Annotated in this window: 48 protein-coding genes and 1 pseudogene (1 of these 49 running past the window's edge); 34 read left to right on the top strand and 15 right to left on the bottom strand. The window is 70.9% G+C overall.

Going from position 1 to position 57671, the window contains the following annotated elements; genetic code table 11:
* The 3 genes in view from Aco04nite_RS27000 to Aco04nite_RS26990 are tightly spaced (each overlapping or abutting the next) and all read right to left on the bottom strand, a layout consistent with a single transcriptional unit that may run on beyond the window.
* Nucleotides 1–365 carry the beginning of a glycerol-3-phosphate dehydrogenase/oxidase gene (locus tag Aco04nite_RS27000; protein WP_213000056.1) on the bottom strand. 1345 nt of this gene lie to the left of the window's left edge, so only the first 365 of its 1710 coding nucleotides appear in the window; the start codon lies at nt 363–365; its stop codon lies beyond the left edge, outside the window.
* Nucleotides 358–1875: a glycerol kinase GlpK gene (gene glpK / locus Aco04nite_RS26995; RefSeq protein ID WP_213000055.1), complete on the bottom strand. Its 1518-nt coding sequence runs from the start codon at nt 1873–1875 to the stop codon at nt 358–360. Before glpK (Aco04nite_RS26995) ends, Aco04nite_RS27000 begins: the two co-directional genes overlap by 8 nt.
* Nucleotides 1868–2719, bottom strand: coding sequence for an MIP/aquaporin family protein (locus Aco04nite_RS26990; RefSeq protein WP_213000054.1), 852 nt, complete (start codon nt 2717–2719; stop codon nt 1868–1870). The genes glpK (Aco04nite_RS26995) and Aco04nite_RS26990 overlap by 8 nt, the downstream gene beginning before the upstream one ends.
* Nucleotides 2720–2825: 106 nt before the next feature.
* On the opposite strand from Aco04nite_RS26990, the gene Aco04nite_RS26985 reads away from it, so the two are divergent.
* The 3 genes from Aco04nite_RS26985 to Aco04nite_RS26975 all read left to right on the top strand — a co-directional run bounded on the left by Aco04nite_RS26985 (nt 2826) and on the right by Aco04nite_RS26975 (nt 5895).
* On the top strand, nt 2826–3575 hold the full coding sequence (locus Aco04nite_RS26985) for an IclR family transcriptional regulator (protein ID WP_213000053.1): 750 nt from the start codon (nt 2826–2828) through the stop codon (nt 3573–3575).
* Nucleotides 3572–5077 (top strand): glycerol kinase GlpK, encoded by a 1506-nt coding sequence (gene glpK / locus Aco04nite_RS26980; protein ID WP_203839622.1) that lies wholly within the window; start codon nt 3572–3574, stop codon nt 5075–5077. Before Aco04nite_RS26985 ends, glpK (Aco04nite_RS26980) begins: the two co-directional genes overlap by 4 nt.
* A 140-nt stretch (nt 5078–5217) precedes the next feature.
* Nucleotides 5218–5895, top strand: a complete 678-nt coding sequence (locus tag Aco04nite_RS26975) for a DUF4253 domain-containing protein (RefSeq protein WP_213000052.1) — start codon at nt 5218–5220, stop codon at nt 5893–5895.
* Nucleotides 5896–6050: 155 nt separating this feature from the next.
* On the opposite strand, the gene Aco04nite_RS26970 is transcribed toward Aco04nite_RS26975, so the two are convergent.
* From Aco04nite_RS26970 to Aco04nite_RS26960, 3 genes are all read right to left on the bottom strand, one after another.
* Entirely contained in the window at nt 6051–7925 is a 1875-nt protein-coding gene (locus Aco04nite_RS26970) for a phosphatase PAP2 family protein (protein ID WP_244876327.1), read from the bottom strand.
* A gap of 194 nt (nt 7926–8119) precedes the next feature.
* Entirely contained in the window at nt 8120–9157 is a 1038-nt protein-coding gene (locus Aco04nite_RS26965) for an outer membrane protein assembly factor BamB family protein (protein ID WP_213000050.1), read from the bottom strand.
* A gap of 62 nt (nt 9158–9219) precedes the next feature.
* Nucleotides 9220–10380, bottom strand: a complete 1161-nt coding sequence (locus Aco04nite_RS26960) for an acyl-CoA dehydrogenase family protein (protein ID WP_244876326.1) — start codon at nt 10378–10380, stop codon at nt 9220–9222.
* Between the two features lie 26 nt (nt 10381–10406).
* Here Aco04nite_RS26960 and Aco04nite_RS26955 point away from each other — a divergent pair, with 26 nt between their 5' ends.
* Nucleotides 10407–13364, top strand: coding sequence for a glycine--tRNA ligase (locus Aco04nite_RS26955; RefSeq protein WP_213000049.1), 2958 nt, complete (start codon nt 10407–10409; stop codon nt 13362–13364).
* 588 nt (nt 13365–13952) lie between these two features.
* Here the strand turns inward: Aco04nite_RS26955 and Aco04nite_RS26950 are convergent.
* The gene (locus Aco04nite_RS26950; RefSeq protein WP_203839613.1) at nt 13953–14153 is read right to left on the bottom strand and encodes a hypothetical protein; all 201 of its coding nucleotides are present in this window, start codon (nt 14151–14153) and stop codon (nt 13953–13955) included.
* Between the two features lie 244 nt (nt 14154–14397).
* Between Aco04nite_RS26950 and Aco04nite_RS26945 the strand changes: the two genes are divergently transcribed.
* Nucleotides 14398–15018 (top strand): GrpB family protein, encoded by a 621-nt coding sequence (locus Aco04nite_RS26945; RefSeq protein ID WP_213000048.1) that lies wholly within the window; start codon nt 14398–14400, stop codon nt 15016–15018.
* Nucleotides 15019–15449: 431 nt separating this feature from the next.
* Here the strand turns inward: Aco04nite_RS26945 and Aco04nite_RS26940 are convergent, their stop codons facing one another.
* A complete protein-coding gene (locus Aco04nite_RS26940) occupies nt 15450–16022 on the bottom strand; it encodes a DUF6392 family protein (RefSeq protein ID WP_213000047.1) in 573 nt (190 codons plus the stop codon).
* Between the two features lie 170 nt (nt 16023–16192).
* Between Aco04nite_RS26940 and Aco04nite_RS26935 the strand changes: the two genes are divergently transcribed.
* Nucleotides 16193–17293 carry a glycerophosphodiester phosphodiesterase gene (locus Aco04nite_RS26935; RefSeq protein WP_213000046.1) on the top strand — a complete coding sequence of 367 codons (1101 nt, stop codon included), beginning with the start codon at nt 16193–16195 and terminating at the stop codon, nt 17291–17293.
* Nucleotides 17294–17517: 224 nt separating this feature from the next.
* Here Aco04nite_RS26935 and Aco04nite_RS26930 read toward each other — a convergent pair whose 3' ends face one another.
* Complete coding sequence (locus tag Aco04nite_RS26930; RefSeq protein ID WP_213000045.1) at nt 17518–19503, bottom strand: response regulator transcription factor; 1986 nt, start codon at nt 19501–19503, stop codon at nt 17518–17520.
* A 123-nt stretch (nt 19504–19626) separates the two neighbouring features.
* Between Aco04nite_RS26930 and Aco04nite_RS26925 the strand changes: the two genes are divergently transcribed.
* The 5 genes from Aco04nite_RS26925 to Aco04nite_RS26905 all read left to right on the top strand — a co-directional run bounded on the left by Aco04nite_RS26925 (nt 19627) and on the right by Aco04nite_RS26905 (nt 24282).
* Entirely contained in the window at nt 19627–20280 is a 654-nt protein-coding gene (locus Aco04nite_RS26925) for an esterase/lipase family protein (RefSeq protein ID WP_213000044.1), read from the top strand.
* Nucleotides 20281–20411: 131 nt separating this feature from the next.
* Nucleotides 20412–20945, top strand: coding sequence for a hypothetical protein (locus tag Aco04nite_RS26920; protein ID WP_213000043.1), 534 nt, complete (start codon nt 20412–20414; stop codon nt 20943–20945).
* A gap of 13 nt (nt 20946–20958) precedes the next feature.
* Nucleotides 20959–21471: a 2'-5' RNA ligase family protein gene (locus Aco04nite_RS26915; RefSeq protein WP_213000042.1), complete on the top strand. Its 513-nt coding sequence runs from the start codon at nt 20959–20961 to the stop codon at nt 21469–21471.
* Nucleotides 21472–21486: 15 nt separating this feature from the next.
* Nucleotides 21487–22137 carry a class I SAM-dependent DNA methyltransferase gene (locus Aco04nite_RS26910; protein ID WP_213000041.1) on the top strand — a complete coding sequence of 217 codons (651 nt, stop codon included), beginning with the start codon at nt 21487–21489 and terminating at the stop codon, nt 22135–22137.
* Between the two features lie 3 nt (nt 22138–22140).
* Nucleotides 22141–24282 carry an FUSC family protein gene (locus tag Aco04nite_RS26905; RefSeq protein WP_213000040.1) on the top strand — a complete coding sequence of 714 codons (2142 nt, stop codon included), beginning with the start codon at nt 22141–22143 and terminating at the stop codon, nt 24280–24282.
* A 223-nt stretch (nt 24283–24505) separates the two neighbouring features.
* Here Aco04nite_RS26905 and Aco04nite_RS26900 read toward each other — a convergent pair whose 3' ends face one another.
* Nucleotides 24506–26020 (bottom strand): sensor domain-containing diguanylate cyclase, encoded by a 1515-nt coding sequence (locus tag Aco04nite_RS26900; protein ID WP_244876325.1) that lies wholly within the window; start codon nt 26018–26020, stop codon nt 24506–24508.
* 152 nt (nt 26021–26172) lie between these two features.
* Between Aco04nite_RS26900 and Aco04nite_RS26895 the strand changes: the two genes are divergently transcribed.
* Nucleotides 26173–27537 carry a UDP-glucose dehydrogenase family protein gene (locus Aco04nite_RS26895; RefSeq protein ID WP_203839602.1) on the top strand — a complete coding sequence of 455 codons (1365 nt, stop codon included), beginning with the start codon at nt 26173–26175 and terminating at the stop codon, nt 27535–27537.
* Between the two features lie 256 nt (nt 27538–27793).
* On the opposite strand, the gene Aco04nite_RS26890 is transcribed toward Aco04nite_RS26895, so the two are convergent.
* Complete coding sequence (locus Aco04nite_RS26890; protein WP_213000038.1) at nt 27794–28462, bottom strand: copper homeostasis protein CutC; 669 nt, start codon at nt 28460–28462, stop codon at nt 27794–27796.
* A 157-nt stretch (nt 28463–28619) separates the two neighbouring features.
* On the opposite strand from Aco04nite_RS26890, the gene Aco04nite_RS26885 reads away from it, so the two are divergent.
* From Aco04nite_RS26885 to Aco04nite_RS50265, 4 genes are all read left to right on the top strand, one after another.
* A complete protein-coding gene (locus tag Aco04nite_RS26885; protein WP_213000037.1) occupies nt 28620–31115 on the top strand; it encodes a LamG-like jellyroll fold domain-containing protein in 2496 nt (831 codons plus the stop codon).
* Nucleotides 31116–31496: 381 nt separating this feature from the next.
* Nucleotides 31497–31892, top strand: a complete 396-nt coding sequence (locus tag Aco04nite_RS26880; protein WP_213000036.1) for a hypothetical protein — start codon at nt 31497–31499, stop codon at nt 31890–31892.
* A gap of 437 nt (nt 31893–32329) precedes the next feature.
* The gene (locus Aco04nite_RS26875) at nt 32330–33724 is read left to right on the top strand and encodes an OFA family MFS transporter (protein WP_213000035.1); all 1395 of its coding nucleotides are present in this window, start codon (nt 32330–32332) and stop codon (nt 33722–33724) included.
* Nucleotides 33721–33831: an MFS transporter small subunit gene (locus Aco04nite_RS50265; protein ID WP_438874835.1), complete on the top strand. Its 111-nt coding sequence runs from the start codon at nt 33721–33723 to the stop codon at nt 33829–33831. The genes Aco04nite_RS26875 and Aco04nite_RS50265 overlap by 4 nt, the downstream gene beginning before the upstream one ends.
* Nucleotides 33832–34125: 294 nt before the next feature.
* On the opposite strand, the gene murJ is transcribed toward Aco04nite_RS50265, so the two are convergent.
* A complete protein-coding gene (murJ, locus tag Aco04nite_RS26870) occupies nt 34126–35673 on the bottom strand; it encodes a murein biosynthesis integral membrane protein MurJ (protein WP_213000218.1) in 1548 nt (515 codons plus the stop codon).
* A gap of 110 nt (nt 35674–35783) precedes the next feature.
* Here murJ and Aco04nite_RS26865 point away from each other — a divergent pair, with 110 nt between their 5' ends.
* Entirely contained in the window at nt 35784–36623 is an 840-nt protein-coding gene (locus Aco04nite_RS26865) for a methyltransferase domain-containing protein (RefSeq protein ID WP_213000034.1), read from the top strand.
* 15 nt (nt 36624–36638) lie between these two features.
* Entirely contained in the window at nt 36639–37127 is a 489-nt protein-coding gene (locus Aco04nite_RS26860) for a GNAT family N-acetyltransferase (protein WP_244876323.1), read from the top strand.
* Between the two features lie 69 nt (nt 37128–37196).
* Here Aco04nite_RS26860 and Aco04nite_RS26855 read toward each other — a convergent pair whose 3' ends face one another.
* Both Aco04nite_RS26855 and Aco04nite_RS26850 read right to left on the bottom strand, forming a co-directional pair.
* A complete protein-coding gene (locus Aco04nite_RS26855; RefSeq protein WP_213000033.1) occupies nt 37197–37790 on the bottom strand; it encodes a DUF3455 domain-containing protein in 594 nt (197 codons plus the stop codon).
* 161 nt (nt 37791–37951) lie between these two features.
* The gene (locus Aco04nite_RS26850; RefSeq protein WP_213000032.1) at nt 37952–38770 is read right to left on the bottom strand and encodes a hypothetical protein; all 819 of its coding nucleotides are present in this window, start codon (nt 38768–38770) and stop codon (nt 37952–37954) included.
* 403 nt (nt 38771–39173) lie between these two features.
* Between Aco04nite_RS26850 and Aco04nite_RS26845 the strand changes: the two genes are divergently transcribed.
* The 5 genes from Aco04nite_RS26845 to Aco04nite_RS26825 are packed head-to-tail and all read left to right on the top strand — an operon-like array spanning nt 39174 to nt 45956.
* Nucleotides 39174–41249, top strand: a complete 2076-nt coding sequence (locus Aco04nite_RS26845) for a translation initiation factor III (RefSeq protein ID WP_213000031.1) — start codon at nt 39174–39176, stop codon at nt 41247–41249.
* 53 nt (nt 41250–41302) lie between these two features.
* A complete protein-coding gene (locus Aco04nite_RS26840) occupies nt 41303–42715 on the top strand; it encodes an NADH-quinone oxidoreductase subunit NuoF family protein (RefSeq protein WP_203839591.1) in 1413 nt (470 codons plus the stop codon).
* A complete protein-coding gene (locus Aco04nite_RS26835; protein ID WP_213000030.1) occupies nt 42712–43197 on the top strand; it encodes a TlpA family protein disulfide reductase in 486 nt (161 codons plus the stop codon). The genes Aco04nite_RS26840 and Aco04nite_RS26835 overlap by 4 nt, the downstream gene beginning before the upstream one ends.
* 3 nt (nt 43198–43200) lie before the next feature.
* Nucleotides 43201–44028, top strand: coding sequence for a cytochrome c biogenesis CcdA family protein (locus Aco04nite_RS26830; RefSeq protein WP_213000029.1), 828 nt, complete (start codon nt 43201–43203; stop codon nt 44026–44028).
* Between the two features lie 20 nt (nt 44029–44048).
* The gene (locus tag Aco04nite_RS26825; RefSeq protein ID WP_244876322.1) at nt 44049–45956 is read left to right on the top strand and encodes a serine/threonine protein kinase; all 1908 of its coding nucleotides are present in this window, start codon (nt 44049–44051) and stop codon (nt 45954–45956) included.
* 252 nt (nt 45957–46208) lie between these two features.
* Here the strand turns inward: Aco04nite_RS26825 and Aco04nite_RS26820 are convergent, their stop codons facing one another.
* Nucleotides 46209–46814, bottom strand: a complete 606-nt coding sequence (locus Aco04nite_RS26820; protein ID WP_213000028.1) for a TetR/AcrR family transcriptional regulator — start codon at nt 46812–46814, stop codon at nt 46209–46211.
* A 92-nt stretch (nt 46815–46906) separates the two neighbouring features.
* Between Aco04nite_RS26820 and Aco04nite_RS26815 the strand changes: the two genes are divergently transcribed.
* The 11 genes and pseudogenes from Aco04nite_RS26815 to Aco04nite_RS26770 all read left to right on the top strand — a co-directional run bounded on the left by Aco04nite_RS26815 (nt 46907) and on the right by Aco04nite_RS26770 (nt 57643).
* A complete protein-coding gene (locus Aco04nite_RS26815; protein ID WP_213000027.1) occupies nt 46907–47551 on the top strand; it encodes an NAD(P)-dependent oxidoreductase in 645 nt (214 codons plus the stop codon).
* A complete protein-coding gene (locus Aco04nite_RS26810) occupies nt 47548–48591 on the top strand; it encodes an SDR family NAD(P)-dependent oxidoreductase (RefSeq protein ID WP_213000026.1) in 1044 nt (347 codons plus the stop codon). The genes Aco04nite_RS26815 and Aco04nite_RS26810 overlap by 4 nt, the downstream gene beginning before the upstream one ends.
* Before the next feature lie 30 nt (nt 48592–48621).
* Complete coding sequence (locus Aco04nite_RS26805; protein ID WP_213000025.1) at nt 48622–49503, top strand: FAD binding domain-containing protein; 882 nt, start codon at nt 48622–48624, stop codon at nt 49501–49503.
* On the top strand, nt 49504–49980 hold the full coding sequence (locus Aco04nite_RS26800) for a (2Fe-2S)-binding protein (protein WP_244876321.1): 477 nt from the start codon (nt 49504–49506) through the stop codon (nt 49978–49980).
* Nucleotides 49977–52361: an aerobic carbon-monoxide dehydrogenase large subunit gene (locus Aco04nite_RS26795; protein WP_213000024.1), complete on the top strand. Its 2385-nt coding sequence runs from the start codon at nt 49977–49979 to the stop codon at nt 52359–52361. The genes Aco04nite_RS26800 and Aco04nite_RS26795 overlap by 4 nt, the downstream gene beginning before the upstream one ends.
* A complete protein-coding gene (locus Aco04nite_RS26790) occupies nt 52361–53443 on the top strand; it encodes an XdhC family protein (protein WP_213000023.1) in 1083 nt (360 codons plus the stop codon). Before Aco04nite_RS26795 ends, Aco04nite_RS26790 begins: the two co-directional genes overlap by 1 nt.
* Nucleotides 53443–53997 (top strand): nucleotidyltransferase family protein, encoded by a 555-nt coding sequence (locus Aco04nite_RS26785; protein ID WP_244876320.1) that lies wholly within the window; start codon nt 53443–53445, stop codon nt 53995–53997. Before Aco04nite_RS26790 ends, Aco04nite_RS26785 begins: the two co-directional genes overlap by 1 nt.
* On the top strand, nt 53987–54850 hold the full coding sequence (locus Aco04nite_RS26780) for an AAA family ATPase (RefSeq protein ID WP_244876319.1): 864 nt from the start codon (nt 53987–53989) through the stop codon (nt 54848–54850). Before Aco04nite_RS26785 ends, Aco04nite_RS26780 begins: the two co-directional genes overlap by 11 nt.
* Nucleotides 54847–56076: an SRPBCC family protein gene (locus tag Aco04nite_RS49075; protein ID WP_244876318.1), complete on the top strand. Its 1230-nt coding sequence runs from the start codon at nt 54847–54849 to the stop codon at nt 56074–56076. The genes Aco04nite_RS26780 and Aco04nite_RS49075 overlap by 4 nt, the downstream gene beginning before the upstream one ends.
* Nucleotides 56077–56452: 376 nt before the next feature.
* Nucleotides 56453–56689 (top strand): annotated as a pseudogene (locus Aco04nite_RS50375) (CoxE); the annotation flags it as partial.
* A gap of 180 nt (nt 56690–56869) precedes the next feature.
* Entirely contained in the window at nt 56870–57643 is a 774-nt protein-coding gene (locus Aco04nite_RS26770; RefSeq protein ID WP_244876317.1) for a vWA domain-containing protein, read from the top strand.
* The last annotated feature ends 28 nt before the right edge of the window (nt 57644–57671 follow it).

Genomic DNA, 57671 nt, shown 5'->3' with positions numbered 1-57671 from the left:
CCCGCGTACAGCCGCTCCCAGAACCGGTGTTTGAGGGGGTAGAGGAACGGGACCGGCCGGGCCAGGTGCGGGGCGAGGCGTTGCAGGATCAGGCCGCGTTCCCGCAGCGCCTCGCGGACCAGGGCGAAGTCCAGCATCTCCAGGTAGCGCAGCCCGCCGTGGATCAGCTTGCTGGACCGGCTGGACGTGCCGGAGGCGAAGTCGCGGGCCTCGACCAGCCCGACCGAGAGGCCGCGGGTGACGGCGTCGAGGGCGGAACCCGCGCCCACCACGCCACCGCCGACGACGAGCACGTCGACCTCGTGCTGCTCCAGGAAGGTCAGGGCGGCGGCGCGGCTTGCGGGGGAGAGCGTCGTGTCAGTCAACGTCTACCCAATCGAGAGTGCGCTCGACGGCCTTCTTCCACCGGCCGTACCCGTCTTCGCGCTGTTCGGGGGACCACTCGGGGCTCCACCGCTGGGATTCGTTCCAGTTGTCGCGCAACTCGTCGGTCGACTTCCAGAAACCGACGGCAAGGCCTGCGGCGTACGCGGCCCCGAGCGCTGTCGTCTCCGCCACCACCGGCCTGCTCACCTTCACGCCGAGCACGTCCGCCTGGATCTGCATGCACAGGTTGTTGACGGTGATGCCGCCGTCGACCTTGAGCACGTCGAGGGTGACCCCGGAGTCCTGCGCCATCGCCTCGACGACGTCACGGGTCTGGTAGCAGATCGACTCGAGGGTCGCGCGGGCCAGGTGCGCGGCGGTGTTGAAGCGGGACAGCCCGACGATGGCGCCGCGCGCGTCGGAACGCCAGTACGGCGCGAACAGCCCGGAGAACGCGGGGACGAAGTAGACGCCGCCGCTGTCCGGGACCGACGCGGCGAGGGTCTCGCTCTCGGCGGCGTCATTGATGACGTGCAGCTGGTCGCGCAGCCACTGCACCGCCGAGCCGGTGACCGCGATCGAGCCCTCGAGGGCGTAGACCGGGGCGGCGTCGCCGAACTTGTACGCGACCGTGGTGAGCAGGCCGTGCTCCGAGCGGACGAGTTCGGTGCCGGTGTTGAGCAGCATGAAGTTGCCGGTGCCGTACGTGTTCTTGGCCTCGCCGACGTTGAAGCAGACCTGGCCGACCGTGGCGGCCTGCTGGTCACCGAGGTCACCGGTCAGCGGCACCTCCCCGCCCAGCGGCCCGGGCCAGCGCGCCACGCCGTACGTGTTGGGGTCAGACGACGGCCGAATCTCCGGGAGCATCTGCCGCGGGATGTTGAAGAACCCGAGCAGCTCGTCGTCCCAGTCCAGCGTCTCGAGGTTCATCAGCATGGTGCGGCTGGCGTTGGTGACGTCGGTGATGTGGTTGCCGCCGTCGACGCCGCCGGTCATGTGCCAGAGCAGCCAGCTGTCGGTGTTGCCGAAGATCGCGTCGCCGCGCTCGGCGGCCGCACGGACCCCGTCGACGTTGTCCAGGATCCACTGGATCTTGCCGCCGGAGAAGTAGGTCGCGGGGGGCAGGCCGGCCTTGCGGCGGATGACGTCACCGCGCCCGTCCCGGTCGAGCGCGGAGGCAATTCGGTCGGTACGGGTGTCCTGCCACACGATCGCGTTGTAGTACGGCCGGCCGGTGCGGCGGTCCCACACCACGGTGGTCTCGCGCTGGTTGGTGATGCCCAGCGCGGCCAGATCGGTGGCCTGCAGGTTCGCCTTCTGCATCGCGGTGCGGATGACCGACGTGGTGCGCTCCGCGATCTCGATCGGGTTGTGCTCCACCCAGCCGGCCTGCGGCAGGATCTGCTCGTGCTCCAGCTGGTGCCGCGCCACCTCGTTGCCGCCGTGATCGAAGATCATGAAACGGGTGCTGGTGGTGCCCTGATCAACTGCGCCGACGAAATCAGCCACGGCCTGCCTCCACGGTCTCGGGTGTCTCATTCTGCGGGATGCGGCCCGGCTCCTCGGCCTCGCCCGGCTCCTTCGGGAGGAACCGGCCGACCAGCGCCTGGTAGAGCCCGGCACCGAGCAGGCCACCGAGGATCGGCGCCACGATCGGTATCCAGAAGTACAGGTAACCGGTCTGATCGCGGAACGCCCCGCCGTACCCGGTGAAATAGCTTGCCAGTCGCGGCCCGAAGTCACGGGCGGGGTTGATCGCGTAGCCGGCGTCGGTGCCCCACGCCATGCCGATCCCGACGATCAGCAGGCCGATGACGACCGGGGCGAGGTTGGCCGCCGGGGGAGTGCCGGCCGCGTCGGTGATGGCGAGGATCAGGAAGAGCAGGATCGCCGTACCGATGATCTGGTCGCGGAACGCCCCCCACTCACCGACCGGGAGGGTTCCGTTGCCGGGCAGCGTCGAGAAGACGCCCTGGGTCTTGATGGTCAGGCCGGGGTCGGCGGCGTGCAGGACCTCGGTGTAGTTCCACCGCACGATCAGCGCGGCGACGAAGGCGCCGAGGAACTGCGCCAGGGAGTAGGGGAGCACCTTGCGCCATGAGAAGCCCTTGAAGGCCGCGAGCGCGATGGTGACCGCGGGGTTGAGGTGGGCGCCGCTGACGCGGCCCGCGACGTAGACGCCGAGCATGACGCCCAGGCCCCACGCCCAGGCGATGCTGTCGTGGTCGCCGATGCCGCCGCCCGCCACCTGCGCGACGACACCGACTCCGAAGAGGATGAGGATCATGGTCCCGGCGAACTCCGCGGCCAGTTCGCCCGCGAGGCCTCCGGGAACTTTCCATCGTGCTGCCATGACCACGACGCTATGAAGGTGACCGGGGCCACACAATGAACACCGTTCGGCATTGTCGAACATCGAACGGTTTCTTTCCGTAACCGGCAGGCATAACATCCGTAACGTGCCTGGAACCGTCCAGTCGATCGAGAGAGCCGCTGCGATCCTGCGGATGCTCGCTGGCGGGCCCGGTCATCTCGGGCTCGCGGAGATCGCCCGGTCGCTCGATCTGGCGAAGGGAACGGTACACGGCATCCTGCGCACCCTGCAGGGCGTCGGCTTCGTCGAGCAGGACCGGTCCTCGGGGCACTACCAGCTCGGCGCGGCCCTGCTGCACCTCGGCACCAGCTACCTCGACATCAACGAGCTCCGGTCCCGCTCGATCAACTGGGCGGACCCCCTGGCCGCCCGCTCCGGCGAGGCGGTCCGGATCGGCACCGTGCTGGAAGGGAAGGTCCTGGTGGTGCATCACGTGTTCCGTCCCGACGACACTTTCCAGACCCTCGACATCGGAACACTGCTCCCACTTCATGCCACTGCTCTCGGCAAGGTGCTCCTCGCGTACCGGACGGCTCCTCTTCCTGACCTGGAGCGCTTCACCCATCGGACCGTGACCGCACCCGCCCGGCTCGCCACCGACCTGGCCGGGGTCCGCGAAGCGGGCTGGGCCGCCGACATCGAGGAACTGACGGTCGGCCAGGCCGCCGTCGCCGCCCCGATCCGTGGGTACGGCGGCCTCGTCGTCGGCGCGATCGGCGTCTCCGGCCTCGTCGAACGCATCTGCGACAGCCACTACCGCCCGCACCCGCGCCTCGTCGGCTATGTCCGCGACGCCGCCCGCGCGGTCTCCCGGGACCTGGGAGCCACCCGATGACCTCACCGACCGAACGCTTCGTCGTCGCCATCGACCAGGGCACCACGTCGACCCGGTGCATCGTCTTCGACCGCCGCGGCCAGCTCGTCTCCCTCGCGCAGCAGGAACACAAGCAGTACTTCCCCCGGCCCGGCTGGGTCGAGCACGACGCCGCGGAGATCTGGCGCAACGTCGAACGGCTCGCCCCGCTCGCCCTGCGCCGCGCCGGCATCACCCTCGACCAGGTCGCCGCGGTCGGCATCGCGAACCAGCGCGAGACCACGGTCGTCTGGGACCGGCGCACCGGCGTCCCGGTCAGCCGCGCGCTGGTCTGGCAGGACACGCGTACCGACGCGCTGGTCACGGCGTTGCGCGACGCCCCGGGGGCCGCGGCGGTGCAGGAACGCTCGGCGCTGCCGCTGGCGACGTACTTCTCCGGCCCGCGCCTGCGCTGGATGCTCGACCACACCCCCGGCCTGCAGGAACGAGCCGAGCGCGGCGAGATCCTGTTCGGCACCATGGAGACCTGGCTGATCTGGAACCTCACCGGCGGCAAGCACTACACCGACGTCACCAACGCCAGCCGCACCAACCTGCTCGACGTCCACACCCTCGACTGGTCCCCGGAGTCGCTCGCGTTCTTCGGCATCCCCCGGGCCATGCTCCCCGAGGTCAAACCGTCGGTCGGCAGCTTCGGGACGGCGGTCGCGGCCTTCGCCGGGGTACGCATCGGGGGCGCGCTCGGCGACCAGCAGGCGGCTCTGTTCGGCCAGACCTGCTTCACCCCCGGAGAGGCGAAATGTACGTACGGCACCGGCAGCTTCCTGCTCCTCAACACCGGCACCGATCTCGTACGCTCGGACAACGGCCTGTTGAGCACGGTCGCCTACCAGGTCGAGGGCTCCCCGGCGCACTACGCGCTCGAAGGCTCCATCGCGATCACCGGCTCGCTGGTCCAGTGGTTCCGCGACCAGCTCGAACTGATCGCCAGCGCCCCCGAGATCGAAACCCTCGCCCGCACGGTCAAGGACAACGGCGGCTGCTACATCGTCCCGGCCTTCTCCGGCCTCTACGCCCCGCACTGGCGCTCCGAGGCCCGCGGCGTCATCGTCGGCCTGACCTCGTACATCACCAAGGGCCACCTCGCCCGCGCCGTCCTCGAGGCCACCGCCTGGCAGACCCGCGAGGTCGTCGACGCGATGAACGTCAACTCCGGCCTCACCCTCAAGACCCTCAAGGTCGACGGCGGTATGACCGCCGACAACCTCCTCATGCAGTACGTCGCCGACGTCCTCGACGTCCCGGTCGTCCGCCCCCTCGCTTCTGAGACAGTGAGTCTCGGAGCGGCCTACGCGGCCGGTCTGGCAGTCGGCTACTGGCCCGACCTGGAGGACCTGCGCCACAACTGGCACCGCGCCGGGCAGTGGCTCCCGGCCATGGACCCCGCCCTGCGAACCACCGAATACGCCAACTGGCGCCGAGCCGTCGAACGCACCTTCGACTGGATCCAGCCCGCGGCCTAGCCCCCTCCGCCTGCCGGTTGCTACTTGTTGCTTGTGCCTGCTCGCGCTGCTTGCTGCTTGCCCCGGTTCTGCCTGCGACTGCTCACGCTGCCTGCCGCTTGCTCCGGTTCCTGCAGTTCCGGTTCCTCTAGGCTCCAGCGATGCTTGATCTACTGCGGGCCGCGGGCCTCGACGGGTACGAGGCGTCCGAACACGACATCCACGGCTCAACGGTCGTCGTGGTGCTGGTCGAAGGCCGGTCCTTCGAGGCCCTGCACTCGGCCCGCGCGGGTCTGACGGACCACTACCAGGTGCTGGTCGACGACATCCAGCAGGTCATCGACCCGGACTTTTACCACAAGGCCACGCCTGCCTCGCTGATCGCCGACGCCGCGGACCTCGACCTGGACGCGCGGATAGCCGAGCTCTCCGCGAGATGGCTCGGATCGACCGAGCTGGGCAGCGCCGCAGACGCGCTCGGTCCCGACGACTACGACATCGCGAGCTTCGGCGAGTCGGAGGCGCTCGTCATCCTGCCGCAGCCGGAACCATGGTCGGTCTTTGCCTACCTGGGCACCGCATGGACCATCCTCGGTGCTGACCCCGAGATCATGCTCGCGGCCGGCCGCCGCTGGTACGACCGCTACGGCGCCGAGCCGACCGTTGCGGGGCTGGCAACCGGCTTCCTCGTGCCGCGGCCACCTGCCGACCCGGCCGAGGCCTGGCAGGTCGCCGTTGAACACGTGACGCTGGCCGGGCTGACCGCCCGGACAAGACTGCGGGGGTATGCGCGGTCACTGGAGACGCTGCCGCACTGGACCCTCTACGACCGGCCGTGACGATGCCCGTCCGGCCGTCCTGCCTGAGCGGTGCTCTCGGCTCGGGCGGTGCTCTCGGTTTGAGCCGTGCTCTCGCCCGGGGTGAGCGATGCTCTCGGCTTGGGCTGAGCGGTGCTCTCGGTTTGAGCGGGTGCTCGCGGTGCGGGTGGCGGCGGTCAGCGTTTGTGCAGGCGGAGGGTGACCGCCGTGCGGGTGTAGGTGACTTCGGCGCGGTAGGCGGTGTCGATGGCAGTGACCTGGGTGAAGCGGCCGGTCACGCGGTGGGCGGTCAGGACCGTCTGCGGGCGGGTGGAGCGGCCGGTGATCTCCAGGGTGCCGGCCAGGGTTGCTTCGCCGGCGATCGTCAGGGCGCGGGTCTCGGCCGGGAGGGTCAGGACGCCGGAGCGCTGGCGGTAGCGGCCACGCAGACGAAGCGCCTCGGTCACGTGCAGGGTGCCGCCGGCCAGCGTCACGTCGCCGGTGCCGAGGGCTGACGGGGCTGCGGTGATCAGGGCGCCGGCCTTCAGCGTCGTACCGCCGCGGTAAGTGTTGGCGCCGGTCAGGGTGCCGGTGCCGGACTTGGTCAGGGCGCCGCGGCCGGTGATGTCGTTGTGCCAGGTGTCCGATGTGGCGTCCAGGTGCAGGTCGACGTCGTGGTCGAAGGCGCCGTAGCCGTCCGCCGCCGCGAACAGGTTCAGCCGGCCCCAGTTCTCCGGGCCGTCCAGCAGCGGGTAGCCGGCCGGGAGCGCCGTGGTGCGCAGAACCTCGCGGCGCTGGTCCGCGGTCAGGTACGCGAAGCGCGTCTCGAGGAGGACCTCGGCGCCCTGCGGGACGGTCATCGGGGTGCTCGCGTGGCGGCGGGGCAGGCCGTAGGTCAGCTTGGCCGCCACGAGACGCTTGTTGGCCGACCGGTCCGCGTAGGGATCGGTGGCGGTGCTCTGGCCGGAGGTGGTGGTCGCGCTGGTCAGGGCGGCCGGGAGGAGGGTCGTCTTGATCTGGTTGCGGGCGTCGGTCTTGAGGGTGGCGTTGGCGGGGTCGTTGAGGGCGGCAGCGGCCAGGGCTGTCGCGAGGATGCGGCCGCCGATGACGTCGGCGGGGGAGTGCATGCCGGCGATGATGCGGGTGTCGCTCAGGTCGAAGGCGGCGGTGACGAGCTCCTGGAGGCGCTCCGGCACCGCGTAGGCGAAGGCGAGCGCGGCGAGGTGGAACGCGTTCGTGTGCCCGCTGGGGAAGCCGCCGTCGTCGGCCGGTGCGAGGCCGCGCTGACGTAGCAGCTGCGGGACGACGGTGACCTCGGAGTCGTAGACGGGGTAGCCGAGGGCGTCCAGCACCCCGGTGTCCACGACCTCGCTGTCCTCGTTCATCCGCCACGGGCGCGGGTACTGGTAGGCGGCCTTGCTCGGGTTCCCCGAGGCGAACGGCCCGCGGACAGTGTTGACGAGTGAGACAACCTGTCCCAATGCCGAGGTGGGCGAGCCTGCCCCGACCGCGGACCCGGCAGGCGCGTCGGCGGGCACGGCGTCGCTGATGGTGGTCGGCGGGGTGGACTCCGGCGCCGTGGTGATGCTGGTGACGGCGAGCGCCTTCTCCTTGTAAGCGTCGGCGTAGGGGCCGAGCGCGGAGATGACGGCGTAGCTCTGGTGCTGCCGGTCCTGGATGAACGCGCGCGCGGTCTGCGCCGGCGTGCGGCTGCGGGTGACCCGCACGACGTAGCGCATGTTGGCCCGCAGCACGGCCGGGTCCAGCACCGTGCCGCTGTCCCAGGTGGTGCCGGTGTGCCAGAGCCGCTGCATGCCGGAGAGGATCCGCACGGCGGCGTTGGTCTCGACCGTGAGGTTCGCGGTGACGTTCGTCTGATAGTCGGTGACGAACGCGTTGACCGCGGTCTGTGCCGCTCTGGACGGTGCGGCCTGTGTCATTCCGGCCTGTGCGGCTGCGCCTGGGGCCGTTGTGGACGAGGCCGCGTTCGCGGGCGCGGCGGTGAGGAACTGTGGCAGCGCGGGTGCGGCTGCTGCGGCAACGGCGGCTCGCAGCAGGGTGCGACGGCTCACGAACACGATGGAACTCCCCGGGAAGGCAACCCCTCCAAGATCGTCAACGCTGGTCACGGGTGAGCGAACCCCGCCTGGTCGGCAGATGAACACCGGCGGTCACCTGGCCGGGGCGGTGAGCGGCGGCGGGCCGTACGGCCCGGCTCGCGGCTGCTCGAGATCGACAACGGGCCCACGCCGGCACCCTCGGGCGGCTACGCGGGGTCCGGGACGCGGAACCGCATCGTGAGGAGGTGGCCCTTGGCGATGGCGTGGAGGTGCCCGCCTGTTCCGGGGATCAGATAGCTGACGTGGCCGCGTACCCGGAGGACTGATGTCATGGCACCGGTCCGGTCGACGGTCATGAGTGAGCCGTCCGTGAAGGCGATCAGTGCGCGGCCGGCGACCACGGACGAGGCGCAGATGCCGCCGTGGTCACGGTGCTCGATCTCGGCGATGACACCGCGAACCAGGTCGACAACCGCGATGCCGGTTTCGTCAGCCAGCCAGAGGGTGCGGCCGTCGCGCATCGGTGCCCGCGCGGCGAGATCCCGCTCGTGGGTCCACAGCAATTGGACGCCTTGATCCGGATGGAAGGCCATGACTGTGCGGCGGCCGCTGAGGAATGTCCCGGCGCTGTAGGGGCTGCCGGAGTCGGGGAAGTACATCGGTTCCGGGAGGGGCCACTCGGCCAGGACCGCTCCGGTGGGCGCCAGCGCGAGGAGCACCGGGCGGTTCCGGCCCGCGACGAGCACTGCCGCGGCGCCTTCGGGTCCGAGCCGGATCGGGAGGGGCGTGGCGATCGGCCCGAGGTCGGTGACCAGCGTGCCGCCGTCGGTGAGTGGTGTGCAGGTGAAGGGCAGGGCTGTGCCGTCTGTCAGGGACAGGCGGGTCATCGGACGGTAGCCGCGCCAGCCGCCGATGAATACGTCGGTGTTGCTGACGGTGACGTGGTGGCCGAACTGCAGGTCCGGCCTCGACCACAGCGGCTGTCCGGTGCGCAGGTCGAAACAGTGCAGTACACCCGCCTGGCTCAGATACAGGCAGCGGTCGGCCGTGGTGACCGTGGTGCCCCAGCAATCCTCGACCCGGCTGCTCCACAGCTGCTTGCCGGTGGCCGGATCCAGGCGGGCCAGGCGTGTCCACCGTTCTGTCACCAGGAGGGAGCCGGGCGCCGCCGTCATCGCCTGGGCACGCATGTGCAGGGGCCTGGTCCAGAGCAGTTCAGCCATGGCCGGGCGGCTGATGGGCATGGCCAAGGGGTGTGGGGGCATGGTCAAGGGACAGTACCTTCAGAGTGCGGACGGGTCCGGGCTCAGACGAAGGCGCTGTGGCCCGTGACGGCGCGGCCGACGATCATCGTGTTGATCTCGCGGGTGCCTTCGTAGGAGTAGAGGGCCTCGGCGTCGGCGACGAAGCGGCCGATGTTGTAGTCGAGGACGATGCCGTTGCCGGCCAGGAGTTCGCGGGCCCAGCCGACGACCTCGCGCATGCGGGTGGTGGTGTACGCCTTGGCCAGCGCCGAGTGCTCGTCCTTGAACTCGCCGGCGTCCTGGAGCTGGGCGAGGCGTACGCACATGCCCAGCGAGCCGGTGACGTTGCCGAGCATGCGTACCAGGAGGTCCTGGACGAGCTGGAACTTCGCGATCGGGCGGCCGAACTGCTCGCGTTCCTTCGCGTAGTCGAGGGCGATCTCGTAGGCGGCCAGCATGACGCCCACCGCTTCCCACGCGACGCCGCTGCGGGTGGCGCGCAGGACCTTCGATGTGTCCTTGAACGTGCGGGCGTTCTCCAGCAGATGATCGGCGGGGACCACGCAGTCCGTCAAAGTGATGTCGGCGTTCTGGACGATGCGCAGGGCGATCTTGTTCTCGATCTTCGTGGCGGTGAAGCCGGGGGTGTCCTTCTCGACGATGAAGCCCTTGACCTGGTTGTCGTCGAGGTCGCGGGCCCAGACCACGGTGAGGTCGGCGAACGTCGCGTTGCCGATCCAGCGTTTCGCGCCGTTGAGGACCCAGTTGTCGCCGTCGCGGCGGGCCGTGGTGCGCAGGCCCGCGGCGACGTCGGAACCCCCGGTCGGCTCGGTCAGGGCGAAAGCGCCGATCGTGGCGAACGTACGCATCGCCGGCAGCCACCGCTCCTTCTGCTCGGCCGACCCGCAGGTCTCGATGCTGCCCATCGCCAGGCCGGCGTGCACCCCGTAGAACGTCGCCATGGACGCGTCCGCGTGCGCCATCTCCAGCGCCAGCCAGCCGGAGAGCAGGTTCGACTGCGAGGAGCCCGCGATGCCCAGGTCGGCGAAGCCCTTGACCAGCTCGAACGGGAATTCCGCCCGCGCCCAGTAGTCGTTGGCGATCGGCGTGACCTGCTCGGCGAGGAAAGCCCGGACCCCCGAAACAACGGAAGCCTCGGAGGGCGAGAGCAGGTCCTGGAAGCGGTAGAGGTCACCCGTCAGCATGGGAACCCTCTTACCCACGTGATCGCTCATTAGACTTCCGGTCCATGCTCACCATGCAGGACGCGCTCGCCCGGCTCACCGCGTACTGGACCGCTCAGGGGTGCCTGGTCGTCCAGCCGATGAACACCGAGGTCGGCGCCGGCACCCTCAACCCCGCCACGTTCCTGCGGGTGCTGGGCCCGGAGCCGTGGCGCGTGGTCTACACCGAGCCCTCGGTACGCCCGGACGACTCCCGTTACGGCGAGAACCCCAACCGGTTGCAGACCCACACGCAGCTGCAGGTGATCCTCAAGCCGGACCCGGGCAACTCGCAGGAGCTCTACCTCGGCAGCCTGGCCGCGATCGGGATCGACGTGGCCGCCCACGACGTGCGGTTCGTCGAGGACAACTGGGCGTCGCCGGCGCTGGGCGCGTGGGGTCTGGGGTGGGAGGTGTGGCTGGACGGGCTGGAGATCACCCAGTTCACGTACTTCCAACAGGCCGGTGGGCTCAACCTCGACCCGGTGAGCGTCGAGATCACGTACGGCATCGAGCGCATCATCATGGCGCTGCAGGGCGTCACCCACTTCAAGGACATCGAGTACGCCGCCGGCGTCAGCTACGGCGAGGTCTTCGGCCAGTCCGAGTACGAGATGTCCCGTTACTACCTCGACGACGCCGACGTCGCGGCAAACCGGGAACTGCTCGAGGTGTACGCCGCCGAGGCACAGCGCCTCATCGACGCGGGACTGCCCGTGCCCGCCCACACGTACGTCCTGAAGTGCTCGCACGCGTTCAACGTCCTCGACTCCCGCGGCGCCGTCTCCACCGCCGACCGGGCCGCCGAGTTCGCCCGGATGCGCCGCCTCGCCGGGGACGTCGCGAAACTGTGGGTGGCCCGCCGCGACGAGCAGGGGCACCCCCTCGGGCTCGCGGAGCCGCTGCCCGAGGCGATCGCCGCAGCACCCGCCGCGGACGGCGAGGACCAGCCACGCACGCTGGTCTTCGAGATCGGCACCGAGGAGCTTCCGCCGTCCGAGGCGCGCTCAGCGCGTACCTATGTGCAGAAGGAGCTGTCCGCCCAGCTGGAGCAGACCCGCCTGGAGCACGGCGAGGTCCGCGTGCACGCTACGCCGCGGCGCCTGATCGCGGTCGTGACCGGCGTGGCCGCGCGGGAGGCCGACTACACGCAGACGGTGAAGGGCCCGAAGACCACGGCACCGGAGAAGGCGCAGCAGGGTTTCGCGCGCTCCCAGGGCGTACCCGTCGAATCTCTGGAAACCGCCGACGTGAACGGCGTACCCCACCTCGTCGTGCAGAAACACGTCGCGGGAGGCGCCGCACTCACCGTCCTCACCCCCGTGCTCGCGAAGGTCGTCACCGGTCTGCGCGCCGCGAAGAACATGCGCTGGAACGACCCGAAGCTCGCCTTCAGCCGCCCGATCCGCTGGCTGGTCGCGCTCTGGGGCGACGAGATCATCCCGGTCGCGGTGGGGGCGCTGTCCGCCGGCCGCGAGACCCGGGTGCTGCGTACGGCCGCCGAGCCCGTCCTCACCGTCGCCTCCGCGGAGACGTTCATGGAGACCATCTCGATCAACGGCATCATCGCCGACCCCGAGGACCGGCGCGAGCTGATCGTCTCGGGCGCGCAAGAACTGGTGTACGGCGAGGGCCGCGTCGACGTCGCCGGCGAGAGCCCCCTGCTCGACCAGATCACCTATCTCGTGGAGCAGCCGACCCCGCTCCTCGGCACCTTCGACGAGCGCTACCTCGAACTGCCCGACGCCGTCCTCACCACGGTCATGCGCAAACACCAGAGATATCTCCCGGTACGCGCGGACGACGGCACCCTGCTCCCCATGTTCGTTACCGTCGCCAACGGCCCCGTCGACGTCGACCTGGTCCGCACCGGCAACGAGGCGGTCCTGCGCGCCCGCTACGAGGACGCCGCGTTCTTCTACCGCGCCGACCGCGCCCTCCCGATCGCCGACATGCGCGAGCGTCTGCACCGCCTGACGTTCACCGACAAACTCGGCTCGATGGCCGACCGCGCAGCCCGCATCAAGGCACTGACCGAGCAGCTCGCCACGACGGCATCGGTCTCCTCCGCGAACGCCGCCCACACCGCCCGCGCGGCCGAGCTGGTCAAATTCGACCTCGGCTCGCAACTCGTCACGGAGATGACCAGCCTGGCCGGCGTGATGGCCCAGGACTACGCCCTCAACGCCGGCGAGCTCCCCCAGGTCGCCCAGGCGATCCACGAGGCCGAACTCCCCCGCAGCGCCGGCGACGCGCTCCCGTCCTCCGTACCCGGAGCCCTGCTGTCCCTGGCCGACCGCCTGGACCTGATCACCGGCCTCGCCGCCACGGTAGGCCTCCCCACCGGCAGCAGCGACCCCTTCGCCGTCCGCCGCGCCGTCCTCGGCCTCCTCGCCGTCCACCGCGCCCACCCGGACCTGTCGGCCATCGACCTCTTCACCGCCCTCGACCTGTCAGCCGCCGAGCAACCGGTCAAGGTCGACCCCGCCACCCTCGACGCCACCCGCGACTTCCTCACCCGCCGCCTCGAACAACTCCTCACCGAGGAGGGCCACCCCGTCGACCGAGTCCGCGCGGTCCTGCCCCACGCCTCCCGGCCCGCGGTCGCCGACCTCTTCCTGGCCCAGCTGGGCCGCCTGGTCGCCACCCCGGACTTCCTCGCCCTGGCCGAAGCAATCCAGCGCGCCCGCCGCATCGTCCCGGCTGGCACGCCCGCCACCTACGACCCCGCCCTGCTCAAGGAACCCGCAGAGGTCACCCTCCACACCGCAGTCTCATCAGTACGCGCAGAGCTGCCCTCCGCCACCGACCTGTCCCGCTTCACCGAGGCAGCATTGCCACTGGTCGCCCCCGTCCACCAGTTCTTCGAGGACGTCTTCGTTATGGCCGACGACCCAGCCCTGCGCGCCGCCCGCCTGGGCCTCCTGGCCACCATCCGCGACCTGGGCAACGGCCTCCTCGACTGGCCGCAGCTGCGGCTGTAGATCTCCCACGACGGGCCGGCTCTTCTCAGCCCGTCCCACGGACGCGCTGACTGAGCCCGGCTGGCCAACCACTGGCTGGCCGGGTTGGCCTGGTCTGGCTGGCTGGGGTCTGGTGGGCTGGCTGGCTATGGCCGGGGCCGGCCGGGGCCGGCCGAGCAAGGTTGGGCTGGCCGGGCTGGCTTGCTGGCAAGGTTTGGTTGGGCTCGCTGGACCTGGTTGGGTTGGGTGGGAATGGGCTGGGTCGGGCAACTGGCCGGGCTGGTGAGGCCGAGCTGGCTGGGCGTCAGCGCTTGGCGTGGCTGGTCTGTAGCTGTCAGTCACGCCCGCCGAGGATATGCATGTCATGCGCAGACGAATATGCGCGAATTTGGCACGGGCGGCGCACGATTATGCGCCGCCCATGCCTATCTGTCGCACGATGTTGTGGCCAATCCGATTGGGTATACCGGCTGATTCCACTGAGTGAACCGGCCCACCCTGTTCAGCACCCACCCTGATCAGCACCCACCCTGATCAGCACCTATCCGGGTCAGCGGCCATCCGGGTCAGCACCTATCCGGGTCAGCGTGGGCCAGTTGCGTGACCGGATCAGCGGCCGAAGGAGAATCGGCGCTTCTTCTGGCGGCCGAAACGGCCCTGGAGCGTGTCCGCGCCCTTGCGTAGCATCCGGGTACCGCGGCTGGGTCCCCGGCGGGCCTCCACGGCGTCACTGAGCTTGCGCGCGCCGAACGCCGCAAGCGGAACCGCCACCGCCATGATCGCGTAGCGCCTGATCAGGTTGAACAGCATGCCGACCTCCGTATGACCACCGGACGAACCGGATGCCGTCCTGCCCTGGGCATACCCCTGCCCGCCCTTGATCAGTCCTTCCCCCCGGCCGCAAAGCCGAAGGCGGCGACGAGCAGGGCGGCGACACCGCCAGCGGACAATCAGCCGCGCCAAGCCGGACCGATCATCGGGAGGCCGAAATTCGCTGTCGCCGGATGATTGCGGGGTCGTAGTCTGGCGGACTTTGCCGACAACGGAGGTTGAGTTGACCGAGTTCCCGCAGGACATCACCGAACGCATCGTGGGCACCCCGGAGCAGGAAGCCGAGGGCGTGGTCGGTCCGCCCCCGAAACAGTGGGTCGGCCCGGTGACCATCGTGGACTACGACCCGTCCTGGCCGGACCGCTACAACGCCCTGCGACCCCCGATCGACGCGGCGCTGGGCGATTTGATCATCAGCGCCGGCCACATCGGATCCACCTCCGTGCCGGGCCTGGCCGCGAAACCCGTCATCGACATCGACGTGGTCATCGACGACACGGAGGACGAGTCCCGCTACGTGCCGCCCCTGGAGCGTATCGGCTACCGACTTTTGCTCCGCCACCCCTGGTGGCAGGGCCACCGCATGCTCATCAACGCCGACGCAGACGTCCACCTGCACATCTGGCCCCACGACGCCGCCGAACCCGTCCGCCACCGCCTCCTGCGCGACTGGCTACGCACCCACCCCGAGGATCGTGACCTCTACGCCACCACCAAGCAACACCTCGCCCGCGAGACAGCCGACCGCCCCGAGGACTACACGATGGCCAAGAACACCGTCATCGACGCCATCTTCACCCGCATCTTCGCCGCCCACCCGGCCCTGAGGCCCACCCAGTCCTGAGACCTGGGCCCGGTGGGTGTCCGAGGTGTGGATGACCAGGGGGTGACCCCAGCCCTGCGGCCTGCCCAGCCCTGAGGCCCGCTCGGCCTCGGGAGACGTTCGGCCTCGGGACGTTCCCGGCCCGAACTCGCTCGGCCCTGAGGCCTGACCAGCCCTGGAGCCCGTCTGGCCTTGGGTTCGCCCGGCCTTGGGGCCTGCTCGGCCTCGGAGCCCCGCCTGGCGTTGAAGCCCAGCCTGGCGTTGACGTCCCGCTTGGCGTTGACGCCCTGCCTGGTCTTGAGGGCGGCCTGGTCTTCAGGGCGGCGGCCTGGCCCCGAGGCGCGCTCGGTCTTAGGACGTGCTCAGGTTTGAGGCGCGTTGGGCGGCCTCGAGGGCCGGGTTGTTACGAGGCCGCCAGCGCGTTCTGGCTGTGGGGTCGGGGTGCGGGTGGGTCAGGCTGCTCGGGGGAGGTGGGCGGGGAGGGCGAGGGTGAGGCGTTCGAGGGTTTCGGCGTCCGGGGTGTATTGGGCGTGCAGGGTGAGGTCGGGGAGGTGCCAGCGGTCCCAGGGGCCGTTGGGTGCGGCGAAGCGGTCGCGGTAGGGGGTGCCGGTTTCGTCGGGGCGGCCGAGCATGGGGATCATGCGGGAGCGGCGGGGGACGCTGCCTGCTCCGGCGGGGAGGGTGCCCTGGAACGGGGTGAAGCCGTCGGTGGGCAGGAAGTGCAGGACGACGGTGGTGACCAGGCCGTGGGCGTCGGCGGCGAGTTCCACTCCGGCTGACGGGGAGCGGTAGGCGCGGGAGAGGCCGGTGCCCGTGCGGGGGAGGAGGGCGTACTCCTGGCAGATGCTCTGGACTCTTGCTTCCAGGACCGTGCGGCCGAGGAGTTGGGTCAGGTCGGGGCGGCCGACCTTGCGTGCGGTGGTGAGCGGGCCGGGGTTGCGTTGCGGGGCCGCGGGGTTGAAGACCGGTTCGTTGGAGCCGCGCGGCGCGGTGTGAAAGGCAGCCCGGCGTGTACGGAATCCCACGTTGTCCACCGTAGGCGGTACGAACGAGTGCGCGGAAGGCGTACCCGTAGATCCTTTCGGTGGCGTTTGCCCGGACGTCACGGCGACTTCGCCCGGGGGTCGCGCTGGTGGCCTGGACTGCTGCGCGGGAGGTCAGCGGGTGTCGCCGGCCGGGAACGTTGGAGGAGATCGTGGCAGATCGCCGACAGGTGCTGCGGCTGGGTGCTCTCGCGGCGGGGGCGCCGGCCGTGCTGGGAGCCACCGCGTCACCCGCACTGGCGGGAGGGCACCGGCCCCCGTCTCTGGTCGTCGGGCACCGCGGGGCTTCCGGCTACCGGCCCGAGCACACCCTGGCATCGTACGAGCTGGCCGCGCGGCTGGGCGCCGACTTCATCGAGCCGGACCTGGTGTCCACCAAGGACCACGTACTCGTGGCCCGGCACGAGCCGGAGATCGGTGGCACCACCGACGTGGCGTCGCGGCCCGAGTTCGCCGCACGCAAGCGGACCGTCCTGCTCGACGGGATCTCGGTCACCGGATGGTTCACCCATGACTTCACGCTCGCGGAGCTGAAGACGCTGCGCGCGACCGAGCGCATCCCGGCCGTACGCCAGCACAACACCCTCTACAACGGCCTGTTCCCGGTGCCGACGTTCCAGGAGATCCTCGACCTGCGCAAACGCCTGTCGAAGGAGCTGGACCGCGAGATCGGCGTCTACCCGGAGACCAAGCACCCGACGTACTTCCGGGAGCTCGGCCTGGACCTCGAGACCCCCCTGGTGCAGGTTCTGCGCCGCAACGGCCTCGACCGCGCCGACGCCAAGGTCTTCGTCCAGTCCTTCGAGGCGAAGAACCTGGAGGCACTCCGCGAGGACTACCGGCTGCGCGCCCCGAGCATCTTCCTCACCAGCGCGACCGGCAGCCCGTTCGGCGACACGAGGACGTACGCCGAATACCTCACCCCGGCCGGCCTGAAGAAGCTCGCCCGCTACGCCGACGGCATCGGCCCGGACAAGAGCCAGGTCATCCCCCGCAAGGCCGACGACACCCTGGGCGAGCCGACCACCCTGGTCAAGGACGCCCACGCCGCCGGCCTCAAGGTCATGCCCTACACGTTCCGCGCCGAGAACACGTTCCTGCCCGCCGACTACCGCGTCGGCACCGACCCCGCCGCCTACGGCCGTGCCATCGACGAACAGGTCACCTTCCTCAAAACCGGCCTCGACGGCCTCTTCACCGACCAGGCCGACATCGGCGTCCTCGCCCGCAGCGCCACTTACGCCCACGTCTGACCCTGAACGTACGCCCGGAGCACGCGCTCCGGCCCGGCGGACTTCGCCGCGTGCTCCGGCCCGGCGGACTTCGCCGCGTGCTTCGGCCCGCCGGGGTTCGGCCCGTGCTTCGGCCCGCCGGGGTTCGGCCCGTGCTTCAGGTCCGGCTGGGTTCGGCCCGTGCTTCAGACCGGGGGTGAGCACCGCGTGCTTCCGGGCGGGCGGACTTCGCCGGGTGGTTGTGCTCAGCCCGGGGGGATCCGGCGGGCGAGTTCCGTGCGGGAGCGGACGCCGAGGCGGGCGTACACGTTGCGCAGGTGGTGGTCGACGGTCCGGGGGCTGAGGTAGAGCTGCTGGGCGATCTCCCGGTTGGTGGCCCCGGCCGCCACCATCCGGGCGATCCGGTCCTGCTGCGCGGTCAGGCCGGTGGTGCCGGGTTGTTCCGGGGACGCGGAAGCTCCGCCCGACCCTGGTTGATGCGTCATCGCGGGACCTCCCGAGGTCTGTGGTTGATGCGTCATCGCGGGACCTGCCGGGGCCTGTGGTTGATGCGTCATCGCGGGACCTCCCGCCGCCAGTGGTTGATACATCACCGCTGGGCTTCCGGCTGACCGCGGTTGATACGTCATCGCGGGGGCGCCGGCGGCACGTAGGTGTTGCGTCGCCTCGGCGGCCCAGGGGCCCGCTCCAAGCGCGGTGAAGGCAGCGGCGGCGGCGTGCAGGTGTGCCCGGGCGGCTCCCGGTTGCCGGTGGCGGCGCAGGTGCCGTCCGTACAGCAGTTCGGTGTGTGCCCGCGCGAAGTCGGTGTCCCCGCGGTCGTGCTCCCGCAGGGCCTCCCGGAACAGGTCGGCGGCGTCGTCCGGGTCGGCGGCGAGCAGGGCCCGGCTGCGCGCCCGCAGTGCCAGCCAGGGGGCACGCCCGGTTGCCGAGGCCCACCGTTCGAACTGGTCGAAGGCCTGGCTCACCACCGGTGCATCGAGGCCTTCAGTCGCGTCGAGGTGCCAGCGACCCTCGGTCGCGTCCAGGAGCCGGTGGCCTTCCGCTGCGCCCGGGTTACGGCGGCCTGGAGCCGCGGTGGGTTCCCCGAGGGATACCTCCGCGGCCGCCAGGGCCTCGATGAGGTGGGGGGTCGCGGCGACCTGCAGGACCGCGTTGCCGCGTCCGGACGGCGTCACCAGGATCCGGGCGAGGCGTGCCACCGTTGCCGCGGGCCGTCCTTCGATCAGGTCCAGCAGCCCCAGCGCCCATTCGCAGAGCGCCCGTGCCTGTCCCGGCCCGGTGCTGCTGTCGGCGGCCCCGGCCCGGTGCACCCGGTGCAGCGTGGTCGCCCGGTCGCCGCGCAGTGCCGCGAGGACGGCGAGGATGCCGAAGTGGACCTCGGCGAGCGCGGGCTGCCCGGTGCGCAGTGCCTCGTCCGCGCCTTCGACCGCCGCCAGTTCCGCGTCCGGGTAGCGGCCGCCGGCGAGCCCGGCGAACGCGGCGGCTTCGAGGGCCCGCGGCACCGTCGCGGTCTCGCCGTTCAGCCGGGCCAGCCGGACACCGCGGGTGGCGAGCGCGTACGCGGAGTCGCCCGCTCCGGCGAGCACCCCCGCGGTCGCCGCCCGGATCAGCTCGTCGGGCCGGTCGCTCACGCCGGCCCGGGTCGTCGCGGCGTGCAGGTGGGCGATGCCGGTGCGCGGGTCGTCGGCGTACAGCGCGGTCAGACCGGCGACGAGGTCCTCGGACGTGCTGCCCGGGCCGGAGCGCCGGTCGAGGACGTGCCGGGCCACCTCGACATAGCGCTCGTGGTCGCCGGCCCGGTGCACGACCTCGGTGGCGAGCAGCAGCGCGTCGAGGGCGCTCTCCCGGGGGAGCTGCCCGGCGGCGCTGAGCAGGTCGTCGACTGCGGACCCGTCGGCGTGGACGGCGATCTCGGCGGCCAGCCCGCGGACGCGTACGCGCAACCTGGGTTCATGGGCGACCCGCCGCAGCAGCTTGCCGGCCTCTGCCGGGCGACCCGCCAGCCAGACCTGCCGTGCGGCGGCCAGCAGCGCGTCGGCCCGGACCGTGGCGTCGGTGGTGAGCCGGGCGGCGTGGCGCAGGGCAGCGGCGGCGAGCGGGGGAGGCGTACGGTCCGCGAGCTCCAGCAGGTCGGCGGCGAGCCCGTCGTCGGAGCCGGAAGCAGCGTACGCGAGCCGGAGCAGTGCTCTCGGCGTACGCGGCCTTTTCTGCATGAACTGTGCATAAATCATGTAGACAAGTGTCGATGTTTGCCGATGCCGGCTCAAGGCCGGTGATTTCACCGATGTGTCATTTCTGTTTCGGCAGCAGGCTGCGAGGCATCCCGTTCCCTCCCTGGAGGTTTCATGCGCCGGATGTTCGCAGTCCTGATCGCCGTCGTGACCGCCCTGGTCGCCATCCCCGCCGCCCCCGCCCTGGCGGCCCCGGGCACCCCGGTCGTCTTCGTGCACGGCTACACCGGAAGCGCCTCGAACTGGACGACCGCCATCTCGCTCTTCCGGGCCGGCGGCTACAGCAGCAGCGAGCTGTTCGCGTACGAGTACAACTCCTACGGCAACAACATCCAGAACGCCCAGGGCCTGGCCACCTATGTCAGCCAGGTCCGCAGCCGCACCGGGGCAGCCAAGGTCGACATCGTCAACCACTCCATGGGCGGCCTCGTCACCCAGTGGTACGTCAAGCAGCTCGGCGGCGCCCAGTACGTCAACCACGTGGCCTCACTCGCCGGCGCCAACCACGGCACGACGTACGCGAGCGCCTGCCTGATCTACGTCACCTGCCAGCAGATGTACCCGGGCTCGTCCTTCATCAACACCATCAGCGCGGGCGACGAGACCCCCGGCCCGACGACATACGCCACCTGGTACTCCCCGTGCGACGGCATCATTATCCCGTACACGAGCACGACCCTGAGCGGCGCGACCAACAACTACGTCGCCTGCGAGACCCACATCGGCTACCTCACCGACACGTCCGTCCTGACCGCGGTCCGCAACTTCCTGCGCTGACCGGACCGACCTGACGAGGGCCGTACCCCGCGAGGGGTGCGGCCCTCCGCGTGCCCACGTTCGGCTGCCCCTGGTTGTTCTCCGACGGCGGGGCGCGCGAAGATCAGGGCCGGGCCAACGGGGGAGGAACGATGACGGCGATCGTGGGGCTGGAGTCGAAGGGGAAGGTCTTCATCGGTGGGGACAGTGCCGGGGTGGCCGGGCTGAGTCTGACCGTGCGGGCCGACACCAAGGTCTTCCGCAAGGACAGTTACATCTTCGGGTTCACGACGTCGTTCCGGATGGGGCAGCTGCTGCGGTATTCGCTGGCGCCGCCGTCGCCGGTCGGGAACCTCGACGCGTTCATGGCGACCACGTTCGTGGACGCGCTGCGGGACTGTCTCAAAGCGGGTGGCTGGGCGACGAAGGAGAGCGAGCGGGAGGTCGGGGGCACGTTCCTGGTCGGGGTGCAGGGGCGGCTGTTCACGGTCTACGACGACTACCAGGTGGCCACCGCCGCTGACGGGTTCGCGGCCGCCGGGTCCGGGGACGAGATCGCGCTCGGGGCGCTCTACGCCACCGCGGGGACCGGGCTCAAGCCCCGGAAGCGGGTGTTGCGGGCGCTGGCGGCGGCGGAGCGGTTCAGCGGTGGCGTACGCGGCCCGTTTATCTGCTTGAAGGGGTGAATATCTTTAGCGTGTGGTTGCCGCGCTCGAGCTCTATCTGGACACTGACACGACCCGCCGGCTGAAGACGCTGTGGCGCGCCCTGGAGGCGGAGGGGATCCCGACCATGGGATCGCTCAACGAGCGGCACCGGCCGCACGTGTCGCTCGCCGCCGCGCGCACACTTCCGCTGGAAGCGGTGGCCGGGGCGCTCGACGGGATGGCCGTGGGGCGGGGGCTGACGCTCGACATGGATTTCGCGGGGCAGTTCGTCGGGCGGGTGCTGTGGCTGGGCATCGTGCCGACCGCCGCGCTGCTGAACCACCATCAGGACGTGCACGACCGGCTGGTGAAGGCCGGGGTCGAGGTCTGGGATCAGTACGCCCCCGGGCGGTGGGTCCCGCACTGCACCGTCTCCCTGCGGGTGCCGAACCCCATGATGGCCCCGGCGATCCGGCGCTGCCTCGAGATGCTGCCGCTCAAGGCGCACGTCACCGGGGCGGCGCTGACCGACCACGCCAACGACATCTCCCACCCGTTGAGTTGAGCTGAGAGGGGTGGCGTGGACGAGCTCCGGGACGCCTACGACACGATCGCCGTCGCGTACGACGAGCAGCTGCGAGACGAGTTGTCTCACAAGCCTCTCGACCGGGCGTTGCTGACGGCGCTCACGGAGCTGGCCGGCGAGGGCACGATCGCGGACGTCGGGTGCGGGCCCGGGCACGTCACGCGGTTCCTGGCCGGGCTGCACCCCGACGTCCTGGGCGTCGACCTGTCGCCGAAGATGATCGCGATCGCCCGCCGGCACGCGCCGCGGATCCCGGGCACGGTCGCCTCGATGCTGGCGCTCCCGGTGGGGGACAGTGCCTGGGCGGGCGCGGCGGCGATGTACTCGATCATCCACCTCGGCGCGGCCGAGCGGGCGCGGGCCTTCGCCGAGCTGGCCCGGGTGCTGCGGGACGGCGCCCCGCTGCTGGTGGCCTTCCACATCGGCGACGAGCCGGTGCACCTGACGACGTGGTTCGGCGCGGACGTCGACGTGGACGTGCACTTCCTCGACCCCGTCGCCGTCCGGGCCGACCTGGTCGCCGCCGGCTTCGACGTCGTCGCCGAACTGACCCGCGAGCCCCTGGACCCCGCCGAGTTCCCGAGCCGCCGCGCGTACCTGATGGCCATGATTCACAAACCGGGCGGAGCGTGGCAGGGTCCTTAAGCTGTGACCTCTCCACTCTCCTGGCCGCCGTTCGCCTGGCTGGCCCGGCACGACCCGCAGCTCGCTGCCGTGCGGCGTGCTGCCCGCGTCACCCTGGTCGCGTGCCTGGGCTTCTACTTCTGCCGGTACGCGCTGAGCAGTCCGGCGATGGCGCCGTACGCGCTGTTCGGGACCATCGCTCTGGGAATGTTGTCCCAGATCCCCGGCAATGCGAGGCAGCGGGCCCGGACCCTGCTCGCCGTGCTGCCCGTGACGTGGGTGCTGATCACGCTCGGCACGCTGCTGTCCGTGTCGAACTGGGCCGCGGCCGCCGGGATGTTCGTGCTCGGCTTCGCCGTCACGTTCGCGGGCGTCGGCGGGCCGCGGCTGGTCGGGCTCGCCACCGGGATGCAGCTGCTCTACATCCTGCCGTGTTTCCCGCCGTACGACCCGGGTGTGCTGCCGGAGCGCCTCGCCGGGGTCTCCCTGGCCGTCGTGCTGCTGGCGGTCGCCGAGGTGGTGCTCTGGCCGGGCCCGCAGCCGGTGCCGTACCGGGAGCGTCTCGCCGACGCCGTGGACGCCCTCGCCGGTTGTCTCGCCGTCATCGCCGACCACTGGGACGGCGACCCGCGCGGTAAGGAACGGCTCGCCGCGCTGCTGCCCGACGCCACCGAGGCCGGTGACGCGCTGCGGCCCTCCCGGCTGCCGGTCACCCAGCGGCCCGCGTCGGCGGGGCGGCGGGACCGGGCGCTGAGCTCCGCCTCCGCGACGACGCGGCTGGTGCTCGGCCGGGCCGTCGACCTCTACTTCACCGATGACACGGACGCGGTCAGCCTCCCCGCCGCGGCCCGGCTGCTGCGCGAGACCGCGTCGTGCGCCTCCGCCGCCGGGGCGTGGCTGCGGGGTCAGGGCGAGGTGCCCGACACGGACCGGATCGCCGGGGCGCTGGCACACTTCCGGGCCGAGCGGGAGGCCGAGGACCCGTCCGGGGTGGCACCCGAGCGGCTCCGGCTCGGCTCACTGGCCCTGAGCCTCGGGGAGTGGACCAAGTCGCTCGTGACCGAGCTGCGGATCGTCGCGAGGGCACCGCTGCGTGCGGACGTCCAAGGCCCCTATTGGTACGCGTCCCGCCCGGCACCGTCACTCTGGTGGCACCGGCTGCGCGAGAACCTGACCCCGCGCTCGGTCTACTTCCAGGGTGCCCTGCGCCTGGCCGCCGCCCTCGCCGTCGCGCGCCTGCTCGCCGGAGAGCTCGACCTGTCGCACGGCTTCTGGGTGCTGCTCACCATCCTGACCGTGTTGCGCACCTCGGCGGCGGAGACCCGCTCCGCTCTGCGTCCCGCCCTGACCGGCACGGTGATCGGCTCGCTAGCGGCCGCCGTGCTGCTCGTCTACGGCACCGACCCGACGCTCTACGCCATCGCCCTGCCCCTGGTCATGTTCGTCGGCAACGCCGCCGGCCCGCTGCTCGGCCAGGGCTGGGCGCAGGCCCTGTTCACGCTGGTCATCACGCTTGTCTTCGCGCAGCTCGCCCCGACCGACTGGCACCTCGCCGAGGCCCGGGTGCTGGACGTGGCGGTCGGTGCGCTGGTGGGCGTACTCATCGGCTTGTTCGCCTGGCCCCGCGGTGGCTCGGGCGAACTGCACCGCGCCACCGCCAACTTCCTCGCCGCCTCGTCCGCCGTGGTCCACGAGACGGTCGCGACGCTGTCCTCGATGACACCGCCCGGGCCGGCCCTGCCGCTCGCCCGGGAACAGGAACGGCTCGCCGAGGCGTCGTACGCGCTGTATCAGAGTGAGCGCCACGCCCCCGCGACGCTGGACTGGCAAGCCACGCTGATCGCGGGCAAGCACGCCGTACGCGGAGCCGAGGCCCTGCTGCGCGACTGCCCCACCGGCCGGCTGCTGCCCTGCGCCGCCCTGCTCACCCTGGCCACCGCCGACGTCGCCGGCCGCTTCGAGGCCACCGCCGAGGCCATCCGGTCCCACAGGCTCCCCCAGGTGCAGGACGACCCCGCCCCCGACCTGGGCTGGCCCACCGACCTGGGCCGCGACCTCTACCACCTGGCCGACCTCCGCGTCTGGCTCGACGGCCTCCGCGACGACCTCACCCGCGTCACCGGCCGCCCCGAACGCCAGGGCCCGGTCCCCGTCCCGCTCGCCTGACCCCGCCGAAGTCGAGCCGCGGCTCGACTTCAGGGCAGGCGGCGACCCCGGCCGCCTCCGCCGAGCGGTTGAAGATGAGTCACGACTCAGCTTGGCGAGACGTTACGGCGCTGCGTTGATGAGGGGTTGAAGATGAGTCACGACTCAGCTTGGCGGGACGTTACGGCGCTGCGTTGATGAGGGGTCGAAGATGAGTCGCGGCTCAGCTTGGGAGGGGCCGGGGTCAGCTGAGGGCGACGCCGCCGCCGGTGCGTTTGATGCGGTACATGGCGGCGTCGGCGCAGCGCATGAGGTCAGCGATGGTGGTGGCGTCGGCGGGGAAGAGAGCGATGCCGATGCTGACGCCGATGGCGATGGGCTGGTCGTCGACGGTGAAGGGTTCGCAGACGCGGGTGTGGATGCGTTCGGCGATGGTGATGGCGGATTCGGCGTCGGGGTCACCGGTGAGCAGGATGGCGAACTCGTCGCCGCCGAGGCGGGCGACGACGTCGTGGTCGCGGATGGCGGACTGCATGCGTTTGCTGACGGCTTGCAGGAGGGCGTCGCCGGCGTGGTGGCCGACCGTGTCGTTGACCTTCTTGAAGCCGTCCAGGTCGAGCAGGAGCAGCGCCATGCGGGTGCCGCCCGCGGTGGAGGTGGCGAGGTCGCGGTCGGCGCGGTCGAGCAGGTGGGTGCGGTTGGCCAGGCCGGTCAGGGCGTCGTGGTAGGCCTGGCGGGTCAGCTCGGCAACGTGCTTCTCCTCGGCCTGGCGCATCCGGGCGCCGTCGAGGATGAGGGCGCCCTCCATGGCCATCTGGTGGGCCAGGGTGCGGTCACGGCTGGTCCAGTGCCGGGGGCCGTCGATGTCGCCGCAGACCGCGACGCCGACCGGGCCGGCCGGGGACATCAGCGGGATGGCGATCAGGGAGCGCAGGCCCATGATGTGGGCGAAGCCGCCGGGGCGGACCTCGGAGCCGGTGATGTCGTCGATGAGCAGCGGGCCGTGGGCCTTGCGGGCGGCCTGCCAGATCGGTGATTCCTCGGCGAGCTGGCCGATCATGCGGCTGTGCAGCTCGTCGTTCTTCTCGGCGGTGAGGCCGATGCCGGCGACGTAGCGGATCCGGCCGTCCGGGCCGACCAGGTGCACCGCGGCCTGGGAGGTGCGGAACGCGTCGGCGGTCACCCGGGCCAGGAGCTCGCCGGCGGCCTCGATGGTCCGGGCCTGGGCGCCCTCCTCGAACAGGGTGCGGATCGTGTTCGTGGCGTGGGTCACGAACTGGCGGTGCACCTCGGCGGCGAGGACCTGCAGGGTGGCGGCGAGCTGGAGGGCGACACCCGCGGCGACGCTCTTGCGCAGTGCATCGAGCGAGTCCCCGGTCAGGACGAGGACGCCGAGGGTCTGGCCGCCCATCCGCAACCTGATCGCCGTACGGTCGCCTGCCCGCACCGGGGGACCGCTCGCGGCGACCCGGAAGACCTTGCCGGCGACCATCGGGTCGTCCTTCGCCACCGGTCCGCGGCCGGCGGCGACCCGCAGGCTGCCGTCGTCCGGGTCGAGGGTGAAGACGGTCATGGCGCGCAGCCCGCAGGGTTCACCCAGGCTTCGCTCGATGATTTCGAGGACGTGGTCCAGCGACGGGATGTTACTTGCGGTGACCTCGACGAGTTCGCTGAGCAGGAGCTGCTGCCCGTCGGTCGCGGGCCACGACGAAACCACGGCGGTGTCGCCGTTTGCTTGCGTAGGGCTGCGCAGGGTCACGAAATCAAGCATCGGCAGCCCCGGCGGCGTGTTGAGGGCTCCACCCATGGATAGTCCGGGGCACAGCCGGTGCGGGTGCGGATGACACGAAGGATTACCGTCTCTCCCGACCGGTCACCGGGAGCCCGGTCGCGACGAGAGGGAGTGCGGCTATGAAGGTGTGCGTCGTCGGAACCGGCTACGTGGGTCTCACGACCGGCGTGTGCCTGGCCTTTCTCGGGCACGACGTCACCTGCGTCGACCTCGACCAGGCGAAGGTCGACCTGCTCAGCGGGGGTAAATCGCCGATCTACGAGCCGCACATGGACGCGCTGCTCGCCGACGCGTCCGAGCGCCTGCACTTCACCACCGACTACGGCAGCGCGGTGCCGGACGCCGAGGTGGTCTTCATCGCGGTGCAGACGCCGTCGCTGCCCGACGGCAACCCGGACCTCAAGTACCTGAGGTCCGCCGCGGAGAGTGTCGGTGCGCACATCGGCGGTGACTTCACCGTCGTCGTGAACAAGTCGACCGTACCCATCGGAAGCAGTAACTGGGTCGACTCGATCCTGCGCGAGTCTTTCGAGCGGACCAACGAGCGCCGCAGCGACGGCGAGTTCTCCGTCGCCTCGAACCCGGAATTCCTGCGCCAGGGCGCGGCGATCCTGGACACGCTCTACCCGGACCGCGTGGTCGTCGGCTCGGACAACCCCCGCAGCCTCGACGTGCTCAACCGCCTCTACCGCACCCTGCTGAACCAGACGTTCACCCCGCCGACGTACCTGCCGCGCCCGGCCGAGATGGGCGCCGTGCCGATGGTGTCCAGCGACCTGGCGTCGGCGGAGCTCATCAAGTACGCGGCGAACGCGTTCCTGGCCCTCAAGATCAGTTTCGCCAACGAGATCGGCCAGCTCGCCGGCCGGGTCGGCGCCGACATCACCCAGGTCACCCGGGGCATCGGGCTGGACACCCGGATCGGGCCGCGCTTCCTGCAGCCCGGCATCGGCTGGGGCGGCTCCTGCTTCGGCAAGGACACCGCGGCCCTGATCGCCACCGCGTCGGAGTATCACCACGACATGCCGATCGTCACAGCTGCGCGTACGGTCAACCAGCTCCAGCGCCGCCTCGTCGTGGACCGGCTCCTCGAGGAGCTGCGTATCCTCAAGGGCCGCCGGATCGGCCTGCTCGGGCTCGCGTTCAAACCCGACACCGACGACATGCGGGACGCCCCGGCCCTGGACATCGCCCGGATGCTGATCGACCGCGGCGCCCGGATTCGCCTGCACGACCCGGTCGCCGCCGACCGTTTCCGCCGCGAACAGCCCGACCTCGCGCCGTACCTCGCCGACGACGTCGCCGACGTGTTCGACGACAGCGACGCCGTGGTCCTGGTCACCGAGTGGGCGCAGTACCTCGACCTGGACTGGGGAAAGTTCGCCACCAGCATGCGCAAGCCGGTCATCCTCGACGGCCGGCACTGCCTCGACCCCGAGCGCCTCACCCGCCTCGGCTACCGCTACCTCTCGATCACGCGATAACAGCTTCCCGTCCCGTCCCGTCCCGTCCCGTCCCGTCCCGTCCCGTCCCGGCCCGGCCGTGCGGTACAGCTTGTTTCAGAGCGGCCGTGCGGTACAGCTTGTTTCAGAGCGGCCATGCGGTACAGGTTGTCTCAGAGCGGTCGTGCGGTACGGGTTGTCTCAGAACGGCCGCGCGGCCAGGGTCGCCATATGGCGACCGCCCCGTTGCCGACGTCTCGGGTGGCCGCCCGGTAACCAAGTGGCCACCCGGTAAGGATTAGCCGATCGCGTCGCGCCAGAGGCGGACGAGGTCGGCGTCGACCGGGGCGTTCCAGCTGCCACCGGGCCGCACCGCGCTGCCGGTATGAAACGCGCGCACCCCGGCATCCCGTAGCGGGGCGAGGTGCTGTTGCCGTAACCCGCCGCCGACCAGCAGCGGCGGGGTGGCGGACGCCTCGGTGAGCAGGGTCCCGAGGCCGTTCTCGACGCCCTTGGGGCTGCCGGCGGTGAGGACGCCGTCGAGGCCGGGCAGGCCGGCGAGGGCGGACCAGGCGGCGGTGCGGTCGGCGGCGTGGTCGATGGCGCGGTGGAAGGTCCAGCTGCAGCCGTCGATGGCCGCGAGCACGGTCGTCACCGCGGGGAGGTCGACGTTGCCCGCTTCGTCTAGGAAGCCGAGGACGAACTCCGAGGCTCCGGCTGAACGCAGGGCCGCGGCGGCGTGGGTGAGGGCGTCGGGGGCGCTCAGGGCGTACCCGTCATGGTCTCGCAGCATGACACGGACCGGGAGGTCGGTCGCGGCCCGGACCGACGCGAAGGTCTCGACGGCAGGGGTGAGGCCCTGGGCGCCTATGTCGGCGACCAGCTCGAGCCGGTCGGCGCCCCCTGCGGTGGCGGCACGGGCGTCGGCGGCGCTGAGCGCGATGACTTCCAAGATCGATTCCGGCACGCGCGCATCGTCCCATATCTGCCTGGGTGACCCGGGCCACCTGTCGCAGGATGTTGAAGCATGTCCATCTTTCAATAAAAGTGCCGCGTAATCTTGACGTTACGTGAGCAACGTTGTTGAAATGTGTGAGCTCCCACCCCTCGAAGGGAACTCGCGCATGATCAGACCTCTTGCCATGATCGCCGCCGCCACACTTCTGGGAACCGTCATCGCCTCGCCCGCCCAGGCCGCACCCGAGTGGCACAAGGGCATCCCGCCCATCGCGACACCGTGGACCGCCCAGGTTGGACCGTCCAACGCGCTGCCCGAGTACCCGCGCCCGCAGCTGGTGCGCGACAAGTGGCAGAACCTCAACGGCGTCTGGGAATTCGCCAAGGCCGAGACCGGTCAGGCGGTGCCCGCGGGCCAGTCGCTCGGCGAGCGCGTCCTCGTGCCGTACCCGATCGAGTCCGCGCTCTCCGGCATCCAGCGTCACGAGGACCGGATGTGGTACCGACGGACCTTCACCGTCCCCGCCGGCTGGAAGATCGGGAGCGGCCAGCGGCTGCTGCTGCACTTCGGCGCGGTCGACTACGACGCGAAGGTCTACGTCAACGGCACGCAGGTCGCCACCCACCGCGGCGGCTACGACGGCTTTGACATCGATGTCACCACGGCGCTCAAGGCCACCGGGCCGCAGGAGCTCATCGTCTGGGCCGAGGACCTCACCGACGCGACCGGCCAGCCGATCGGCAAGCAGCGCCGGACCAGCGACCGTGGCATCTTCTACCAGGGCAGCTCGGGCATCTGGCGTACCGTCTGGATGGAGCCCGTCGCCGCAGCGGCCGTCACCGATCTCGGGCTCACCCCGGACCTTGCCGGCAAGTCACTCAGGTTGACCGTCAATGTTGATTCCAATCAACCATTGACTGCACAGGCGAATCAACCATTGACCGTACGCGCCACAGCACGATCGAACGGTCGAGTCGTCGGCAGCGTCACCGGCGCCGCGGGCACGGAGCTCAAGGTCCCCGTCCCGAACGCCCACCTCTGGACGCCGGACGACCCGTACCTCTACGACCTCGACGTGACCCTGCTCAACGCCGGCCGTACCGTCGACACCGTCAAGTCGTACTTCGGCATGCGCGAGATCGGCACGAAGAAGGGCGCCGACGGCAAGCTCCGGATCGCGCTCAACGGCAAGATCTTGTTCAACATGGCCACCCTGGACCAGGGCTTCTGGCCGGACGGGCTGAACACCGCACCGACCGACGCGGGCCTCAAGTTCGACCTGCAGCAGCACAAGGTCATGGGGTTCAACGCGGTCCGCAAGCACATCAAGGTCGAGCCCGACCGCTGGTACTACTGGGCCGACAAGCTGGGCCTGCTGGTCTGGCAGGACATGCCCGCCGCGAACACCGGCCCGATCCCCGCGGAGTGGCGCGGGCAGTTCGAGGCCGAGCTGCACGAGCTGGTCCGTGAGCACCGCAGCTGGACCTCGATCATCGCCTGGGTGCCGTTCAACGAGGGCTGGGGTGAATGGGACCGCGCCGCCACCGGGCGCATCGCCGACGAGGTCAAGGCCCAGGACCCGAGCCGGCTCGTCAACGCGCACAGCGGCGTCAACTGCTGCAACTCGCACGGCGACTCCGGGCGCGGCGACGTCATCGACCATCACCAGTACCTCGGCCCGGCCACCCCGGCGCCCGACGCCACCCGGGTCTCCATCGACGGCGAGCACGGCGGGTTCGGGCTCAAGGTGTCCAACCACATGTGGTTCGGTGACGGGCAGGCGTACGAGATGGAACCGGACTCGGCCACCCTGACCGCCAAGTACGTCGCGAACCAGAAAGCGGTCATCGGCTCCGCGCAGTCCTGCGGCATCAGCGCGGCGATCTACACCCAGATCACCGACGTCGAGGGCGAGCTCAACGGCTTCTGGACGTACGACCGGCAGGTGGCCAAGATGGACCTCGCCCAGGTCCGCAAGGTCAACAAGGAGATCATCGCCAAGGCCGACGGCAGCGCCGCCAACACCCCGCAGCCGCCGCCGGGCACTCCCGGCCTGACCGGCATCGCGTTCTACCCGCTCGACGGCACGACCGAGGACACCGCCGGTGACCACGACGCCACCCTGGTCGGTGGTCCGGCCTACGGGGAGGGCAAGAGCGGGCAGGGCCTCACCCTCGACGGCTCGACTCAGTACGCCGACACGGGCGCCCCGGTGCTCAACACCGCCTCGGACTACACCGCCTCGGCGTGGGTGAAACTCGACAAGGCCGACGGAGCCTTCCAGACCGTGGTGAGCCAGGACGGGGCCAGCAACAGCGACTTCTTCCTGCAGTACTCGGGCGCCGACCAGCGGTTCGCGATGAGCTTCGCCGGCGTCCGGGCCCTCGCCCCCGCCAAGCCGGTCGTCGGCCAGTGGTACCACCTCGCCGGCGTCCGCGACTCGGCCAAGGGCGAACTCCGCCTCTACGTCGACGGCCAGCTCGCCGGCTCGGTCAGCGCCTGCACCGCCCAGGCCGCCCCCACCGGCAACACGGTCATCGGCCGCGGCAAGTACGGCGGCAACCCCGTCGACTACCTCGACGGCACGGTCGACCAGGTCCACCTCTACGACCGCGCACTGTCGGCGACCGAGATCGCGTCGCTGTACACCTCGGGCAACTGATCTGGACAGCTCGGGCAACTGATCGAGCACCGGGCCGGGCGTGGCAGTGTCGCGCCCGGCCTGCGTGTTTCTCACCCCGCGGGCTGGCTGGGTCGCCGGCGGTGAGTGCCGGCTGGGTGAGTTGCCCGCTGTGAGTGCCGGGTGGGTGGGTCGCTGGCTGTGAGTACCGGCTGGGTGGGTGGGTCGCTGGCTGTGAGTGCCGGCTGGGTGGGCCGGCGGCTCGAAGGGTCGGTAGTTGAGGGGGTTGGCAGGTGGGCGAGCCTGCGGGGGGCGAGCCGGCGGTTGTGTGGGATGGTCCTGCAGGAGACGCGCGGCCGGCGTTGTTCTGATTCTCCGTGACGACATCACGTGGTCTGTCGGGTTCGGCGGAAGGGATTTTCCATGGGCGAGGTAACCATCTGCAGCAGTTCGAAGTACTACGGCGTGGTGCAGTCGCTCGCCGGGGAGCTCGTCGATCGGCAGGTGGTCGTCAACACGCCGAGGTTCGATTTTGACGAGGAGATCGTCGAGGTCAGGGCCGAACAGAAGTGGGCTCTCACCCACGAATTCCTGGGGAAGGTCCGCCGCTCCGCGTGCATCTACGTCGTGGCGGAGGGCGGGTACACCGGGCGCAGCGTCTGCATCGAGATCGGGTTCGCGGCTGCTCTGGACATTCCCGTGTTCATCTCGGAACGGCCGCTGGAAGAAGCGGTCAACGCGTTGGTGAGCGAGGTCGTTAGCATTGACGATGCCCCTGACTTTCTCACCGGGTTGCTGAATACCGTCGAGCGTTCGTGACCTGCCCGGCCGGTGCCCAGGTGACTCACCGGCCGGTCACTCGGCCCACCGGCCGCCCCACCTGGCCGTGGCCTGCCCCGCCGCCCGGTCTATCCGCCCGCGGGCTTGTCGGGCCGGTCTGCCCGCCCGGCCCGCCCGCCCGGTCTGCCCACCCGCCCGGTCTGCCCACCCGCCCGGCCCGCCCGCCCGCCCGGTCTGCCCACCCGCCCGGTCTGCCCGCCCGGTCGGGCCCGCCCACCCGCGGGCTTGTCGAGCACGCCCGCCCGGTCAGCGCTTCTGACGGTTCGCGCCGGGACACCGCCCGGCCGGGACACCGCCCGGCTGGGTGACCGGTGAGCGGGTGGCTTTGCTGAGGAAAGTAATTGTTGCGGGGAGTTTCCACCAGGTAAATGATGTGGCTCTATGGATCATGCACGCTGGGACCTGGAGGCATAGTCATGTTGTCCGCGTTGGATCGCAGTCGTTCCGTGGCGCCGCCGGGGTTCAGCCGGTGGCTGATCCCGCCGGCGGCGCTGGCCGTTCACCTGAGTATCGGGCAGGTGTACGCCACCAGCGTCTACAAGAATTCTTTCATCTCGCACTTCGACTCGAGTGCGACGTCGGTCGGGGTGATCTTCAGTATCGCGATCGTGATGCTGGGGCTGTCCGCGGCGGTGGGTGGTACCTGGGTCGAGCGCAACGGGCCGCGTAAGGCGATGTTCGTCAGTGCGTGCTTCTGGGCGGCCGGGTTCCTCGTTGCCGCGCTGGGGATCAGCACGAAACAGCTGTGGCTCGTCTACCTCGGGTACGGCGTGCTCGGTGGGATCGGGCTGGGGATCGGGTACATCTCGCCGGTGTCGACGCTGATCAAGTGGTTCCCCGACCGGCCGGGGCTCGCGACCGGGCTGGCGATCATGGGGTTCGGCGGCGGGGCGCTGATCGCGAGTCCGTTGTCGCGTCAGCTGCTGTCGGCGTACGACTCCGGTTATGACCCGAATGTCGCCACGTCGGTGGCGTCGGGCGGGGCGCTGGTCGCGCTCTTCCTCACGCTGGGTATCGGCTACTTCGTGCTGATGATGTTCGGCGTGCTCAACATTCGCGTGCCCGCCGACGGATGGGTTCCCGAGGGGTTCGACCCGGCGACGATCAAGGCCAAGCCGCTGGTCACCACGGCCAGCGTGTCGGCGGCCAATGCGATCAGGACGCCGCAGTTCTGGTTGCTCTGGGTGGTTCTGTTCTGCAACGTGACCGCCGGCATCGGCATTCTCGAGCAGGCCAGCCCGATGATCCAGGACTTCTTCCGCGACGGTACGGGCGGCAAGTCCGCGGTCGCCGTCGGCGCGGCGGCCGGCTTCGTCGGGCTGCTGTCGCTGTTCAACATGGCCGGCCGGTTCGCGTGGTCGTCGACCTCCGACATCATCGGACGCAAGCGGATCTACATGGTCTATCTGGGCGTCGGCATGATCCTGTACGCGCTCCTTGCGTCGGTCGGGCACTCCGCGGTGGCGCTGTTCGTGCTCCTCGCGGGCGTGATCCTGTCGTTCTACGGCGGCGGCTTCGCGACGATCCCCGCGTACCTGCGGGACATGTTCGGCACGTTCCAGGTCGGCGCCATCCACGGCCGGCTGCTCACCGCCTGGTCGGCGGCGGGCGTCGCGGGACCGCTCATCGTCAACGGCTTCCTCGACTCGCAGGGCAAGCCCGGCACGCTGACCGCCTCGGCGTACCAGCCCGCGCTGTTCACCATGGTCGGCGTCCTGGCGGTCGGCTTCGTCGCCAACCTGCTGGTCAAGCCGGTAGCGGAACGCTTCCACGAGGCGAAGCCCGCGGAGCAGAAGGAGGCAGTCGCATGAGGTCCACCCCGTCGATCCGCCTGATCCTGTCCTGGGCCCTGGTCACCGTCCTGCTCGGGTACGGCATCATCCAGACCGCCATCACCGCGGCCAAACTGTTCAAATAGACACCGGCAATCAGAAGAGGCAGCGGCCGCCCGGTCGCTGCCTCTTTCCCTGCCTGCGTCATGGCCGGCCCGTGCCCGTGCCCTGCGACTCGCGCCTGCGCCCCGGGCCCGCGCCCCGTGCCCCGTGCCCCGCGACTCGCGCCCGCGCCCCGCGCCCCGTGCCCCGCGCCCGTGCCCCGTGCCCCGCGCCCGTGCCCCGTGCCCCGCGCCCGTGCCCCGCGCCCCGCGCCCGGGACCCGCATCCGCACCCGCGACGGCGGCCGCTGAGGCCGGGGGCGACAACCCCGGGCGGGGTCAGTGAGGCCGGACGCCGCTGAGGGCGGTGGTGGCGAGCTGGCGGAGTTCGGTGAGGCGTACCAACTGGGCGACCGCGACGTAGGCGACGGCTCCGGCGAGGCCGGCCGCGGCGAAGGTGATCAGGGGGTTGACCACTGGGGTGAGGAAGTGTGCCGCGAACGCGGCGATCAGTCCGGCGGTGCCGGCGGCGATGGCGACGCGGGCGTGGGTGCGCAGGAGGCGGTGGCCGTCGATGCGGCCGAGGCGGCGGCGCAGGGTGATGGCTGCGGCGAGCAGGCCCACCGTGTACGCGGCCGCGTAGGCGAGCGGGATGGCGATGACGATGTCGGCGCGGGGCAACAGCCAGGTGGCGGTGAGGCAGCCCGCCACACCGACGGCGCTGACCGCGGCGGTGATCAGGGCGGGGGTTCGGGTGTCCTGGAGGGCGTAGAAGCCGCGTTGCAGGATCATGTAGCCGGTGAACGGCACCAGGGCGACGCCGAATGCGGCGACCACGGCGCCGAGCAGGGCGATGGCGGGGGCTGAGCTGCGGCCGTGGGCGTACATGAGGGTGGCGATCTGCGGGCCGAGGACGAGCATGGCCGCGGCGACCGGGGCCAGGGCGACGACGGCCAGGCGGACGGCGCGGGACAGGTCCTCGGTGATCAGGTGCAGGTCGCGGCGGGCGGCGTTGCGGCTGAGGCGGGGGAGGACGGCGGTCATCACCGACAGGGCGATCACGGCGAACGGCATCTGGAACACCGCGAGCGCGTTCTGGTAGGTGCTGATCCCGCCGGGGCCGCTGACCGACGCGGCGCGGGTGGCGACGGCGACGAGGATCTGTGCGGCGATCACCGAGACGAGCACCCAGCCGCCGAGCCGGGCGATGCGGCGGATGCCGATGCCGCGCGGGTCGAGGCGGGGGCGGAGCGTGAAACCGCTGCGGGCCAGTGCGCCGACCACCAGCGCCATCTGGGCGAAGACCCCCGCGGTGGTGCCGATGCCGAGCAGGAGCAGGTGGGCGGTGGTCAGGGAACCGGTGCCGGTGGCGCCGCCGATCAGCAGGTACGTCAGGCCGACCGCGATCACGATCAGGCTGTTGACCAGCGGTGCCCACATCGGGGCGGCGAACCGGCCGCGGATGTTGAGGACGGCGCCCGCCGTGGCGCTCACTCCGTAGAACAGGATCTGGGGCAGGAAGAAACGGCTGAGCACGACTGCCAGGTCACGCTGATCAGCACTGAAACCGGGGGTGTACGCCTCGACGAGCCACGGCGCCGAGAACATCGCGACGACGGTGACCGCGCCCAGCCCGTACACCATGAGGGACAGCAACCGTTGGGCGTAGATGACGCCGTGGTCCGGCTCGCTGAGCGCGGCGCGGGCGAGCAGCGGGACCACCACACTGGCCATCGCACCCCCGACGACCAGCTCGTAGACCGCGTTCGGGAGCGTGTTCGCGACGTTGTAGCCGTCGAGCAACCGGCTGCCCAGGCCCAGGGCGGAGGCCAGCACGACGAGGCGGACGAAACCGGCGGCCCGGGAGGCCAGCGTCGCCACCGCCATGCCCCGCCCGGCCCGCCCGATCGAGGAATCCGCTGCCATGTCACCTTCATAGCGGGTGCCGGCAAGTGCGCCGCAGGTGCGCGCGGGGGGCGTACGTGCTGGAATGCGACATGGACGAGTGGGCGAGCTGGCTGCTGGGACGTCGTGACGGTGGGGACGCCGGGGTGCGGGCGAGTTTCGCTCCCGCGCTGGCCGGGTTTCGCGACGGGGTGCTCGACCGGGCGCGGATCGGCGCGGGGGACACCGTGCTCGACGTCGGGACCGGGACCGGGCTGATCGGGCTCGGCGCGCTGGAGCGGGTCGGGGTGGACGGGCGGGTGATCTTCTGTGACGTCTCCGCCGACCTGCTGGAGTCGTGCCGGCGGGCGACGGGGGATGACAGGCGGTGCGGGTTCGTGCGGGCCGCCGCCGACGATCTGAGCCCGGTCCATGACGGGTCCGCCGACGTGGTGACGACGCGGTCGGTGCTGATCTACGTCGAGGACAAACCGGCGGCGTTCGCCGAGTTCCTCCGGGTACTGCGGCCGGGCGGGCGGCTGTCGATCTTCGAGCCGGTGAACGGGTTCGGCACGCCGGGGCTGTTCGGGCTCGACTTCGGGCCCGTCGCCGAGCTGGCCGCGCGGGTCGTCGCGGTGTACCCGAGGATCGAGGCGATGGTCGGCTTCGACGAGCGTGACCTGCTGCGCTGGGTACGCGAGGCGGGGTTCACCGGCGTCACGATGGACTACCGGGCGCAGGTCGACGTCGAGGGGCCGCCGATCGCCGACTGGCACGCGCTCAAGCGCACCGCCCCGAACCCGCTCGCCCCGACCTACGCGGAGGCGATCGAGGCGGCGCTGACGGCAGGGGAAAGTGCGCAGCTGGACGCGTACCTGGAAAAGGCAGTCGCCGAGGCCACGCCGACCCGCCGCACCGCCGCGACCGTCTTCCTGGCCGCGGTCCGTCCTTGAACTAAGCTGCCGCGCGTGACTGACACAGCGGGGGAGATCGCGTTGCGGGAGATCCGCGACGAGGACCTGGACGTCATCTTCGACCAGATGCGTGATCCGGTGGCGGTGCGGATGGCCGCGTTCACGGCGGACGACCCGGACGACCGGGCCGAGTTCGACGCGCACATGCACAAGCTGCGGACCAGGCCGGACATCAACGTGCGGGCGATCACCGCCGGCGGGGAGCTCGTCGGGACGCTCGGCAGCTTCGCGGTCGGCGACGACACGGAGATCACGTACTGGCTGGACCGGGCCTGGTGGGGCCGGGGGATCGCGACGCAGGCCGTGCGCCTGCACCTGGCGGCCGTCCCGGTGCGGCCGATCATGGCGCGGGCCGCCAGTGACAACGCGGGCTCACTGTCCGTCCTGCGCAAGGTGGGTTTCCGCAAGATCGGAACAGAGGTGGCGTACGCGAACCAGCGCGGCGAACGCATCGAGGAGACCGTCCTGCAGCTGGACGAGTAGCGAATAGATGCCGGTGCCTCCACCGAACTGGGAGGTGAAGGCACCGGCATCCGGCCCCTCAGAAATGTCTCAGGATTTCTTGAAGAACCGGTACACGGCCTGGTACTTCACCGCGGTGGTGTCGCCGGGCACGCAGGTCGTCGCGGGTGCCACGCCGCCGACGGTGCCGAGTCGCTGGATGTAGGTGACCCCGCCGAAGACGCCGGTGCCACGGGTCGTCGCCGCGGTGACGAGCAGCTGCGGGATGCTGCCGGGGGTGTCCGAGGGCGCCGAGACCGGGGTCTTGCCCTCGACGAGGGTGCCGTCCTCGTCGGACTCCCAGCTCGGGCCGCGGAAGTGCAGCGCCGTCGCCGGCCTGACCGGTTTGAGGTTGAGGCCGGCCAGGGTGGCGGCGGGTTCGGTCAGCGTCCACGCCCCGGTGGCGCAGCCGTAGATCTGCACGCCCTTGGCCTTGAAGACCGCGGTCAGCGTGTTGCCGGGCGGCGGCACGAGGGCGGCCGGCACCGACGGCGGGCCGCCGAGGAAGCTGTCGGCGGCGGACAGCTTGCCCGCGGGTTGCGGTGCGGGGGTCTCTCCCGCGAACGAGACTCCGGTGGTGATCCCGGCGAGCGCCAACGCGGTGGCGCCCACCGCGGCTGATATGCGGACAGTTTTGGTGCTCACAGCACTTCCTCCACAGTGGTTGCGCCGGACCCACGATAGGGCTACCGAGCGCGACGGTCTCTTAACTGCACCTGAAGATTGGTGCAGGTTTACCGCAGGGATTCGTGGAGGAAGATCGCATGCCGCCGATGGACCGCAACGGACGGTAAGTGCGGGGACCCCTATCTTGTCGGGTAGAAACCGGTCGGGGGTTCGGCGTAGCGGGCCGCGGCGGCTCGCTGCCGGGTACGCAGTCGCAGCAGCAGGGCCACCCCGACGAAGACCAGCAGGGCGCCGACGATCACGCCGGGTAGCAGCAGGCTCGGGGGTCCTCCTTCCGAGGCGGCAGGCACCGCGTTGAGGTCCTCGCTCTCGTCGGGTGCGGGAGCCACGCCCGCTTCCTCGGTGGGATCGTCGGTGGCCGTCTCTTCATCGGCGGTCTCCGACGGGGACGGGCTCGGTGAAGGCGACTCGCTCGGTGACGGCGACTCGGTGGCCGCGGGTTCCTGCCCGACCACGGGGCTCTGGCCCGACGCCTCCTGCAGCAGCGTGCCCTGCGCATTGAAGGCCTGGGGCTGGAAGGTGACCCGGCCCGTGTCGGCGTCGTCGCCGAAGCTCACCCGGTAGTTGGCCGTGACGGTGCTGCCCCGGCAGAGCTGCCCGGGGTCGACCTGGACGTCGGTGATCCGGGCGACCTTGCCCGCGTTCTCCCGCCGGGTGGCGAACTCGCCGCCGTTCTCGATCCGGGAGACCTTGACGTCGCCGAGGTCCGGGCCGTCCACCTGGAGCAGCAGCGCCCAGCGGACCTTGATACAGCGTCGTTTGTCCGAGGACACGACGACGGTCAGCGCCCTGCTCTCGGCGCCCGCGCCGAACGTCGCGGGCAGTTCGGTGATACGTACCTCGAAGCCGGGCTCGACCGCGGAGGCCCGGCCCGGAAGCGCGAATGTCGCCCCCGCGACGGCCAGCACGATCGCTACCAGGGCAGCGCGATGCCGCACAGCAATCAGCTCCTTACCGAATGTATTTATCGTGCCTCGCACGTGAGGTAGTTCGGCGCTACGGCGCGAAAGGTTCAGGTGACACGCCGGAACCACCCGGATAACACTTTATTTTTGCCTTAGGCCCGGGTTTCAACGACGTGTCTTCGCAGGTCAGCGTGCTTGTACCCGGAAAGGTTGCCCGGAGCGGGAAAAAATTGCCGCAAAGAACTTCCCGATCGTTCATCCGATCCTGCCCGCGACACGTAGATGGGGGAGGGCAGGGACCGGAGTGAACGCACGGTGAGAAAGGCAGGAGCTACCGGAACCGCCCGACAGTAACGAGCGCGGGGCACCCCCCACGGATGCCGGTGACCGTCAACGCCCACGACGGACGCCTTACCGCTGCGGAGAACGAGGAGCTATGGCCCGGACGAAGATGAAAGAACGAGCCACCAGTCGTGTGGACGTCGAGATGGGTGCCACCGGTGGTCGCACACCACCGTCGAAGCTCACCGTCGCGCTGCTCGGGACCAGCATCCTGGCGGTCGTTTGGGCCCTGATGATGATGATCCCCGCGGGGCGCGTCGCCTACGTCTACATCTTCAGTTACTCCGAGTTCTACATGGGCGTGCTCACGCTCGTGTCGCTCTCGATCACGATCATGGTCGGGCTGGTCTCGACGGACCGCCTGGTGCTCTCCATCCGCCAGCGCCTGCTGCTGCAGTCGACGCACCGCACCACCGGCACCATCGCCGTCGTATCACTCTTCATCCACATCTGGACGAAGTACGCGATGGGCAAAATGCAGTTCATCGACGCCTTCATCCCGTTCCTGAACCCGGGTAAGCCGCTGTTCATCGGCTTCGGCACGATCTCGGGCTGGATCATGGTGCTGGTCATGTGGACCGGCTTCGCCCGCGCCAAGTTCATCGGCCGCGGCAAGCCGTGGATGTGGCGGGCGCTGCACAGCGTCTCCTACCTCATGTGGCCGATCGCCATCCTGCACGGCCTGAACGCCGGCCGCCCCGGCGCCACCTTCGTCGTCGTCGGCTACGTCCTCTGCGTGCTCGTCGTGCTCATCGGCCTCGCCGTGCGGATCGCGGTCAGCCTGAACCGCCGCAAGGACTTCGCCTCCCAGCAGGGCACCGCCGGTGGCGGTGGCACCGGCGGGATGAGCCCCGTCGGCAAGATGGGCTCCTCCGGTGTGATCGGTGGCAAGGGTCGTGGCCGTGCCCGCGGCGGCGACGACGCCATCGTCTCGGACCGTGGCAACGCCGTGCAGACCTGGAAGCCCGCCACGCCCCGGCCGGCCGCCGGCGCGACCTCCGAGCAGCCCGTGGTCAAGCCCGCCGCCGCGGAGGCACCGCCCGTGCCCGCCGCCGCTCCGGTCGAGCCCGCCCCGATGGCGGTCCCGGTCGCCGACGAGCGTGACGAGCGCCGCCCGCGCCGCCGCCCCGACGACGAGGAGCGCGCGGCCCGCCGCCGCGACTTCGACGACATGCCCACCCAGCGGTGGGAGTTCCAGGACGAGGACGACATGCCCGCGCGCCGCCCGCGCCGGGACGACGCCCCCGCCCCCCGCCAGCGCCGCGGCGCCGACGACCGCTTCGACGAGCCCACGGGCGCGATGTCCCGCCGGGCCATGGAAGAAGGCCTGCGCCGCTACGAGGACGAGGACGAGATGCCCGCCCCGCGGGCCCGCCGCCGCGACGACGCCTACGAGGACACAGCGAGCCGGCCCCGCCGCTTCGCCGAGGCCGAGTTCGACGACGAGCCGGCCCCGCGCCCCCGGGCCCGCCGCGTCGCCGACGAGGACGACATGCCCGCCCCCCGTCGCCGCGTCGTGGACGAGGACGACATGCCCGCGCCGCGCCGCCGGGTCGTGGACGAGGACATGCCGATGCCGATGCCGGCCACCCGCGGCCGTCGCGCCGAGTTCGTGGACGACGACGTGGACATGCCCGCCCCGCGTGCCCGCCGGGCCGAGTTCGTGGACGACGACATGGACGTGCCGGCACCGCGCCCGCGCCGCTATGCCGACGAGGAGGCCCCGGCCCCGCGTCAGCGCCGCTACGCCGACGACGACCGCTACGAGGACCCGCGCTACGACGAGGGCCCGCCCCGGCGCCGCCCCGCGCGCTACGAGGACGAGCAGCCGCGCCCGTCGCGCGCCGGTCGCTTCGCCGAGGAGGCGGAGGACGCGCCCCGGGCCCGGCGCGACCGGGGCGCTGACGTCGACCGCGCCGACTCGGGAAGGCACAGCCGCAGTGAGTTCGTGGACCTCGCCGGTGACCCGCGCGTGGCCTACGACGACATGGAGGCCGACGAGACCCCTACCCTCGTCGACATGGCGCAACGGCGCGCACGCAAGGCATCACAGCAGGAATCCGTGCGCACCGGGACGAGCCGGGGGGCTCGCCGAGGACCCCGGGGCGGCACGGTTGAGGAAGCAGATGACGCCGGATACTGGGCGCAGCTGCGAGGGGAAGCTCAGTGAGTGGACAGGTACCGCCAGTAACCAGTGTGGGAACCCCGCGGATCACCGCGGGGATGGAGGAGTACGGCCGGCTGGATCTGGTCGCGCACCAGGAGGTGCACGGCGGGTTCGCGGCCCTGTCCAGCGGGGAGCTGATCGGGCTCGCCGACCGGATCGAGCTGCGCGGGCGCGGCGGTGCGGGTTTCCCGTTCGCCCGTAAGGTCCGCGCAGTGGTCGACTCGTGCCGCCGGCAGGACCTGCCGCCGATCATCGTGGTCAACGCCACCGAGGGCGAACCGCCGTCGTGGAAGGACAAGGCGGTCCTGACCCGGGCCCCGCACCTCATCCTCGACGGCGCCGCGCTGGCCGCGGCCGCGCTCGAGGCGGAGGAGATCGTCATCGGCATCGCCGACGACGGCATCGGCCAGGAGTCCCTGGCGGCGGCGTTGTCCGAGCGCAAGATGCCGGTGCCGACCCGGATCGTCACCGTGCCGCACCGCTTCATCTCCGGCGAGGGCGGCGCCCTCGTCCGCGGGATCAACGGCGAGGCGCACATCCCGCCCGGCCGTAAGGTCCGCTCCAGCGACAACGGCGTCGGCGGGCTGCCCACCCTGCTCTCCAACGCCGAGACGTACTCCCAGATCGCCATCGCGGCCCGGCTCGGGCCGTGGGAGTACAACTCCGTCGGCATCCAGGGCGAGCCCGGCACGGTCATGCTGACCGTCGGCGGCTCGTCGACCGCGCCCGCCGTGGTCGAGGCCCCCACCGGCACCCCGCTGATGGAGGTCCTCGAGATGTGCGGCGCCGACATCGGCGCCGGCCTGCTCGTCGGCGGTTACCACGGCAAGTGGATCACCGCCGAGGCCGCCAAGACGGTCACCATCTCCCGCAAGGGCTTCGCCAAGGTCGGCGGCACGCTCGGCGCGGGCATGCTCATCCCGATCGGCTCGCAGACCTGCCCGCTCGGCGAGGTCGCCCAGGTCGTGCAGTACCTCGCGGGCGAGTCCGCCGGGCAGTGCGGCCCGTGCCGGCTCGGCCTGCCCGACCTGGCCCGCGCGGTCACCCTGGTCGCGCTCGGTGGCAGCGCGCTGGAGAACGTGCGCCAGGCCGCCGGTGTGGTCAAGGGCCGTGGCGCGTGCAGCCACCCCGACGGCACGTCCCGGTTCGCGCTCTCGGCCCTCGAGGTCTTCGCCCGCGACGTCGAGCTGCACGCCAACGGCGAGGGCTGCGGCAAGCAGACCCGCGGCATCCTCCCCCTGCCGTACCACCAGCAGCAGGGTGCGCGGAAGCTCGCCCTGGACTGGTCGCGCTGCGACGGCCACGGACTCTGCTCGGCGGTCGCCCCGGAGATCATCCGGCTGGACGCGAACGGGTTCCCGGCGTTCCCGCAGACGCCGCTGCCGCCGTGGCTGGAGAACGGCGCCCGCAAGGCCGTCAACGTCTGCCCGGCCCTCGCGCTGCGGCTCACGGAGGCGGGCAAGAAGTGAAGCTCAAGGTCCTGCTCGTGACGGCGATTCTCCTGCTGGGTGGTTGCGGCGCCGCTCCGGCTGCGGCTCCCGCTGCCGGTGCGGGGGTGCTTGCTTTCACGGGCACGACCTTGGACGGTACGAAGTTCGACGCCGCCACTCTCGCGGGAAAGCCCACGATCCTGTGGTTCTGGGCGCCCTGGTGCGCCACCTGCGCCGCCGAGGCCATGTCGATCCACGACCTGCAGAAGGAGTACGCGGGCCGGCTCAACATCCTCGGCATCGCGGGTCTGGGCGGCAACGAGGAGATGCGCGAGTTCGTGTCCGACCTCGAGGTGGAGGCCGTGCCGCACCTCGACGACGAACCCGGCACGATCTGGAAGAAGTTCGGGATCACCGAGCAGAGCACCTATGTGATCCTCGACGCGACGGGGAAGGTCGTGGTGTCCAGCTACCTCGACGATCTCCAGCTCACGAAGCAGGTCAAGGAACTGGTGGCCTGATTCGTGGACGCGCCGCTGCTGCTCGCGCTCACGGCCGGCATGCTCGGCGCGGTCAATCCGTGCGGCTTCGCCGTGCTCCCTGCGTACCTGTCGCTGTCGGTGGTGGGTCACGAGGCCGGGACGCTCCGGGCGGTGGGCCGGGCAGCGCGCGCCACTCTCGCTCTGACCTTGGGCTATGTGATCGTTTTCGGTACGGTCGGAGTGGTGCTGACCCCGCTGACGGGCGTGCTGCTGCCCCGGCTCCCGTGGCTGACCGTCGTCTTCGGAGTGCTCCTGGCGATGGCCGGGGCGTGGCTCGTGGCGGGGCGTTCACTGCCCGGTTTTGTCGTCCGGGCGCCGAGGAGCACCGGCACGGTGGCGTTCGGTATGGCATACGCCGTGGCCTCGCTGGGCTGCGCGATCGGGCCGTTCCTGGCGCTCGTGGCATCGAGCCTGCGCGCGGGCTCGATCGTCCAGGGGGTGGCCCTTTTTGTCAGCTATGCGGTAGGAATGGGGCTTGTCATCGGCGTCACCGCACTTGCCGTCGCACTGATGCGGCTCTCCGCCGTGACACGGCTACGCCGGGCGACCGCTTGGGTGCCCCGGATCGGCGGCGCGATCCTGCTGCTCGCCGGAGCGTACGTGGCCTACTACGGATGGTACGAGCTGCGCCTTGTCAAGGACCTGAGGACTTCCGGGCAGGATCCGATCGTGAATCTTGCCTCGTCCGTGCAGCACGGGTTGAGTGGCGTTGTCGGCCGGCTCGGCGCGGGATGGTTCGCGCTGCTGCTGGCCCTTCTGGTGCTGACGGCGCTCCTGCTGTCGCGCCGCCGGATCGTGGGGGGTAGGTAGGCGTGGACACCACGTACCGCGTGAGTCCACTGCGCCAGGGCGACCCGGACCGGCTGGGCCCGTACCAGCTCACCGGGCGGCTCGGCGCCGGCGGCATGGGCGTGGTCTACCTCGCCCGCGACCCCGACGGCGCTTACGTCGCGATCAAGCTCGTGCACGCCACCCTCGCGTACGACCCGGAGTTCCGCGGCCGGTTCCGCAGCGAGGTCGAACGGGCCCGGCAGGTGCCGTCCTTCTGTACGGCCGAGGTCCTCGACGCCGACCTCGACCACAACCCGCCGTACCTCGTCGTCGAGTACGTCGACGGGCCCTCGCTCGCCGAGGTCGTCGAGGATCGCGGGCCGTTGAAGGCCGCCGCGCTGCACTCGCTCGCTGTGGGCGTCGCCACCGCGTTGTCCGGGATCCATGGCGCCGGGGTCATCCATCGCGACCTCAAACCGGACAACGTGCTGCTAGCGCCGGGCAGCCCCAAGGTGATCGACTTCGGGATCGCGCGCGCGTTCGAGGCGACCAGCCAGTACACGCGTACCGATCAGATGGTCGGCACCGTCGCCTACATGGCGCCGGAACGGTTCTCGTCCGAACCCGGCACGCCGTTGACCGCTGCCGCTGACGTGTTCGCCTGGGGTTGTGTCGTCGCGTACGCCGGAACCGGGCGGACGCCGTTCCACGGCGACTCGCCGCAGGCCACCGCCGCGCGCATCCTCACCCAGCCGCCGCATCTCACCGGCCTGCCCGAGTCGTTGCGTGACCTGGTGGAGTTGTCGTTGTCGCGCAACCCGGAGGACCGGCCCACCGCGCGCGAGCTGCTCGACATGCTGCTCGGCGACCGGCCGTCCCCGGTCTCCGCCGCTCCCTCACCCGGCTCGGCCACTGCCGGCGCGGGTGCCTCTTCCGGCGGGTTCTCGTCGCCGGGCCGCGTTCCGTCCACTCGCGACGGTGCTTCTCGCGGTGACTCTTCCTCCGGCGGTGACTTCTCGCCCGGCGAGGGCTTTTCGGCTCACGGCTCCGAGGGCTTTTCGGCTCACGGCTCCGGTGGCTTTTCGGCTCACGGCTCCGGTGGTGACGAGCTTTACGACCTCTATGCGCCGCCGGTGCCGCTGCCGCCGCGGCGCCGGTCCCGCAGGAACATGCTGGTGGCCGCGTTCGCCCTGCTGCTGGTGGTCGCCGGGGTGGGCACGGTCGGCTTCGTGATCACCCACGCCGGTGCTCGCGGTGGCGTACCCCTGGCCTATGTGCCCCCGCGGGACGGCGGTGCCGCGGCCGGCGCGGGCGTGCCGACCTCAGCGACACCGTCGCCCTCTCCCACCCGCAAGAAACCGACGCCCACGCCGTCCCGGACCAGGGCCACCCCGGTGCCGGTCGAGCCCGAGGGCGGCGAAAAGATCATCGAGGACCCGCTCGACCAGCCCGGCCAGTGGCTCGACAGCGAGATCCGCGAACAGAGCGCCAACTGCTTCACCAAGGGCGTCATGCGCGCCGGCCGCATCGACCGCGGCACCTACCAGTGCGTCGGCCCGGACGAGGAGATCGAGGACGACTTCGGCGTCGAGGTCACCACCGCCCTGCAGTCGGCGGGCAGCTGCGCCGCGATCTGGTTCCACGTCGACGCCCAGAAGGGCGGGCAGGTGCTCCGCGTCTGCCAGGACGAGATCACCATCGGCGCGGACCTCCAGGACGACAAGCGTGTGTACGACCGGATCGCCCTCACCACCCGCATCGGCCTGAAGAAGTCCGTACGCATCCACCTCGTCGTCCGCGAGGGCGAGGCCGAGGTGTTCCGTGGCGGCAGATTCGCCGGCAGGTTCGCCCTCCCGGACGACGGCCCCGACAAGGGCCAGGTCCGCCTCGGCCTCAGCGTCGAAGCAGTCGACACCGACCCGCCGTACGCGGTCACGTTCGCCAATGTGGACATCCGCTCGCTCTGACCGCGTCCTCCCCTCCTTCCCCGCGGTCGTTTCTGCCGGCTGGTTGCGCGGTCGGTGGTTGCGCTTCCGGGTTGTTGGGCCTCTGGGCGGTTGCACGGTCGGCGGTTGCGTTGTTCGAGCTCGGGTTCGGCGTGGCGTTGTCGACCCTTGGCGCGGTCGCAGCGGTCCTGCGGCTCTGCGGTCCTGCGGCTCTGCGGCTCTGCGGTCCTGCGGCTCTGCGGTCCTGCGGTCCTGCGGCCCGGGTTCGGCTGGCTAGGGCAGGACCTGGTCGACCAGCCGGTCGATGAAGGCGTCCGGGACTGATCCGCCCTGCAGTGCGGTGCGGTAGAGGATCGGCCCGACGAGCATCGCGGCCGCGTCGTGCGGGTCCGGGGTGCTGCCGGTCCCGCTGCCTGTTGTGCTGCCGCCCTCGCCGCCGGTCTCGCCGCCGGTCTCGCCGCTCCGTGTCGCCAGGGCCAGCCCTGCGGCGATCCGCTCGGTCAGCGTCCGGACGAACTGATCGCGCTGCCGGGCGATCTGCTCGTCCCACACCGCGCCCTGCATGAGGGTGAGCGCGACGGCGGCGACCTCGGGCATCGCCAGCTCGTCGGCGAGCTCTCGCAGCCGCCTGCGGAACCATGCCCGCAGCGGCACCCGGGGCTCGGCGAAGAACGGCAGCCCGGCCAGGTCCATCACGTCGAGCAACAGCTGCTCCGCTTGAGGCCAGTGCCGGTAGACCGTCGCGCGCCCGACCCCGGCCTGCTGGGCGACGCGCTGGTGCGTGACGCCGGCAGGTCCCTGGTCGAGCAGCAACTCGCGCGCGGCGGAGAGGATCGCCTGCCGGCTGCGGGTCGCCCGGGGGTCCGACGAGTCATCCATCACCCGAGTCTATGAGACACCTTGACTCAAAGTTGACTGGCATGCCAATCTCTTTCTGAGACAACTTGTCTCAGAAGTGGAAGGAGGCTGAGATGCGAATCGTCATATTCGGAGCCAGTGGAGGCACCGGCCGGGCAACCGTTGATCGCGCCCTCGCGGCGGGACACCACGTCACCGCCGTGGTCCGCCGGGCCGGCGCCCTGGTCGTCGGGGCCGCCCAGGAGGCGAGGCGTGGTTCGGGGGTGCGGTCCGGTCTCGCGGCCGTCGTGGTCGCTGATCTGACCGATGTGGACGCGGTTGGCGAGGCGGTGCGTGGCCATGACGTGGTCATCAGCGCGCTCGGCACCAGCGAGAGAGGACCTGTGAGCGTGTGCGCCGACGGGATCACCGGGATCCTGGCCGGGATGGACCGGGCCGGCGTGCATCGGCTGACCGCGGTCAGCGCCCACGGCGCGGCGGAGTCGCACGACCGCTCGCTCTACTGCTTGGCGCTGTGGGCCGCCCTCCCGCACAAGATGCGCGACAAGGAGCGGATGGAACAGGCCATCCGTGACTCGGGGACGGACTGGACGGTGGTGCGCCCGGCCGCGCTCAACGACAAGCCGTACACCGGCAGGTACCGCACCGGGACCGACCTGAAGATCCCGCTGACCGCCGCCGTCGGCCGCGTCGACTTCCTGCTCCGGGAGAGCGTCAACCCTGCGTACCCGCATCAGTTCCCGAGGATCGCAGCATGAACGACGAACCGGCCCCGCCCGGCCTGACCGACCACACCGGCTCAGCGGACCGCACGCCCAGCACCGGCTCAGCGGAGCGCACGGCCGGCACCGGCTCGGCCGATCGCACCGGCTCGGCTGGGGGTGCCGAGCTGGCGGGGCGGGTGAGTTTGGTGACCGGGGCGACCGGGGGTATGGGGCGGGTGATCGCTACTGAGTTGGCGCGGCGGGGGTCGACCGTGGTGGCCGTGACTCGGAGTGAGGGCAGTGGGGACGAGCTCAGGGAGTACGTCGCGAGCCAGGTGCAGGCGGATCGCGTCGAGGTTCTGGTGGCGGATCTTGCGTCCCGGGACGATCTGCACGGGGTGGCCGAGGGGTTCATGGCACGGCACGGCGCGTTGGACCTGCTGATCAACAATGCGGGGGCGCACTACCGGGAGCGGCGCGTCGGTGAGCGGGGCGTCGAGATGCATGTGGCGGTCAATCATCTGGCCGGGTTCACTCTGACCGCCCTGCTGCTCGGTGCGTTGCGGGCGGCAGGGCGGGCTCGGGTGATCAATGTGGTGTCGGCGAGCATGGGGGACACGCGGCAGGTGAAGATTCTGCCGCGGCGCCGGCCGGTCGTTCTTGACCGGGATGCGCTCGATGATCTGCGCGACGTCAATCCCGCTGACGGGTTCGAGCCGTTCAGTGCGTACGCGCGGGCGAAGCTGCTGACCCTCATGAGTGGCTACCACCTGGCGGGTGCGTTGCGGGGCACGGGGGTGACCGTGAACGCCGTACATCCCGGGGTGGTCGCCACGCCGATCATCGGTGATATCGCGCCGGGGGTTGCCAGGCCTTTTCTTCCGCTGATCAGGCGGTCGCTGCTCACCCCCGAGCAGGGTGCCGCGCCCGCGCTGTGGCTGGCGACCGCTACGCAACTGGGGACCACGACCGGGCGGTACTTCAATCGCGCCACGGAGGCGGCCTCACCAGCGGTTTCGTACGATCGGGGGCTGCAGCGACGGATCTGGGCGGCCTCGGCCAGAGGATTAAGCATTGACTTAGGTTGGCGTTGACTTCCGGGGCTGAGCGCGGAGCATGGCGGCATGCAGGTTCCCGCTCCGTTCGAGTATGCCCGCGCGACCACGGTGGACGAGGCCGTCGCCCTGATGGGGCGGTTCGGTGACACCGCCCGGCTGATCGCCGGCGGGCACAGTCTGCTGCCCATGATGAAGCTCCGGCTGGCCAACTTCGACTATCTGATCGACATCAACGATCTGCACGGCGAGCTCGGGTTCATCGCCGTCGAGCCGGGGGTGGTGCGGATCGGGGCGCTGACCCGGCACCGCGAGCTGCTCGACTCCGCGGAGCTCGCCGGCGTCTTCCCGATCTTCCGGGACGCCGAGCGGGTGATCGCCGATCCCGTGGTGCGCAACCGGGGCACGCTCGGCGGGTCGTTGTGCCAGGCCGACCCGTCCGAGGACCTCTCCGCGGTGTGCACGACGCTCGACGCCTCCTGCGTGATCCGGGGCCCGCTCGGCACCCGCACGGTGAGCATGGCGGAGTTCCATCGCGGTCCCTACGAGACCGCGGTGGCCGACGGGGAGATCCTCACGGAGGTGCGCTTCCCGGTGCGCGAGCGCGGCGGCAGTGCGTACGCGAAAGTGGAGCGCAGGGCGGGCGACTGGGCCGTGGTGTCCGCGGGGTCCGCGGTCTGGCTCGACGACGGTGGCCGGATCGCCGACGCCCGGGTCGGGCTCGCCGCGGTCGGGCCCAACACCACCGGCATCCCGGAGATCTCGGCCACGCTGCGCGGCGAGGAGCCTTCCGAGCAGGTGTTCACGCGGGCGGGCGAGATCGCCGCGCGGAGCTGTGAGCCGGCCACCGACCAGCGTGGCAGCGCCGAGTACAAACGTCACCTGGCCGCGGAGCTGACCGTGCGCACCCTGCGCACGGCCGTCGCCCGCGCCGCCCGCGGGGAGGCCTGAGTGCAAGTCACCATGATCGTCAACGGCGACGAAGTGACCCGGGAGATCGAGGGGCGCCTGCTGCTCGTGCACTTTCTGCGGGACGTGCTGTCGCTGACCGGGACCCACTGGGGCTGCGACACCAGCAACTGCGGCACCTGTGTGGTGTGGCTCGACGGCGAGCCGGTCAAGTCCTGCACGGTGCTCGCGGCCATGGCGGGCGGCCACGAGGTGCGTACGGTCGAAGGCCTGGCCGTGGACGGCAAGCTCGACCCGGTGCAGGAGGGTTTCATCCAGTGTCACGGGTTGCAGTGCGGCTTCTGCACGCCGGGGATGCTGATGACCGCCCGCGCGCTGCTCGACCGTAACCCCGACCCCAGCGAGGGCGAGATCCGCGAGGCCATCTCCGGCCAGATCTGCCGTTGCACCGGGTACGCCACCATCGTGCGCTCCGTGCGCTGGGCCGCCGTGAACGCCGCTCCGGAGGTGACGTCGTGACCGACACGAGGCAGCGGTCCTTCGAGGACAATGATCAGAAACCGATGGGCTTCGGGCGCATGCTGCGCAAGGAGGACCCCCGCTTCGTCCGCGGCCGCGGGAGATACACCGACGACGTGCAGTTGCCGGGCATGCTGCACCTGGCGATCCTGCGCTCGCCGTTCGCGCACGCGAGGATCGTCAGCGTCGACACGTCCGCCGCCGCCGCGCTGCCGGAGGTCAAGGCCGTGATCACCGGCGCCGACCTGGCCGGGCTCGGGCTGGCCTGGATGCCGACGCTCTCCGGGGACGTGCAGGCCGTGCTCGCCACCGACAAGGTCCGTTTCCAGGGCCAGGAGGTCGCGTTCGTCGTCGCCACCGACAGGTACGTCGCCCGCGACGCCCTCGAGCTGATCGACGTGGAGTACGACGTGCTCGATCCGGTGATCGACGTGCGGCAGGCGCTCGCCGAGGGCGCCCCGCTGATCCGCGACGACCTCGACGGCAAGACCGACAACCACTGCTTCGACTGGGAGACCGGTGACGCCGGCGCGACGGCCGCGGTCTTCGCGAAGGCCGACGTGGTGGTCAGCCAGGATCTCGTCTACCCGCGGGTGCACCCGGCACCGATGGAGACGTGCGGCTCGGTCGCCGACTTCGATCCGGTCGAGGGCCGGCTGAAGCTCTGGTCGACCACGCAGGCCCCGCACGCGCACCGCACGCTCTACGCGATGGTGGCCGGCATCCCGGAGCACAAGATCCAGGTGATCTCCCCGGACCTCGGTGGTGGCTTCGGCAACAAGGTGCCGATCTACCCGGGCTACGTCTGCTCGATCGTCGGCTCGATCGTCACCGGGAAACCGGTGAAGTGGATGGAGGACCGCTCGGAGAACCTGATCTCCACGGGTTTCGCCCGGGACTACATCATGCGCGGGGAGATCGCCGCGACCCGCGACGGGAAGATCCTGGCGATCCGGACCAACGTCCTCGCGGATCACGGCGCGTTCAACGGCACGGCCGCTCCGGTCAAGTATCCGGCGGGCTTCTTCGGGGTGTTCACGGGCAGCTACGACATCGAGGCCGCGTACTGCTCGATGACCGCCGTCTACACCAACAAGGCGCCGGGCGGCGTGGCGTACGCATGCTCGTTCCGGATCACCGAGGCGGTCTACCTCGTCGAGCGGATCGTGGACTGTCTGGCGTACGAGCTGGACATGGACCCCGCCGCGCTGCGGCTGAAGAATTTCATCCAGCCCGACCAGTTCCCGTACATGAGCAAGACCGGCTGGGAGTACGACTCGGGCGACTACGAGCCGACCATGCGCCTCGCGATGGAGCTGGCGGGCTACGACGAACTGCGCAAGGAACAAGCCGAGAAACGTACGCGTGGGGAGCTGATGGGTATCGGCATCTCCTTCTTCACCGAGGCGGTCGGTGCCGGGCCGCGCAAACACATGGACATCCTCGGGCTGGGCATGGCCGACGGTTGCGAGCTGCGCGTGCACCCCACCGGCAAGGCCGTCGTACGGCTTTCGGTGCAGACCCAGGGCCAGGGGCACGAGACGACGTTCGCGCAGATCATCGCCGAGGAGATCGGCATCGCGCCCGCCGACATCGACGTGGTGCACGGCGACACCGACAACACCCCGTTCGGGCTCGGGACGTACGGCAGCCGCTCGACGCCCGTTTCCGGGGCCGCCGCCGCGCTGGTCGCCCGCAAGGTCCGCGACAAGGCCCGGCTGATCGCGTCGTCGATGCTCGAGGTGTCGGTCGCCGACCTGGAATGGGAGAAGGGCTCGTTCCACGTCAAGGGCGACCCCGGCACCGCGGTCACCATCCAGGACATCGCGATGCGCGCGCACGGAGCCGGCGACCTGCCCGAAGGACTGGAAGGCGGGCTCGAGGCGCAGATCTGCTACAACCCGTCCAACCTGACCTACCCGCACGGCGCCTACATCTGCGTCGTCGACGTCGACCCGGGCACCGCCGTGGTCAAGGTGCGCCGCTTCATCGCCGTCGACGACTGCGGCACCCGGATCAACCCCATGATCATCGAGGGGCAGGTCCACGGCGGGCTCACCGACGGGGTCGGCATGGCGCTGATGGAGATGATTTCGTTCGACGAGGACGGCAACTGCCTCGGCGCATCCCTGATGGACTATCTGATCCCCACGGCTCTCGAGGTGCCCGACTGGGAGACCGGGTTCACGGTGACCCCGTCACCCCACCATCCCATCGGCGCGAAGGGGGTGGGGGAGTCCGCGACCGTCGGCTCCCCGCCGGCCATCGTCAACGCTGTCGTGGACGCTCTGAAGCCCTACGGCGTCCGTCACGCCGACATGCCACTCACCCCGTCGCGGGTCTGGGACGCGATGCGCGGCACCGCGCAGCCGCCGATCTGATGGCGACCATCACGGACCGCGTCGCGGCCCTCACCCTCCAGCGCCGCCCCTTCGTCCACGCCACCGTCGTCCGCGCGCAGGAACCCACCTCCGCACGCCCCGGCGACGCCGCCGTCATCCTCGAGGACGGCTCCATCGAAGGCTTCGTCGGCGGCCAGTGCGCCACCAGCACGGTCCGCACCGCCGCCCTCGACACCCTGCGCGACGGCCGCACCCTGCTCCTGCGCGTCCTGCCCGAATCGTCGGCCGAGTTCCCCGAGGCACCCGGCGCCCTCGTCGTGGTCAACCCCTGCCACTCCGGCGGCGCCATCGAGATCTTCCTCCGCCCGGTCCTTCCCGCCCCGATCCTCCTGGTCACGGGCGACACCCCGATCGCCCGCGCGGTGTCATCCCTCGCCACCTTCCTGGAATGGGAGGTCACCCCCGCCTCCCCACCCCCGCCGACTTCCGTGCCGCCCATTTCCGGGCCGCACCTCGCGGGCCCTGGTCCATCCGGTCCGCACGTCTCCGGCTCGTCCCATTTCAGTGCGCACTTCGCTGGGCTGTCGTCCTCCGGTCTGCATGTCGCCGCCCCGTCCGCCTTCGGCTCGGACGGTGTCGGGCTGGACGGCGTCGGGCTGGACGGTGCCGGGGCGGGTGAGGTCGGGGCGGGTGTTGCGGGGGCGGGGCCGATTGCTGCGGTGGTGGCGGGGCTGGGGGATGGGGACGGGGAGGCGGTGCGGGCGGCGCTTGATGCCGGGGTCGGGTTCGTGGCGCTGGTGGCCAGCAGGCGGCGCGGGGCGGTGGTGCTCGACGGGCTGGGGCTCACGGGTGCTGAGCGGGCGCGGATCCACACTCCGGCGGGGCTCGACATCGGGGCGCGTACGCCGCAGGAGATTGCTCTGTCGATCATGGGTGAGGTGGTGCGGGCCGTGCGGGCGGACGGGCTTGCCGCACCCGCTGCCGCGGTGCTGCCGGGGCCGCGGACGGAGGTCGATCCGGTGTGCGGGATGACCGTGGTGGTGGGTCCGGGTGCGGTGGTTGCCGGCGATCACTACTTCTGCGGTACGGGGTGCCGCGACGCGTTTCTGGCCAGGGCCTGATGATCACGGGGCTGGTGCTCGCGGCGGGGAACTCGGTGCGGTTCGGGGGTGGGCTGGCGAAGCAGCTGCTGCCGTACGGTGGGCGTACGTTGCTGGAAGCGTCCTTGACCGTGGCTCTGAGCGCGGGGTTCGATGAGCTGATCGTCACGATCAGGCCTGAGCTCGCCGAGCGGGTTGATCTCGGTGGGGCGAAGGCCGTTCCGACCATGGGTACGGGCTGCGGGTCGTCGGTCAGCGCCGGTGTCTCTGCCGTGTCGCCCCGTTCCGACGGCATCGTGCTGCTCCTCGGTGACCAGCCCGGGGTGGGTCTCGAGGCGATCCACGCGGTGCGGTCCACCGGCGCGCCCGGCGCCGTGTGCCGCTATGACGACGGGCTCGGGCATCCGTTCTGGTTCGGGCGGCCCCTGTTCGGCGGGCTGCGGGCGCTGCACGGGGACAAAGCCGTCTGGAAACTGCTGCACAGCGGCCCCTTCACCGAGGTGCCGGTCGCGGGGCCGGTGCCGATCGATGTGGACACCCCGGCGGACTACGAGAGGCTCCTGCGTGTTCGCTGATCCCGCCGACGTACGGCACAGGCTCGACGCGGTCGACTACCTGGTCGATGACGGGCTGGCGATGGCCCTGTTCCTGGCGTCCCGGCTCGGCCGTCCCCTGCTGCTCGAGGGCGAACCGGGCGTCGGCAAGACCGCGGCGGCCAAGGCGCTGGCCCGTGCGCTCGGCGCGGACCTGATCCGGCTCCAGTGCTACGAGGGGCTCGGCGTCAGCGAAGCCCTCTACGAGTGGAACCACCAGCGTCAGCTCCTCGCGATCCGGCTGGCCGAGGCCCGGCAGGAGAAACTCGCCGAGGCCGACCTGTTCACCGCCGATTTCCTGCTCGACCGGCCGGTCCTGCGCGCCGTCCGCCACCCGGGACCGGTGCCCCCGGTGCTGCTCATCGACGAGATCGACCGCGCCGACGACGAGTTCGAGGCGCTGCTGCTCGAATTCCTCGGCGAGCACGCGGTGACCATCCCCGAGCTCGGCACGTTCACGGCGGTCCGGCCACCCACCGTCGTACTGACCTCCAACCGCAGCCGCGACCTGCACGACGCCCTGCGCCGCCGCTGCCTCTACCACTGGATCGAATACCCGGCGCCGGCCCGCGCCACCGAGATCGTCCGCCGCACGGTCCCCGGCGCCCCGGCCACCCTGATCGGCGCCGCCGGCGCTTTCGTCGCCCGGGCCCGCACCCTCGAGCTCGACAAGGCCCCCGGCATGGCCGAGAGCATCGACTGGGTCGCCGCCCTCACCGTGCTCGGCGTGACCGACCTCCTTGCCCCTGGCCTCCCCGCGACCCTCGGCGCCCTCGCCAAGACCCCGGACGACCTCACCCAGCTCACCGCAGCCTTCCCCGAGGGGACCCCATGAAGATCACCAACGAGTTCACCGTCCACACCCCGATCGACCACGCCTGGACGGTCCTCACCGACCTGGCCGGCATCGCCCCCTGCATGCCCGGCGCCCAGCTCACCGGAGTGGACGGCGACACGTACGCGGGCCGGGTCAAGGTCAAGGTCGGCCCGGTCATCTCGGACTTCGCAGGCACCGCCCGATTCGTCGAGAAGAACGACACCACCCGCCGCGCAGTGATCGACGCCCGCGGCCGCGACGCCCGATCGGCCGGCAACGCCAGCGCCGTGGTGACGGCCCAGCTACGCCCGTCCGGCGACGACACCGTGGTCAGCGTCGACACCGACCTCAAGGTTTCCGGCAAACTCGCCCAGTTCGGCAGCGGCATGATCAAAGAGATCTCCGGCAAGATCCTCACCCAGTTCGTCACCAACCTCGAAGCCAAACTCGCCGAACCGTCCACGGCCGAGCCGTCGCTTGCCGGGGTGGGTTCGCCGGGGGAGCCGGCTTCGGTCGCTTCCGGCTCGGATGTCTCTGGTTTGGTTGCTTCTGGCTTGCCTGCTTCTGGATCAGGTGCTTCTGGGCCGGTGGCTTCCGGCTCGGATGTTGCTGGGTCGGCCGCTTCCGGTTCGGTCAGTTCCGTCGGGTCGGGTTCGGTTGTCGAGGGATCGGCGGCTTCGGCGGCTTCGGCCGGATCGGGCGCTCCTGCCGGATCGGGCGCTCCTGCCGGATCGGGCGCTCCTGCCGGATCGGGCGCTTCTTTCGGATCGAGCCGTGCTTCCGGTGGGGCGGCCGATGCGGCCGGTGCTGTTCCGGTGCTCGAGCCTGTGCCGGCTGATGAGGATGCGACGTCGTCGGCGGTGCCGACCACGACCGCGCCTGAGTCGTCCGCGGCGGCGGCGTCGGCGACACCTGCGGCCCAGCTGCGGTCGGCCGCGCCCACCGCCCCGGCGGCGGCATCGCTTGAATCGCTGGCGCCCGCAGCCGGGGCCGTTGTGGAGCCGTCCGTCACCTCTTCGGTCCAGGCGGCGGGGGCTTCTGGCATCTCTTCGGTTGACGCGGCGAGTTCGTCGGATGCGGGGCCGTCCGGCACCTGGCCGGACCAGGCAGCGATGTCGCCGGAACCGGAGGCGCTGGACCTCATGGGGTTCGCCGGGCGGTCGGTGGTCAAGCGGGTCGTGCCCGCGGTGGTTGCCGTGGCGGCCGTTGTCGGGGTCGTGGTGTGGCTCGTCGCTCGCAAGTAGGTCAGTGTCGTGCCGGGCGGCTTGAGGCCCGCAAATAGGTCCGCTTCGGGTGGGCGGCTTGTAGATCGGAGTGGGTCTGCGTCGCGTGGAGCGGCTTATTGCTCGGGAGTGGGTCCGCGTCGGGTCGGGCGGCTTATTGCTCGGGAATGGGTCCGCTTCGGGTGGGCGGCTTGTGGCTCGGGAGTGGGGCTGTGTTGAGCTGGGCGGCTTGAGGTTCGGGTCTGGGGCGAACGCGTCGGAGATCAGCGGTTGCTGTGCCGCGTCGGGGGGTTCGGCGCTCGGGGTGGGCTGCCCTGCGCCGGTGGCGGTGGCGGTGGCGGTGGCGGTGACGGCGGCGGTGGTCGGGCTGGGCTGGGCTGGCGGGTGGTGAGGGGGAGTGGGGGAGGCGGTGGGTGGGGTGCTGGCGGGGGTTGATCGGGCGGCTTTTGCTGTGGGGCTGGTGGAGCGGTTGCGGGGGGCTGGGGTTCGGGGTGGGTTGACCGGGGCGGGGGATCTGGTTCGGGCTCTGGGGGTTGCTCGGCCGCGGGATCGGGGGGAGTTGTACTGGGCGGCTCGGGTGACGTTGGTGCGGCGGGAGGGGGATCTTGGGGTTTTTGATCGGGTTTTTGCTGGGGTGTTCGAGGAGGCTGCCGCGTTGGTGGGGCCGCGGGGGGAGATGGGCGGTGGGGGTGGGGCTTTTGTGAGTGTGCCGGCGGCTTCGGGCGTACCTGATGGGGGTGGGTTGCCTTGGGCCACGCGGCCGGCGGTTGTCGCTGATGCTGCGGAGGGTGGTGAGGGGGTCGCGGTTCCTCGGGTGCGGGCCAGCGCGCTGGTGGGGCTTGCTGACCGTCCGTTCGAGGAGCTGGACGCTGATCACGTCACGTTACTGGGGGAGTGGTTGCGGTCCGTGACGTGGCCGGTCCGGCGGTCACGGCAGCGGGAGTACGGCGTGAGCGGGCGGGGGATCTCGGTGCGGGCGACGCTGGGGCGGGCTCGGCGTACCGGGTGGGAACCGGTTGTGCTGGTGCGGGCGCGGCCGGTGCTGCGGGCGCGGCGGATCGTGCTGGTGTGTGATGTGAGCCGGTCGATGCAGGCTCAGGCGGAGGCGTACCTGCATCTGCTGCGGGCTTTCGCGGCGGTGACCGAGGCGGAGGTGTTCGCGTTCGGGACGTCGCTGACGCGGTTGACGGTGACCCTGCGTGGTGCCGATCCGCGGGTGGCGGTGGCCAGGGCGGGTGAGCTCGTGACGGATCGTTTCGGGGGTACGCGCATTGCGGGGTCGTTGCGGTCGCTGCTCGCGTCGCACCACGGGGACCTGGTGCGGGGGTCGGTGCTGGTGATCGGTTCCGACGGGTGGGACAGCGACCCGCCCGGTGAGCTGGGCGCGGTGATGGCGCGGCTTGCGCGGCGGGCACATCGGACGGTGTGGCTCAATCCGCGGGCCGGTGCGGAGGCTTTCGCCCCGGTGACCGGGGGGATGGCGGCTGCCCTGCCGTTCTGCGACCGGCTGCTGCCCGCCGCTACGTTCGCGGATCTGGCCGCCGCGATCCCCGAGATCGTGACCTCCCGGATCTCGCGCCGGATCTGACGCCGCGCCGCTCGGCTCGGCCCGCTCG

Origin of the sequence: Winogradskya consettensis (assembly GCF_018332715.1) — a bacterium.
GTDB lineage: Bacteria > Actinomycetota > Actinomycetes > Mycobacteriales > Micromonosporaceae > Actinoplanes > Actinoplanes consettensis.
This window is presented reverse-complemented; position numbering and strand designations above follow the sequence as displayed.

What these genes read in the sequence shown, in the direction of transcription:
- Aco04nite_RS50265 (WP_438874835.1), top strand. Translation starts at nt 33,721, where the DNA reads ATGAGGTCCACCCCGTCGATCCGCCTGATCCTGTCCTGGGCCCTGGTC.
- Aco04nite_RS26790 (WP_213000023.1), top strand. Translation starts at nt 52,361, where the DNA reads ATGGCGACCATCACGGACCGCGTCGCGGCCCTCACCCTCCAGCGCCGC.
- Aco04nite_RS26950 (WP_203839613.1), bottom strand. Translation starts at nt 14,153, where the DNA reads ATGCTGTTCAACCTGATCAGGCGCTACGCGATCATGGCGGTGGCGGTT.
- Aco04nite_RS26920 (WP_213000043.1), top strand. Translation starts at nt 20,412, where the DNA reads ATGACGGCGATCGTGGGGCTGGAGTCGAAGGGGAAGGTCTTCATCGGT.
- Aco04nite_RS26815 (WP_213000027.1), top strand. Translation starts at nt 46,907, where the DNA reads ATGCGAATCGTCATATTCGGAGCCAGTGGAGGCACCGGCCGGGCAACC.
- Aco04nite_RS26930 (WP_213000045.1), bottom strand. Translation starts at nt 19,503, where the DNA reads ATGATTTATGCACAGTTCATGCAGAAAAGGCCGCGTACGCCGAGAGCA.
- Aco04nite_RS26990 (WP_213000054.1), bottom strand. Translation starts at nt 2,719, where the DNA reads ATGGCAGCACGATGGAAAGTTCCCGGAGGCCTCGCGGGCGAACTGGCC.
- Aco04nite_RS26975 (WP_213000052.1), top strand. Translation starts at nt 5,218, where the DNA reads ATGCTTGATCTACTGCGGGCCGCGGGCCTCGACGGGTACGAGGCGTCC.
- Aco04nite_RS26965 (WP_213000050.1), bottom strand. Translation starts at nt 9,157, where the DNA reads ATGCCCATCAGCCGCCCGGCCATGGCTGAACTGCTCTGGACCAGGCCC.
- Aco04nite_RS26875 (WP_213000035.1), top strand. Translation starts at nt 32,330, where the DNA reads ATGTTGTCCGCGTTGGATCGCAGTCGTTCCGTGGCGCCGCCGGGGTTC.
- Aco04nite_RS26845 (WP_213000031.1), top strand. Translation starts at nt 39,174, where the DNA reads ATGGCCCGGACGAAGATGAAAGAACGAGCCACCAGTCGTGTGGACGTC.
- glpK (WP_203839622.1), top strand. Translation starts at nt 3,572, where the DNA reads ATGACCTCACCGACCGAACGCTTCGTCGTCGCCATCGACCAGGGCACC.
- Aco04nite_RS26880 (WP_213000036.1), top strand. Translation starts at nt 31,497, where the DNA reads ATGGGCGAGGTAACCATCTGCAGCAGTTCGAAGTACTACGGCGTGGTG.
- murJ (WP_213000218.1), bottom strand. Translation starts at nt 35,673, where the DNA reads ATGGCGGTGGCGACGCTGGCCTCCCGGGCCGCCGGTTTCGTCCGCCTC.
- Aco04nite_RS26885 (WP_213000037.1), top strand. Translation starts at nt 28,620, where the DNA reads ATGATCAGACCTCTTGCCATGATCGCCGCCGCCACACTTCTGGGAACC.
- Aco04nite_RS26955 (WP_213000049.1), top strand. Translation starts at nt 10,407, where the DNA reads ATGCTCACCATGCAGGACGCGCTCGCCCGGCTCACCGCGTACTGGACC.
- Aco04nite_RS26925 (WP_213000044.1), top strand. Translation starts at nt 19,627, where the DNA reads ATGTTCGCAGTCCTGATCGCCGTCGTGACCGCCCTGGTCGCCATCCCC.
- Aco04nite_RS49075 (WP_244876318.1), top strand. Translation starts at nt 54,847, where the DNA reads ATGAAGATCACCAACGAGTTCACCGTCCACACCCCGATCGACCACGCC.
- Aco04nite_RS26865 (WP_213000034.1), top strand. Translation starts at nt 35,784, where the DNA reads ATGGACGAGTGGGCGAGCTGGCTGCTGGGACGTCGTGACGGTGGGGAC.
- Aco04nite_RS26810 (WP_213000026.1), top strand. Translation starts at nt 47,548, where the DNA reads ATGAACGACGAACCGGCCCCGCCCGGCCTGACCGACCACACCGGCTCA.
- Aco04nite_RS26820 (WP_213000028.1), bottom strand. Translation starts at nt 46,814, where the DNA reads ATGGATGACTCGTCGGACCCCCGGGCGACCCGCAGCCGGCAGGCGATC.
- Aco04nite_RS26785 (WP_244876320.1), top strand. Translation starts at nt 53,443, where the DNA reads ATGATCACGGGGCTGGTGCTCGCGGCGGGGAACTCGGTGCGGTTCGGG.
- Aco04nite_RS26840 (WP_203839591.1), top strand. Translation starts at nt 41,303, where the DNA reads ATGGAGGAGTACGGCCGGCTGGATCTGGTCGCGCACCAGGAGGTGCAC.
- Aco04nite_RS26895 (WP_203839602.1), top strand. Translation starts at nt 26,173, where the DNA reads ATGAAGGTGTGCGTCGTCGGAACCGGCTACGTGGGTCTCACGACCGGC.
- Aco04nite_RS26805 (WP_213000025.1), top strand. Translation starts at nt 48,622, where the DNA reads ATGCAGGTTCCCGCTCCGTTCGAGTATGCCCGCGCGACCACGGTGGAC.